Origin of the sequence: Colwellia sp. MB02u-9 (genome assembly GCF_014077085.1) — a bacterium.
Lineage (GTDB): Bacteria > Pseudomonadota > Gammaproteobacteria > Enterobacterales > Alteromonadaceae > Cognaticolwellia.
The window spans coordinates 57,672-102,321 of record NZ_JACGVF010000071.1; the positions used below are offsets into that span (position 1 = coordinate 57,672).

39 protein-coding genes, 2 rRNA genes and 1 pseudogene (1 of these 42 running past the window's edge) are annotated in these 44,650 nt (G+C 40.0%); 23 read left to right on the top strand and 19 right to left on the bottom strand.

Annotated elements, in window-relative coordinates; all coding sequences use genetic code 11:
* The 4 genes from H4J65_RS04855 to H4J65_RS04870 all read right to left on the bottom strand — a co-directional run.
* Positions 1–142, bottom strand: partial view of a hypothetical protein gene (locus H4J65_RS04855; protein WP_182196184.1) — the beginning only. The gene continues 152 nt to the left of window position 1, outside the view; only the first 142 of its 294 coding nucleotides appear in the window; it begins with the start codon at positions 140–142; its stop codon lies beyond the left edge, outside the window.
* Positions 143–515: 373 nt separating this feature from the next.
* Positions 516–1,391, bottom strand: a complete 876-nt coding sequence (locus H4J65_RS04860; RefSeq protein ID WP_182196188.1) for a sulfurtransferase — start codon at positions 1,389–1,391, stop codon at positions 516–518.
* 707 nt (positions 1,392–2,098) lie between these two features.
* A complete protein-coding gene (gene dusA, locus H4J65_RS04865; protein WP_182196192.1) occupies positions 2,099–3,085 on the bottom strand; it encodes a tRNA dihydrouridine(20/20a) synthase DusA in 987 nt (328 codons plus the stop codon).
* Between the two features lie 221 nt (positions 3,086–3,306).
* Complete coding sequence (locus tag H4J65_RS04870) at positions 3,307–3,855, bottom strand: hypothetical protein (protein ID WP_182137449.1); 549 nt, start codon at positions 3,853–3,855, stop codon at positions 3,307–3,309.
* 661 nt (positions 3,856–4,516) lie between these two features.
* Here H4J65_RS04870 and H4J65_RS04875 point away from each other — a divergent pair.
* From H4J65_RS04875 to H4J65_RS04900, 6 genes are all read left to right on the top strand, one after another.
* Positions 4,517–6,874, top strand: coding sequence for a M1 family metallopeptidase (locus H4J65_RS04875; RefSeq protein WP_182196196.1), 2,358 nt, complete (start codon positions 4,517–4,519; stop codon positions 6,872–6,874).
* Entirely contained in the window at positions 6,874–7,374 is a 501-nt protein-coding gene (locus H4J65_RS04880; protein WP_182196200.1) for a DUF6702 family protein, read from the top strand. Before H4J65_RS04875 ends, H4J65_RS04880 begins: the two co-directional genes overlap by 1 nt.
* Positions 7,375–7,453: 79 nt before the next feature.
* On the top strand, positions 7,454–7,918 hold the full coding sequence (locus tag H4J65_RS04885; protein ID WP_182183372.1) for a chemotaxis protein CheX: 465 nt from the start codon (positions 7,454–7,456) through the stop codon (positions 7,916–7,918).
* 432 nt (positions 7,919–8,350) lie between these two features.
* Positions 8,351–8,770 carry a secondary thiamine-phosphate synthase enzyme YjbQ gene (locus tag H4J65_RS04890; RefSeq protein ID WP_182137453.1) on the top strand — a complete coding sequence of 140 codons (420 nt, stop codon included), beginning with the start codon at positions 8,351–8,353 and terminating at the stop codon, positions 8,768–8,770.
* A gap of 344 nt (positions 8,771–9,114) precedes the next feature.
* Complete coding sequence (locus H4J65_RS04895; RefSeq protein ID WP_182196205.1) at positions 9,115–9,753, top strand: TetR/AcrR family transcriptional regulator; 639 nt, start codon at positions 9,115–9,117, stop codon at positions 9,751–9,753.
* A 480-nt stretch (positions 9,754–10,233) separates the two neighbouring features.
* Entirely contained in the window at positions 10,234–10,791 is a 558-nt protein-coding gene (locus H4J65_RS04900) for a carboxymuconolactone decarboxylase family protein (protein WP_182196209.1), read from the top strand.
* A 187-nt stretch (positions 10,792–10,978) separates the two neighbouring features.
* On the opposite strand, the gene alr is transcribed toward H4J65_RS04900, so the two are convergent.
* The 3 genes from alr to rpmE all read right to left on the bottom strand — a co-directional run bounded on the left by alr (position 10,979) and on the right by rpmE (position 14,178).
* Positions 10,979–12,052, bottom strand: coding sequence for an alanine racemase (alr, locus tag H4J65_RS04905; RefSeq protein ID WP_182196291.1), 1,074 nt, complete (start codon positions 12,050–12,052; stop codon positions 10,979–10,981).
* Between the two features lie 12 nt (positions 12,053–12,064).
* Complete coding sequence (gene dnaB, locus H4J65_RS04910; RefSeq protein ID WP_182137457.1) at positions 12,065–13,483, bottom strand: replicative DNA helicase; 1,419 nt, start codon at positions 13,481–13,483, stop codon at positions 12,065–12,067.
* Positions 13,484–13,965: 482 nt separating this feature from the next.
* Positions 13,966–14,178: a 50S ribosomal protein L31 gene (gene rpmE / locus H4J65_RS04915; protein ID WP_182137458.1), complete on the bottom strand. Its 213-nt coding sequence runs from the start codon at positions 14,176–14,178 to the stop codon at positions 13,966–13,968.
* Between the two features lie 247 nt (positions 14,179–14,425).
* Between rpmE and priA the strand changes: the two genes are divergently transcribed.
* The 6 genes from priA (at position 14,426) to rraA (ending at position 21,344) form a co-directional block, all read left to right on the top strand.
* Entirely contained in the window at positions 14,426–16,642 is a 2,217-nt protein-coding gene (gene priA, locus H4J65_RS04920) for a primosomal protein N' (protein WP_259367530.1), read from the top strand.
* A gap of 363 nt (positions 16,643–17,005) precedes the next feature.
* Positions 17,006–17,566 (top strand): SPOR domain-containing protein, encoded by a 561-nt coding sequence (locus tag H4J65_RS04925; protein ID WP_182183326.1) that lies wholly within the window; start codon positions 17,006–17,008, stop codon positions 17,564–17,566.
* Between the two features lie 484 nt (positions 17,567–18,050).
* The gene (gene hslV, locus H4J65_RS04930) at positions 18,051–18,569 is read left to right on the top strand and encodes an ATP-dependent protease subunit HslV (protein WP_182137461.1); all 519 of its coding nucleotides are present in this window, start codon (positions 18,051–18,053) and stop codon (positions 18,567–18,569) included.
* A 23-nt stretch (positions 18,570–18,592) separates the two neighbouring features.
* Complete coding sequence (hslU, locus tag H4J65_RS04935) at positions 18,593–19,921, top strand: ATP-dependent protease ATPase subunit HslU (RefSeq protein ID WP_182137462.1); 1,329 nt, start codon at positions 18,593–18,595, stop codon at positions 19,919–19,921.
* Positions 19,922–19,948: 27 nt separating this feature from the next.
* On the top strand, positions 19,949–20,350 hold the full coding sequence (locus H4J65_RS04940) for a gamma-butyrobetaine hydroxylase-like domain-containing protein (protein WP_182196218.1): 402 nt from the start codon (positions 19,949–19,951) through the stop codon (positions 20,348–20,350).
* Between the two features lie 508 nt (positions 20,351–20,858).
* On the top strand, positions 20,859–21,344 hold the full coding sequence (gene rraA / locus H4J65_RS04945) for a ribonuclease E activity regulator RraA (protein WP_182137464.1): 486 nt from the start codon (positions 20,859–20,861) through the stop codon (positions 21,342–21,344).
* Positions 21,345–21,595: 251 nt separating this feature from the next.
* Here rraA and hutI read toward each other — a convergent pair whose 3' ends face one another.
* Entirely contained in the window at positions 21,596–22,831 is a 1,236-nt protein-coding gene (gene hutI, locus H4J65_RS04950; protein WP_182183328.1) for an imidazolonepropionase, read from the bottom strand.
* A 266-nt stretch (positions 22,832–23,097) separates the two neighbouring features.
* Between hutI and hutC the strand changes: the two genes are divergently transcribed.
* The 6 genes from hutC to H4J65_RS04980 all read left to right on the top strand — a co-directional run bounded on the left by hutC (position 23,098) and on the right by H4J65_RS04980 (position 29,996).
* Entirely contained in the window at positions 23,098–23,808 is a 711-nt protein-coding gene (gene hutC, locus H4J65_RS04955; RefSeq protein ID WP_182183331.1) for a histidine utilization repressor, read from the top strand.
* A gap of 81 nt (positions 23,809–23,889) precedes the next feature.
* A complete protein-coding gene (gene hutU, locus H4J65_RS04960) occupies positions 23,890–25,581 on the top strand; it encodes a urocanate hydratase (protein ID WP_182196221.1) in 1,692 nt (563 codons plus the stop codon).
* A gap of 101 nt (positions 25,582–25,682) precedes the next feature.
* Positions 25,683–27,227, top strand: coding sequence for a histidine ammonia-lyase (gene hutH, locus H4J65_RS04965; protein WP_220465096.1), 1,545 nt, complete (start codon positions 25,683–25,685; stop codon positions 27,225–27,227).
* Positions 27,228–27,621: 394 nt separating this feature from the next.
* Positions 27,622–28,074 (top strand): NfeD family protein, encoded by a 453-nt coding sequence (locus H4J65_RS04970; protein ID WP_182196224.1) that lies wholly within the window; start codon positions 27,622–27,624, stop codon positions 28,072–28,074.
* Between the two features lie 66 nt (positions 28,075–28,140).
* A complete protein-coding gene (locus tag H4J65_RS04975; RefSeq protein ID WP_182196228.1) occupies positions 28,141–29,061 on the top strand; it encodes a slipin family protein in 921 nt (306 codons plus the stop codon).
* Entirely contained in the window at positions 29,058–29,996 is a 939-nt protein-coding gene (locus H4J65_RS04980) for an SPFH domain-containing protein (RefSeq protein WP_182196232.1), read from the top strand. Before H4J65_RS04975 ends, H4J65_RS04980 begins: the two co-directional genes overlap by 4 nt.
* A gap of 52 nt (positions 29,997–30,048) precedes the next feature.
* On the opposite strand, the gene H4J65_RS04985 is transcribed toward H4J65_RS04980, so the two are convergent.
* The 4 genes and pseudogenes from H4J65_RS04985 to H4J65_RS05000 all read right to left on the bottom strand — a co-directional run bounded on the left by H4J65_RS04985 (position 30,049) and on the right by H4J65_RS05000 (position 32,769).
* Positions 30,049–30,318 carry a hypothetical protein gene (locus H4J65_RS04985; RefSeq protein WP_182137470.1) on the bottom strand — a complete coding sequence of 90 codons (270 nt, stop codon included), beginning with the start codon at positions 30,316–30,318 and terminating at the stop codon, positions 30,049–30,051.
* A gap of 34 nt (positions 30,319–30,352) precedes the next feature.
* Entirely contained in the window at positions 30,353–31,234 is an 882-nt protein-coding gene (locus tag H4J65_RS04990; RefSeq protein WP_182196236.1) for an SDR family NAD(P)-dependent oxidoreductase, read from the bottom strand.
* A 50-nt stretch (positions 31,235–31,284) separates the two neighbouring features.
* Positions 31,285–31,766 (bottom strand): annotated as a pseudogene (locus tag H4J65_RS18275) (nuclear transport factor 2 family protein).
* Between the two features lie 106 nt (positions 31,767–31,872).
* A complete protein-coding gene (locus tag H4J65_RS05000; protein WP_182196241.1) occupies positions 31,873–32,769 on the bottom strand; it encodes a bifunctional GNAT family N-acetyltransferase/hotdog fold thioesterase in 897 nt (298 codons plus the stop codon).
* Between the two features lie 58 nt (positions 32,770–32,827).
* Between H4J65_RS05000 and H4J65_RS05005 the strand changes: the two genes are divergently transcribed.
* Complete coding sequence (locus H4J65_RS05005) at positions 32,828–33,598, top strand: spermidine synthase (protein ID WP_182196244.1); 771 nt, start codon at positions 32,828–32,830, stop codon at positions 33,596–33,598.
* A 26-nt stretch (positions 33,599–33,624) separates the two neighbouring features.
* On the opposite strand, the gene dtd is transcribed toward H4J65_RS05005, so the two are convergent.
* From dtd to typA, 4 genes are all read right to left on the bottom strand, one after another.
* Positions 33,625–34,062 carry a D-aminoacyl-tRNA deacylase gene (dtd, locus tag H4J65_RS05010; protein WP_182196249.1) on the bottom strand — a complete coding sequence of 146 codons (438 nt, stop codon included), beginning with the start codon at positions 34,060–34,062 and terminating at the stop codon, positions 33,625–33,627.
* Complete coding sequence (gene pip, locus H4J65_RS05015) at positions 34,063–35,037, bottom strand: prolyl aminopeptidase (RefSeq protein ID WP_182196252.1); 975 nt, start codon at positions 35,035–35,037, stop codon at positions 34,063–34,065.
* A 40-nt stretch (positions 35,038–35,077) separates the two neighbouring features.
* Positions 35,078–35,956 carry a virulence factor BrkB family protein gene (locus H4J65_RS05020; RefSeq protein WP_182196256.1) on the bottom strand — a complete coding sequence of 293 codons (879 nt, stop codon included), beginning with the start codon at positions 35,954–35,956 and terminating at the stop codon, positions 35,078–35,080.
* A 218-nt stretch (positions 35,957–36,174) separates the two neighbouring features.
* A complete protein-coding gene (gene typA, locus H4J65_RS05025; protein WP_182137478.1) occupies positions 36,175–37,992 on the bottom strand; it encodes a translational GTPase TypA in 1,818 nt (605 codons plus the stop codon).
* Positions 37,993–38,337: 345 nt separating this feature from the next.
* On the opposite strand from typA, the gene glnA reads away from it, so the two are divergent.
* The 4 genes from glnA (at position 38,338) to glnG (ending at position 42,952) form a co-directional block, all read left to right on the top strand.
* A complete protein-coding gene (glnA, locus tag H4J65_RS05030; RefSeq protein WP_182137479.1) occupies positions 38,338–39,744 on the top strand; it encodes a glutamate--ammonia ligase in 1,407 nt (468 codons plus the stop codon).
* A gap of 112 nt (positions 39,745–39,856) precedes the next feature.
* On the top strand, positions 39,857–40,384 hold the full coding sequence (locus tag H4J65_RS05035; protein WP_220460958.1) for a DUF4124 domain-containing protein: 528 nt from the start codon (positions 39,857–39,859) through the stop codon (positions 40,382–40,384).
* Between the two features lie 76 nt (positions 40,385–40,460).
* A complete protein-coding gene (glnL, locus tag H4J65_RS05040; protein WP_182196260.1) occupies positions 40,461–41,546 on the top strand; it encodes a nitrogen regulation protein NR(II) in 1,086 nt (361 codons plus the stop codon).
* Positions 41,546–42,952 (top strand): nitrogen regulation protein NR(I), encoded by a 1,407-nt coding sequence (gene glnG / locus H4J65_RS05045; RefSeq protein WP_182196264.1) that lies wholly within the window; start codon positions 41,546–41,548, stop codon positions 42,950–42,952. Before glnL ends, glnG begins: the two co-directional genes overlap by 1 nt.
* A gap of 148 nt (positions 42,953–43,100) precedes the next feature.
* Here the strand turns inward: glnG and epmA are convergent, their stop codons facing one another.
* From epmA to rrf (H4J65_RS05060), 3 genes are all read right to left on the bottom strand, one after another.
* Positions 43,101–44,078 (bottom strand): elongation factor P--(R)-beta-lysine ligase, encoded by a 978-nt coding sequence (gene epmA / locus H4J65_RS05050; RefSeq protein WP_182196269.1) that lies wholly within the window; start codon positions 44,076–44,078, stop codon positions 43,101–43,103.
* 277 nt (positions 44,079–44,355) lie between these two features.
* Positions 44,356–44,470: ribosomal RNA gene (rrf, locus tag H4J65_RS05055) — 5S ribosomal RNA — on the bottom strand.
* Positions 44,471–44,567: 97 nt separating this feature from the next.
* Positions 44,568–44,650 (bottom strand): 5S ribosomal RNA (rrf, locus tag H4J65_RS05060); the annotation flags it as partial.

The window sequence follows — 44,650 nt, forward strand, 5'->3', positions numbered from 1 at the left end:
GAACTTTTTGTTTTTGTGCCTGTACGGTTAAGGTTAAATTTTGCGCTAAGCCAGTATCTTGTGCATAAGCATTGATCGTAAATAGCAACGTACAAGATAATAAAACGGCGCGTAATGTTTGTTTACTTTGTAATAGTTTCATTATTAATATCCTTATGTAAGTAACATAAAGCGTGAATAGTTAACGCTTCATCTTGGTATCTGATATTACTATTACAAGTGCTGTGCCAATTGCTTTAAAATATGTAACCACTTGTTATTATTGTTATTTTAAAGTTATGGAGATAAGTCCCTATCGCAAGACATAATATGTCAAACTATAATTTGGTCAATATCTACACTGAAATTAGTGAAATTGACCAATAATTAATTTAAGATTTTACTTGGCCGCTTTGTAGCTATAATCAAATTTATAGCTAGGCCATTAGCAGGTAGATTTGTGGATATGATGACAGCAAAATAAACGCTGGTGTCATCATAGTTGGGTTGGCGGGACAGTACTGATAACCTTATTTTTACTCAAAGTTATTCGTGGCGGTTTCAACGATGGTGTTAGGTAACGAGCCCCATTCGCTCCAAGATCCGTCATATACTCGCACATTTTTATGACCGATAATGTCTGCAGCCAGCGCCAAAATGCAAGCGGTAACACCTGAGCCGCAGCTCATGATCATCGCTTGTTTATTAGCGTTAATATGCGCAAAAATTTTGGCTAATTCATCAGGTGATTTAAACCGCCCTTGATTGAACAAATGCTTGTAGGCTAAGTTTTTTGCATTTGGTATATGGCCACTACGCACACCCGCACGAGGCTCTGCATCTAGTCCCTTAAAGCGACGTTCAGCACGCGCATCGAGAATAAGTTCAGCTTGCGAATCAGTTTGAGTGGCAACTTCACGCCAGTTACAAAAGTAGCCTACTTGCTCTTTGGCAACAAAATTACCAATAACTTGCTGCTGCTTAGCATGGATATTGGTTTGGGGATCCGCGACCGGTTTCTTTAATTTGAGCCAATAAGGTAAACCACCGTCTAATACAGCAATATTTTTATGGCCCATGGCTCTAAACATATACCAAGCCCGCGCGGCAGAAAATAAACCTAAATCATCATAAACCACAATTTGGCTTTGCTGGTTAATGCCTAACGCTTTTGCAGCTTGCTCAAAATGACTAGCTGATGGCATGGTGTGGGGTAAATCGCTAGCTAAATCTGAGAAGTGTTGATTTAAGTCGAAACGGCGAGCGTTGGGCAGACGATATTCAGGCCAACTATATACTGGTGCAGCCATGTTACCCACAGGTGGAATACTCGCATCTAACACCACAAGGTCTTTACTCCCTAGTATTGCGTGCAAATCGATACAGGAAATTAATTGCTGAAAATACGTCATAATCTAAACTTTTGCTGATAAGCGTAAAGCAAAATTAGCCGAGTTAAACACGAAAGTACAGTATTTAGCGAAAGAGAGCTTTCAAAAGCGTAATCAAGGTATAAAATGCAGTTAGATTGGTGAGTTATATTACTAAATAGCCATAAACAATTTTAGGTCATTTTTCGTTAGCTTTACGCTTTACGCTTTACGTTTTAAGGTAACAGATAACAAGGATTAATTACCTTGTTCTAAATGAGCGACAATCAATGAGGTCGCCAGCACACAAACACTAGGCAACATAAATAGCGTAAATAATAGCGTGAAACTTTGCATGGTATAATTCCTTTTAAGCTGTTTATAACACTGTATTTTTAACGTGTTATTAAATAAGTTATATAAACACTTACAAAGGTTATGCCAAGGTTTAAATCAAACCTAATCCATTGTTTTTAAAGTTAATTTATTTTCACACAAGCTTTAACTAGGCTAAGTAGACGCTAATATCCCTTCGATGTGGTTAAATTTACTAATATATAGTGAGATTTGTGCAAACATCAATTAAACAAAACCCTACTGATAAAATGATAGCGAAGTGCCAAAATCGAGTACAGACTTTCCGGTATTGGGACCTTTAAAGTGCTAAATAGCGCTAAGTATTCAGCATGTAAAGTAGCTAGTTCGTGATAATAAACCGACATTAAGGCTAGATTACCTTTAGATGACCTTTAGATAATTGTCAGCTCAGGGTTAAGTTGTAATACTTTATCAAAAGCTTGTTGCAGTACTTCACCACCGACATTTTCGCCATTGGCATTTTCACTTAAATAACGACGAAATTGTTTAGCGCCTGCTAAGCCATTACATAAACCTAACATATGTCTTGCCACATGCCAGGCACGACCACCACTGGCAACGTGACGGTCAATATAGTCAACCATTTCATTGAGCACGGCTTGTCGTGACTTAACCTCAACACCAGCTTGCCAAATTTCATTGTCAGCTTCGGTTAGCATATAAGGATTTTGGTAAATTTCGCGGCCAATCATCACGCCATCAATATGCTGCATGTGCTCATTCGCTTGTGCAAACGTTGTTATACCGCCATTAATTGAAATATCTAACTGTTGGAAATCTTGTTTAAGTTGATAAACCCGCTGGTAATCAAGTGGTGGAATATCTCGGTTTTGTTTTGGGCTTAAACCACTTAGCCAAGCTTTGCGAGCGTGAATAATAAAGTGCTGACACCCCGCCGCACTAACCGTTGTTAAAAACTGCTGCAAAAACTCATAACTGTCCAGGTCGTCAATACCAATACGAGATTTTACCGTTGTGGGGATCTTAGTCGCGTTTTGCATACTAGCAACACAATCGGCAACTAACGCTGGCTCAGCCATTAAACAAGCACCAAACTTGCCATTTTGCACTCGGTCTGACGGACAACCCACATTGATATTGATTTCATCGTAACCTTGCTGCTCAGCAATTTTTGCACATTCGGTCATCGCCTTTACATCACTACCACCAAGCTGTAACACCAATGGGTGCTCCTGCTCGTTATACGCCAAGTAATTACCTTTTCCGTGCAATATTGCCCCCGTAGTCACCATTTCGGTATACAAGACCGTTTGCTTAGACATTACGCGATAAAAATAACGACAATGGCGATCAGTCCAATCGAGCATAGGGGCAATAGAAAGTTTATGTGAAATCATAAAGTGGTAAAAAACCTTTAAGTGTAAAGCGAAGGTAGCTGTAGATAACAACTCCTGAAATATTGACTAATTATAAAGGCTTTAGTGATGCGAAACAAAAGAAATAATATTGTGCTATGGCACTGACAATGCCAATAGCTTGCAATTTTTTGTTTAAATATGACTAACAAGACAAGCTTAAATACTTAAATTTAGCTCATCATTAATGAACAACTTATCACTTAAGCTGCTAAATACTGCTTAAGTTTAGCCCTTAATTCTTCGTTAGACTTACCCAATATAGCGATATCAGCTAACGCTAGTTCTAACTCAGCTTGCACAGCCAAGATGTTACTTATGGTCTTTTTTTTATCTGCCTGTGCTGAAACCTCACGAGCTTTTACTTTAGCTAATTGCGCTTTGGTTTCGCCCAACAGCGCTAGTAAGCGAACCACATCTTTATTTTCTTTAACTATTTGGTCACTGCCTACTTTAACTATCATCGGTTCATCTGCGTCAATAAACTCATCGGTTTTATTGAGTAAATAAAGCATCGACAAACGCAGAATAAAAAATAATAGGGTCAACAATAACACCAGTACATATTGATGAGAATGTTCAACTAATGCAGCATTTAATCGTTCTGTAAAACCACCATGACTGACAAAAAAAGTAATAAAAATTTGATTGTGCCAAGCCAGTGATATTAAAAGATAGATGAGGATAAAGTTTGGCGCTTTATTTTCTGAACGATTAAAAATTAGCACTGATTTTAGAAATTTTGAAAACATAAAAATCCTTTTTTATAGATAACAGGGGTTAATATCGCTGAATATCGCTGAATAAAGCTGAATAAAGCTGAATAAAGCACTGGTTCTGCATACTTTACGACTACAAAAAATTCGTGAAATTTAACCGGCCTATTCTTGTTATAGATTACAAAACGCTAAGAGCTTTTAAAATAATTCATCTTGTATTCACTATACCAAATAAACAAACTTATACTGCTGAAAAAACAACAGATTTTAATCGGTCAGTGCAATCGTTTCATCTTCATTAGCATGAGTTAATCATAACTTTCGCTGCATTATCTCTTCAACAGTTCGAGGTTAACATAGTTTTTAAGCTCAGTAATATCACTAAAACCTAGGTGTTGAATGGTGTGATATTTTGTCTATGACTTGAATCCAATAAACAATTTTTTGATAGAAATGCTGTAACTATTGGATACCAGAATGTTAACAGCTGCCAGAAAGTATTGAGTAAAGTGCTCGTATTAATCCTTAGTGCCTAATCGGTTCCGTCACGATAAACATTCAACAGCAACAACTTAACCTATTTATTGTGCAATTTGTCGCATATTTCACTTCACCAACCTGACCTATTGGTTAAAAAAGTGTTATAACGCATGATTATTAAGAAATTACTCGGTTTACAACTATCAGGGGAATCATGAAATATTCAATTAAATCAGCCTTACTTTGTGTTTGTATTGCTGCTAGTGGCCAGGCCTTAGCAAAAAACAGCATAAGTGACGATAAATTTCGTCAACTGGAAGAGAGCTTACCAACGCCAAATACTTATCGTACCGCGTCTGGCGCACCGGGTCATCAATATTGGCAACAAGATGTTGATTACAAAATTAATATTCGATTAAATGACGAAAAGCAAACCCTGTCAGGTGATGAAACTATTGATTACACGAATAATTCTCCTGATACCCTGCGTTACTTATGGATGCAGTTAGACCAAAATAAGTTAGCCGAAAATTCCGGTGCAAAAACAACACAAACCGCGCCTAAGAAAAAAGTGACTTACAGTAGTTTCCGCAATGCCATTCAAACAGACGAGTTTCAGGGCGGTTATGATATTACTCAGGTTACTGGTGCAAACGGCAAAGCCTTAAGTTATGTCATTAATGGCACTATGATGCGCATCGATCTGCCAAAAGTACTTAAATCTGGCGATAGTGTCGAGTTAAACATTAATTGGAATTACCAATTACATGAGCAAAAAGTACTAGGTGGCCGCTCAGGTTACGAATACTTTAAAGAAGATGACAATTACCTTTATGAAGTTGCTAGCTGGTTCCCACGCGCGGCAGCCTATTATGACGTAATGGGTTGGCAAAATAAGCAGTTTATTGGTAGCGGTGAATTTGCCTTAGAGTTTGGTGATTATAACGTAAGCATTACTGTTCCTGCTGATCACGTTGTTGCGGCAACTGGTGTCTTGCAAAACCCGAAAGAGGTCTTAACAAAAAATCAGCGTAAGCGTTTAGAAAAAGCTAAAAAATCTGATAAGCCCGTTTTAGTTATTACCCCTGAAGAAGCGTTAGCAAACGAAAAGTCTCGCGCGACTAAAACCAAAACTTGGCAATTTGAAGCGAAAAATGTTCGTGACTTTGCCTTTGCCTCAAGCCGTAAATTTATTTGGGATGCACAAGGCTATCAAGAGGGTAAAACTGACACTATGGCAATGTCTTACTACCCGAATGAAGGTAATCCATTATGGGAAAAGTACTCTACTGAGGCCATTATCCATACGATGGAACAATATAATAAGTATACCTTTGCTTATCCATATCCTGTTTCTATCTCAGTAAACGGTCCTGTTGGTGGCATGGAATATCCCATGATCACTTTTAATGGCCCACGCCCGACGTTAGATAAAGAAACCGGTGAAAAAACGTATTCTCGCAAAACTAAATACGGCTTAATTGGCGTTATTATTCATGAAGTAGGTCATAACTATTTCCCCATGATTGTTAACTCTGACGAACGTCAGTGGACCTGGATGGATGAAGGATTGAACACTTTCCTACAATTTGTCGCTGAGCAAGCATGGGAAGAAGGCTATCCTTCTCGCCGTGGTAATGCCGCTAATATGATCAGTTACATGAAAAGTAATAACCAAGTGCCCATCATGACTAATTCAGAGTCAATTTTGCAATTTGGTAACAACGCTTACGGCAAACCAGCAACCGCATTAAACATTTTACGTGAAACTATTATGGGTCGTGAATTGTTTGATTTTGCTTTTAAAGAATATGCCCAACGTTGGAAGTTTAAACGCCCGACCCCTGCTGACTTTTTCCGTACCATGGAAGATGCCTCAGGTGTTGATTTAGACTGGTTTTGGCGTGGTTGGTTCTACACCACAGATCATGTTGATATTGCTTTAGGTAACATTCACTTGTACCGTCCGAATAGCCAAAACCCAGATACAGAAGAAGCTTGGGAACGAGCACTATACAACGAACAACCTGACTTTATTAGCAAAATTCGCAATAACGGCCAGTGGCTTCGCACGGATGACAAACCTCAATTGTTAGATTTTTACAACGAACATGACAAGTTTACCGCGACAAACAAAGCACGTAATAAATATAACAAAAGCCATGAAAAATTAGAACAATGGCAAAAAGACCTACTACTTGACGAAAGAAACTTTTACATTGTTGATTTTGAAAATAAAGGTGGCTTAGTTATGCCGATTATTTTAGATCTTACTTATGCTGATAACAGCGTTGAACGGGTCACAATACCCGCTGAAATCTGGCGTCGTGACAGCAAAAAAGTGTCTAAATTATTTATTCGTGACCAAGAAATAACCGGCATTGCGATTGACCCTAACTGGGAAACAGCGGATGTAGATGTGAGTAACAACTACTGGCCTGCACGTCCAATTAAGTCTCGCTTTGATTTATACAAACGTAAGAAAAAAGACATGATGCGTGATTACAACGTTGAATTAAAAAGTACTGATGAAAAAAATGCAGAAGCACAAGCGGAGGTTGAACAGCAATAATGTTGCTCAACCTAGCTAAACGCATTTTTGTTTTGCTATTGTGTGGGCTAGCCGTTAACGCGGTTGCCCACCGTTATTTTTTTAGCATGACGGATTTAACCTTAAATGAGCGTACTCAGTCGATTGAAGTTATTCACCAAATAACCGCTCACGACATTGATAACGCGATTGCAGAATCAAAGCAGATCCACTTTTCAATTGCTCATCCAGATTACGAAAATATTATTCGCCAATATATTGAAGAAAATTTTCAGCTTTATTATCAAGGCCAAGCAATACCCTTGAACTGGATCGGATTTGAAGTCAATAAAGGCAAAATTTTTCTTTATCAAGAAGCGGCGTTCGATCATTCCTTGATTGGACTAAAAATAATCAACAGCTTGCTAACCAAGCGTTATCCACAACAGGTCAATACCGTTAATTATTACAGTACAAGGATAAAAGGTAGCTTAACTTTCAACAAATCAGTTACTATGCATCACATTAAAATTAATGATTAATATAGTTACATTTAGGTTTTGCTGATAAATGTGCAAAATCAAGTAACTACATTAAAGAAAAGCTTTTGGAAAAACATTTATGAATGTAGACTTTATCAACCCCTTTCTTTCTTCAATGCTAAACGTTATGTCAACCATGGCGCAAATGGAATTAACGCCTGAAAAACCTCGTTTGAAAAAAAATGAAATAGCAAAAGGCGATGTTTCAGGTTTAATTGGTATGGTAGGCAAACAAACTAAAGGTTCTTTATCTATTACCTTTGAAGCCAAGTTAGCACTGGCCACTATGAAGAAAATGGTTGGTGAAGGCCCAGATGAAATCAATGACGAAATTACTGATTTAGTGGGTGAAATTACCAATATGGTTACTGGCGGCGCAAAACGTATGCTAAGTGAGAAAGGCATTGAGTTTGATATGGCAACCCCTATAGTGGTTTCTGGCATTGATCACACTATTCATCACAAAGCTGACGGACCCGTTATCATCATGCCGCTAACGTCTGAATACGGTACTGCGTATATTGAATTTAGTTTCAATAAATAATCGATTTACATAACAATATTTAGCCTCGTTTACACGGGGCTTTTTTATGTTCAGAAAAACCTAATTACCTAAACTAAGTACCTGCATACAAACACGTGGGGATTCGTTCTAGTCACAACCCAAGTATCAAGATCCATGTCGCTACAGGTTTATGGTTTAAGCAAACATTAAATCAACATTACATATAGCGCCTCTGGCAGGCTATATAGTGTTTGGCCATTTCTTTAGGTCGAACTTCAGTCTGTCAACGTGACGGGCCAAATATAAACAACCCAGTTAATTTCATCTGAGGCGACAACCATTAACCACAACAAAGCGGCATATTAAGACCTGACTCTAACGCGGTATATTCATCTCATAACATACACCTCAATGTAAAAAACCTATACACTATAATAATACGTTTATTAAAATTACCTTTGGAAAAGCCTTATGTGGCAACAAGTAGAGTTAACACTACAACCTTATCAACGTGGTTTTCACTTAATCACAACTGATATTGAGCAAATACTCGCTGAGCTCTCCCCCGTGCGTTTTGGCTTGTTACATCTTTTCATCCAACATTCTTCAGCATCGTTAACGATTAACGAAAATGCTGACTCAACAGTGCGTGATGATATGGAACGACACTTTAATCACTTCGTCCCAGAAAATGCCTCTTATTATCGTCACACTTATGAAGGCCCTGATGATATGCCGGCCCACATTAAGGCAAGTACCTTAGGCAGTAGTGTCAGTATTCCGTTAAAAAATGGCCAAATGAACTTAGGACTTTGGCAAGGAATTTATCTAGGCGAGCACCGTGTTCATAGCAGTGCAAGAACCCTAATACTGACCGTTAGTGGCGAGTAATGTATCGCTATATTATACCAATCTCATTAATTATCTGATCATTTTTACTGGTTAAAACAACCAACTACTGCGTTATTTATTTAATAATTAGCACAACTAGTTATTAAAATAAATGCCTTATATTTGGCCATTTTTCCTGCGTATAAAGTAGACCACCTAATTAATGAAATTGGCATTACTCGGCTACACACTAGATTTTTGTGGTTAAAAGTTTAAAACATAGCTATTTATCTGCTATCGAAGCATAGTTTTATAAGTGTTTTTCCGTGCCTATTTGAGCGATTGAACTTAAAAATACCCTTTGGTACAATATAGATATTCAAACAAAGTGAACGGATATTGTTGTGGTTAGTGGTCGCAAACGCAAATTTAATGAGCAAACTGCATTGCAAGCAGCAATGGAAGTGTTTTGGGCGAAAGGTTTTGTGGGCGCTTCTTTAGCTGATTTAACAACGAGTATGAATATTAACAAACCTAGTATGTATAGCGCGTTTGGTAATAAAGAAAGCTTATTTATTAAAGCGACTCAACACTATATAGAAAATAATATGAAAGCCCACCTTGGCGCTTTATACGCAGCAAACATACCATTAAAAACACGTTTAAAAAACTATATGATGTCAATTGTCGGTATGCAATGCAGCACTGAGCAACCCAAAGGTTGTTATTTGGTACTGTGTCAATCAGAAGTCGCTGGTGGTGATATTCCAACAGAAGCGGCAAAGTTACTTATTGACATAGAAGCAGCGCCCAAAGCTTTATTGACCGAGTTATTCTCCACTGATGAGGAAGCAATATCCTTAGGCTTAAATGAAAATTCAGCCGGTAACGCCTTAAGTTTATACACGGCACTAAAAGGCACAGCATCGATGGCGCGCTCAAAAGTACCACCAACAGAACTTGAATTTGTTATTGATACTATGTTGACTGGCGTATTTAGTACCGGTAAAAACCATGCTGCGCCAACACCAAAATTACCCTAGTCTTCTCTACTACCTGCCTCAACTTTACTGCTGAAATTCGAAGGCCCTATACCTATTGATAGCCATTGATAACCATTGATAACCATTGATATGCATTATCATGAGTTCAGCTTAGCGCTACAACTGCCTACGCTTTATTTCCTTGCTCAACTTTAATTACGCTTAATCAACCTCAGTAACTCTTAATCTACTTTAATTGCTAATCACTAAGGCAATACCAAATACCAGAAATACACATAACTATCTGATTTTATAACTTAATAAATATTTTACTTAACAAAGTCCTAGCAAACTAAATTATTTATATCGCTGGCTGTTGACTTAATCATACCGATCGGTACAATAATAGGCAATTACTTACCGACCGGTATATTAAATATATTCTTAGCTGGTTGGTCAATTTTTTAAGCATTAAATAACAATAAGCTTATTGCAACAGCAATCTGTTGTTACAAGCTGCTTTTATAAAGGAAATTTGATATGACGACATTAACTACACACACGATTGAATCAGCACCAGAAGCAAGTAAAGCACTATTAGAAAAATCAGTTAGTGCATACGGTATGTTACCTAACTTGCACGGCGTGTTAGCTTCGTCACCCGGTTTATTAAGCGCATACCAAACATTACATGAGCTTTTTGTTAACTCTTCATTTGACGCAGAAGAACTCACCGTAGTTTGGCAAGGCATCAATGTTGAGCACGGCTGTACATACTGTGTACCCGCTCATACCGGCATTGCACACTCAATGAAAGTAGATCCTGATTTAACGCAAGCATTGCGTGATCAACAAGCAATGCCTACGGCTAAACTGCAAGCTTTACTTGATATGACCTTAATTATTGTTCGTAATCGAGGCAATGTTACTAATGAAGAATTAGCGGCATTCTATGCTGCTGGTTACGGTGAGCAACAGTTGTTGGAGATCATTTTAGGTTTATCACAAAAAGTGATCAGCAATTATACCAATCATATTGCCGAAACACCTGTTGATGATGCATTCAAGCCATTCGCTTGGGAAAAAACAGCCAAGTAACGGGCGTTTTTATCTAGCGACTAAACCATCTACATGGCTTTAGTCGCTATTTTCTGTGCTAACAGCAAAAGGCAAAGTGTACGATTGATAACCGCGCTATTATAAAATGCAATCTAGAACGGCTTTACTGTCATAGCCTAGCCACTTTTTATCACTTTTTATAACTTTTAAGAGTGAATTTTTATGGTTACTTTGCCAGCTGAATATGCACACGACGGGTAATATTACACAAAAGTTCGTAAGGAATAGTTGTAGCAAATTCAGCCACTTCTTCAACTGCTAAACCTTTGCCCCATAACGTGGCAATATCGCCAACGCTATCTTGGCTTTGAGCGCCTAAATCTACCGTGATCATATCCATAGTTACCCGGCCAATAAGCGGCACACGTCGACCATTAATTAAAACCGGTGTACCGTTAGGGGCATGGCGGGGATAACCATCACCATAGCCAATAGCAACTACACCTATAATAGTCTTACTTTCACTCACCCAAGCACCGCCATAGCCAACCGCAGATCCTGCCGCAATTTCACGTACAGAGATCAAACTTGATTGCAAAGTCATGACTGGGGCAATACCGTCTATGTAGCTATCTGCTGCTAGTGGTGAAACACCATAAAGTAATAAGCCAGGTCTAATCCATTGATAATGGCTTTCTGGCCAAAGTAAAACGCCAGCAGAATTAGCTAAACTTTTTTCGAGGGGTAAATCAGCGCTAAGTTGATCAAATAAGGAGATTTGTTTCGCTGTTGCTAAGTTGTTTTTATCATCCGCACAACCTAAGTGGCTCATCAGCACTATGGGCTGCTGAACATTTTTTGATTGACTTAACGCTTGATAAAAATGTGCTAGTTGCTCGGGATTAATACCCAGTCTATGCATGCCAGTATCGATTTTCAGCCAAACTTTTAGCGGAGCATCCAGTGTAGCATCCAAAATAGCCGCCAGCTGTTGCTCGTTATGCACTATGGTTTGTAAGTTACTCGCCGCCAGTATATCAATATCTTCTTTAGCAAAAAAACCTTCAAGCAATACAATAGGTTTTACAATGCCCGCGGCTCTAAGTGCCAGCGCTTCATCAATACGCGCGACACCAAAAGCATCAGCATTGGGCAGTGCTTTAGCAATCAGCTCTAAACCATGACCATAACTATTCGCTTTAAGTACCGCTAAAATTTTAGCCTTAGGCGATAATGACTGAATAAGCTGGTAATTATCACTTAGTGCATCTAAATCAATAATCGCCGTGGCTGTGTGCAATGTCATGGGCGTTTAATCTTCGCCTAATACGTGCGGGCCAGCATAATTATCGAAACGAGAAAATTGTCCTTGGAAGGTTAAAGGCACTCGACCAATAGGGCCATTACGCTGTTTACCAATAATAATTTCAGCCATACCTTTGTATTCAGAATCATCGTGATAAACCTCATCACGATAAATAAACATGATTAAGTCAGCATCTTGCTCAATTGAACCTGATTCACGTAAATCTGAGTTTATTGGTCGTTTATCAGAACGCTGCTCCAAGCCACGGTTAAGTTGAGATAACGCCACTACTGGCACTTCTAATTCTTTTGCCAACGCTTTTAATGAACGAGATATTTCAGCAATTTCCAAGGTTCTGTTATCAGAAAATTGTGGCGCACGCATCAATTGCAGGTAATCGATCATGATCATACTAATACCGCCATGATCTCGGGCAATACGTCGTGCTCGCGAACGCACATCGGTTGGTGTTAAGCCCGCCGCATCATCAATAAACATTTTACCTTTTTCAATTAACAAGCCCATGGTTGATGATAACCGCGCCCAATCTTCATCTTCTAATTGACCGGTACGAATTTTAGTTTGGTCAATACGACCAAGTGATGCCAGCATACGCATCATGAGTTGCTCTGACGGCATCTCTAAGCTGAAGATTAACGCGGGTTTATCTTCAGTCATGGCAGCATGTTCGGCCAAGTTCATGGCAAAAGTCGTTTTACCCATAGACGGACGGCCAGCAACAATGATGAGATCAGATTTTTGAAAACCTGCAGTCATTTTATCTAAATCAGTAAAGCCACTTGAAACGCCAGTAACACCGTTAGTCGGTGATGCACAAAGTTTCTCAATACGATCAACCGTTTTTTCTAAGACTGAATTAATATTTTCTGGGCCTTCCGACTTATTAGCACGTTGCTCGGCAATCGCAAAAACCTTAGTTTCGGCAAAATCGAGTAAATCGGCACTACTACGCCCTTGTGGATCATAACCCGCTTCTGCAATTTCATTAGCCACACTGATCATTTCGCGCGTTACCGCACGTTCACGCACAATAGTCGCATAGGCGGTGATATTGGCGGCACTTGGTGTGTTTTTCATCATTTCAGCGAGATAAACAAAACCACCAACATCATCAAGCTTTTGATCGTTTTCAAGCGCTTCAGATAAGGTGATCAAATCGACCGGCTCACCTAACTCAATTAACCGACCAATAGTCTCAAAAGTAATACGATGTGATCTACTATAGAAGTCTTGTGCAACAACTCGTTCACTTACGCGGTCCCAAGTTTCGTTATCTAACAATAAACCACCTAGCACTGATTGCTCTGCCTCTAAAGAATGCGGCGGAACTTTTAACTCATCAATTTGTTTGTCTCGAGGAAACTGATTGTTTTTACTAAACTTGGTTGGCTTGCGATCGGCCATATCACACCTTAAATGCTTGGCGATAATCTCTGCTTATTGGCGAGCATATTGGCGCAATAAACTTTATAAAATTATTCGAAAATAAAGAGAGCAAATATAGCAGAAATTCCCCATAAGCAAAATGATATTAACAAGAAATATCTCACTATTTTAGCCGCCAAAAAGGATTGAATTTTCTTGTTATAACGTCAATAAATAAAGCACGACTAAGCGATTTAACGCACTATTTAGCTATTTCAAAGCGTCGAGATCACGCGTATGTATATTTTGTAAGGTATTTAGCAACTCTATATATGGCCAAATCACGTGATTTAGCTATGATGAACAACTTAAAGCGATCTTGGCAGTTAAGAAAAATAACAAAATTTATTTTAAGCGACGTTAAGAGGATAAAAATGTTGAGTTAACATGACACACAAGCTTAATTTTTGACAAAAAAAAAGCACCTAAAGGTGCTTTTTTCTACTGGTATATTAGCAGAATTACTTCTTGCTAAGAGCACCAAAACGCTTGTTGAATTTATCAACACGACCACCGGTCTCAGCAGATTTTTGCTTGCCAGTATAGAATGGGTGACATTCTGAACACACGTCAAGATGTATGTCTTTAGTTACAGTTGAACGAGTTGTAATAATGTTACCACAAGAACAAGTTGCCTTGAACTCTGTATAATTTGGATGGATACCGTCTTTCATGGGAAACCTCTGTTAAGGCCGCATCGCCACTCGGTCAGTCATTATTGCTGCCAAGCACCATACGAGTTAAAAATAATGGAGGCGAATGTTATAGTATCGCTCTTCCTATGGCAATAAAAATTGCTAAAAAATTGAGCAATAAAGCGCTTAATTTCATAAAAATCCCCCTGGTCTAATTTTCGAGCTTGGCATTGCGTCATTAAGCAGTAGAATATGCATAACATTTTATTTCTATATGACAGTATTTTTGGCAATAACTTCAACAGATATATACCTGCAAGTTGCAATACCCGTTCCTATGCGCCAGTTGTTTACTTACAAACTACCGGCGGAACTCAACACTAACGCCGTGCAATTAGGTGAACGAGTTATTGTGCCTTTTGGCTCTCGTCAAGTGGTTGGTATTGTTTTGTCGATAGATGAAAGCACTGAATATGCAGCTAAAAAATTAAAATCAGTGCTCAGTCGCGTTAATGACAACTTCAGTTTTTCACCTCAATTACTGCATTTTATTCAACGCTGTAGCGACTACTACCATCATCCTATTGGTGATGTGTTCCAACAAGCATTACCGGTTTTATTGCGACAAATAAAACAACCTGATGTTGAGCTACCGCAAGTTTGGTTAACAAAAGCAGACTTAAGCGAAGAAGAACAAACAACTACCGCCAAACGCTCACCCAAACAAGCTGAGTTACTCACTATGCTTAACCAGCATCAAGGCATGACATGGTCAGAGTTACTAACCCTTGGCTTTAATAAAGCACAGCTTAATGCCCTTGAGAAAAAAGAATTCATTTATAATAAAAGCCGTGCGGTAACTTTATTTCAATGGCAAGAGCAAGCATTACAGCAAGATAACCGACTAGAATTATCAACAGAACAAGCGTTAATTGTCGCCACGGTGAAAGAGCTGCAAGCGCAGTTTTCTTGTCACTTAGTTGATGGTATAACCGGTAGTGGTAAAACCGAGGTTTATTTACAGGCCATGGAGCAAATACTGGCCAACAACAAACAAGTGTTAGTCTTAGTACCTGAAATTGGCCTAACACCACAAACCTTAAGTCGCTTCGAACAACGCTTTAATGTGCCGATAAGCCTGCATCACTCAGGTTTGAACGACAAAGAACGCTTACAAACTTGGCTAGAAGCACAACGAGGAACCGCGGCGATTGTTATTGGTACCCGCTCGGCTATCTTTACTCCGCTTAATGATTTGGGCATGATCATTGTTGATGAAGAACACGATGCTTCATTTAAACAGCAAGACAGCTTTCGCTATCATGCGCGCGATATTGCCATACTCAGAGCTAGGCAACTTAATATTCCCATTATACTCGGCACTGCCACACCCAGTTTTGAGTCACTGCAAAATGCCTTGAGCGGAAAATATCATTATCATCAATTACGCAAACGTGCCGGTAATGCCTCAACAGCAAAAATCAGCTTAATAGATGTGGCGCAACAACAAATGGAACATGGCCTTTCCGGTAGCTTAAAACAAGCCATAAAAAATACCTTAGCCCGTGGTGAGCAAGCATTAATTTTTCTTAATCGTCGTGGTTATGCCCCCGCTATTAACTGCCAAGAATGCCATTGGATTGCTGATTGCCAACGCTGTAATAAACCTTTTACCTTACATCAGGGCCAAGGGTTGCTGATTTGCCATCATTGCGCCAGTCAAAAACGCATTCCACCACAATGCCCAAGTTGTGGCAGTGTTCGCATTAAACCCTTAGGACAAGGCACAGAGCAATTAGAAGAAAAAATTGGTGAATTGTTTCCTGATTATTCTACCGTGCGCATTGACCGAGACAGCACGCGTAAAAAAGGTGCCTTAGCTAAGTTATTAACCGAGGTCAGTAATAAAGAGCATCAACTCTTGATTGGCACCCAAATGCTAGCAAAAGGCCATCACTTTCCTGATGTCACCTTAGTTGCTGTGCTTGATGTTGATGGGGCTTTATTTAGTTACGACTTTCGCGCGGCTGAACATATGGCACAACTTTTAGTACAAGTGTCAGGCCGAGCCGGTCGCGCAAGTAAGCCTGGTAAAGTCATGGTACAAAGTAAATTCCCTGATCATCCATTACTGCAAGACTTAGTACAAAATGGCTATCAACACTTTGCTAAACAAGCGCTTATTGAGCGCCAACAAGCCTTATTGCCACCCTTTAGCTTTCAAGCATTATTTAGAGCTGAAGCAAACTACCCTTCTTACCCAGAAAAATTTTTACGTGCTATGACCCAAATAGCCTTTGAAGGTTGCCAGTTTGCTGGGCCTGTGCCAGCAGCAATGGGGAAAAAAGCGGGTAAATTTAGATTCCACTTAATTTTGCAAGCCAAATCTAGAAAACAGCTGCATCAAGCCGTATTTAAGCTAATTCACCATAGCGCCACAAATGAATGGCAATCAAAAGTTAAATGGTCAATTGATATCGACCCAGTAGACTTAAGCTGGTAATTGCTGCGTCGAAAAACACAGCCTACAGCCTACTTCACCAGGAGGAAAAACCAAGCTAAAAACTTGTCTTTAAACTTCCCTTAATCCCTACTCAGGCTTGTCTCACTCTTCCCTCCCTGTAAAAAAAACCTAGTTAACAGGGAGAAAAGCAGGAGGACTGCAGGAGCAAAAACACAGTAAAACCAAGCTCAAAGCTTCTTTAACTTACTGACAGCTGACAGCTAAAAACTTGTCTTTAAACTTCCCTTAATCCCTACTCATGTTTAGCCTGGGCTGAGTTTTATGCAATTAATGCACTCAATGGGTGATATTTCTTTAGTAGTTGGTTAGAATTGACGAAAGTTTTCTAGTATAAAGTTTTTCATGGCACATCAAGATTACGTTTCCCGCTCTCGAGTAAAAAATAAAAAACAAAGCCCATATAAAAAAAATGTTGAACCAGCTCAAGGTAGCTCATTGAAAGTAAAATTAATTGCCGCTTTTTTAGTGATCGCGTTGCCCAGTTTTGGCTACCTGCTGTGGAGCATTAAAGACAAGCAACCTGCAGTCGTTGTTGCCCCTAAAGTGATCAAGGTAAAAAAGACTACAGAAGTCGCTGAATTACCTGAACTACCAAAGGAAAAATGGACCTACGTTGATGACCTAAAAAGTAAAGAAATTGAAGTAGGTCAGTACGAAGTTAAGAACAAAGGCCCCTATAAAATGCAATGTGGCTCATTTAGAACTCGTAAACAAGCAGAGTCATTAAAAGCAAAAATAGCCTTCACTGGCCTAGAAGCACAAGTGGGTAAATCTGTCGGTAGCTCGTCAACCTGGTATAAAGTTTATTTAGGCCCTTACGATAAAAAACGTAACGCAGAAAAAGATAAACATAAATTAAAAAACAACGCGATCCACGCTTGTAAAATTTGGGGTTGGGATTAACTCAATATTGATACTTTAGCAATGTATGTATTTATATATGTATGAATTGCTTAAGGCCTTTTCCAGCCGATTTATTAAGGTATCTCAATTAGTATTAAACCGTCAGTTTCAAGGCATAACTTGCCGTGGTCAACTAGCCCCCTTTTAAAGCGACAAATACTAACTCTGTATTCAAAGACTGACTCAATGCTTGCCTCGTTTATCGGTATTAATACCGATAAACGACAACAATAAAATACCGACAGCTGATCATAAAAATAGTCACTTCATCTCATAGCTACAAGCTAAAATTCAACCTACAGCCAACTTAACACTGAACGATATTGTTTTTAACAGACAACGCAAATGTATAGCTTAAAATCGTTTAAAGTTGTCTGTTTACTATTATTCATCACCGCTCCCTTGAAAAAGCTTAAGCCACCCCTTATCTAATCTACATTAGACAAGCCGACTATATCAGTTGGCAATATGGAAGAGGTTAATTGTGACTACTATTGTTTCTGTCCGACGTAATGGCAAAGTTGCCATTGGTGGTGATGGTCAAGTTTCCCTTGGCAACACTGTAATGAAAGGTAATGCACGCAAAGTGCGCCGTTTATATAATGGCAAAGTACTTGCAGGTTTTGCTGGCGGCACAGCTGATGCATTTACCCTATTTGAACGTTTTGAAAGCAAGCTAGAAATGCATCAAGGTCATTTAACTAAAGCGGCCGTTGAACTAGCAAAAGATTGGCGCAGTGATCGTGCGCTGCGCAAACTAGAAGCTTTATTAGCCGTTGCTGATGAAACAGCCTCACTCATCATTACCGGTAATGGTGATGTTATTCAAGCAGAAAACGATCTCATTGCCATTGGTAGTGGTGGGAATTTTGCCCAATCAGCAGCCACAGCATTACTTGAAAATACCGAGCTTTCTGCCAAAGAAATCGTTGAAAAATCATTGAAAATTGCTGGTGACATTTGTGTATTTACCAATCAACAACATGTGATTGATGAACTATAACCGCCAATTTGTAAGGAATTAATATGTCGAATATGACACCACGTGAGATAGTTCACGAACTCGATAACCACATTGTTGGTCAAAGCGATGCCAAACGAGCGGTTGCAATAGCACTGAGAAACCGCTGGCGTAGAATGCAACTGAACGAAGAGTTGCGCGATGAAGTTACCCCTAAGAATATTCTGATGATTGGCCCCACAGGTGTCGGTAAAACAGAAATAGCTCGACGCTTAGCTAAACTAGCCAATGCACCCTTTATTAAAGTGGAAGCAACTAAGTTCACCGAAGTCGGTTATGTCGGTAAAGAAGTCGAAACTATTATTCGTGATCTTGCTGATATGGCCATTAAGATGACCAAAGAGCGGGAAATGGCTCGTGTAAAACACTTAGCCGAAGAAGCTGCTGAAGAACGTATTTTAGATATATTACTGCCGCCAGCTCGCGACAGTTCAGGCAACGACGAGCAACCAGAAAACAGTTCAACTCGTCAAGCCTTTCGTAAAAAATTACGCGAAGGCCAACTCGATGACAAAGAAATTGAACTCGACTTAGCCGCACCACAAGTTGGCGTTGAAATTATGGCACCTCCTGGCATGGAAGACATGACTTCACAATTACAAAACATGTTCCAAAGCATGTCGAGTGATAAAACCAAAAAACGTAAACTGAAAATTAAAGAGGCTTTCAAGGCCTTGCAAGAAGAAGAAGCGGCGAAAATAGTTAATCAAGACGACATCAAAGAAAAAGCAATATACGCGGTTGAACAAAACGGTATTGTCTTTATTGATGAAATAGATAAAATTTGCAAACGTGGTGAAAGTTCAGGCCCTGACGTATCAAGAGAAGGTGTACAACGAGACTTGTTACCATTAATTGAAGGTTCTACCGTTAGCACTAAACACGGTATGGTGAAAACTGACCATATCTTATTTATTGCTTCTGGCGCTTTTCAAATGTCAAAGCCCTCTGATTTAATTCCAGAATTACAAGGTCGACTACCGATCCGTGTTGAATTAAAGCCGCTCACCGCTGAAGACTTTGTGCGCATACTCACTGAGCCTAATGCCTCTTTAACAGAGCAATATATTGCCTTGTTAGCGACTGAAGGCGTGCATATTTCATTTAGTGAAGATGGCATTAAAGCGGTTGCTAATGCTGCGTGGCAAGTTAACGAAAGTACTGAAAATATTGGTGCGCGACGTTTACATACCATGATGGAACGCTTAATCGAAGAGCTTTCGTTTACCGCCAATGATCGCGCTGGAGAAAGCATTCTAATCGATGCTGAATTTGTTGCTAATATTTTATCTGATCTGATTAAAGATGAAGATCTAAGTCGCTTTATTTTATAATAGATAAAATACGGTTAGGAGTAATACATGAGTAAAATTAACCGCTTTGTGATCAATAATGCTACAGCGAGTTTGTCGGTTTCTTTTGGTAGGACTGAGCTTGAAGATATTGAACAACAAAACGGCGAAGCGATTGATTTAAGCTTCGAATATTTACGTGTGTTTGCTCCAACCACAGACAAAGGTCAGGTAGCTGGTTCAGCGCCAAAGGTTTATCATAAAAAGCAGGTACGTCTGCTAAAAATTGAGTCGGTGGGCAAACATGGCTACCGATTTATTTTTGATGATGAACATAGCAGTATTTATAATAGCGATTACTTAAAAACACTCGGCGCAGAATATCAACAGCGTTGGCAAAATTACCTACAAAGTACAGGCTCAACGGTAAATAGCCGAGAAGCATCGATAGAAATTACAGAAGTTAAGTAATACCCCTTAGGCACTGTAATACCGGCCAGCACAGTAAAGCGTCTCTGATTTTAAATGTAAAAATTTTCACTGAAATCTTTTACGCTTTAGTTACTGAGTAAACCCATATTCCATTATCGCCTACTAATGCAATAGCCTTACTGATGCACTAGCCTTACTGATAAAACCCCCTTAAACAGCATCACTAGCGATATAACCTAATAGCTACAATGGTGAGTAAATTTCGCATCCTTTTGCTAAAGCTATTTACCCAGACCGATTTACTTAAATCTGACAATAATCCACCTATTTTCAGCGCTATGATAGTTTCTGGAGAAAAATCAAGCACAAGCTACCCCCAACAAGCATAAATATAACGCTTATTAAAAGCTAATAACCATGATTAAGTCCCACTTTTTATATATGCTTTCGTTAGGTTTATTTAGCAAGTATAGCGGCTTAGCGGTTGTGCCTGTCTATTCAACCGTTATACTAGTTAATAAGAAACGCGACCTAGGAAAAACTTACTATGGAATACAACACCTCAGAGCTGTGTGATATATACACTGATTTAATCGATGTACTTGAACCCTTATTTAGTAATTATGGTGGCAAAAGTTCTTTTGGCGGTAAAGTTGTCACGGTAAAGTGCTTTGAAAATAATGGCTTAATTGCTGAGCTAGTTGACACTGACGGTACCGGCAAGGTCTTGGTTATTGACGGTGGTGGCTCAACACGTCGCGCACTGATTAATATTAGTATTGCTGAACAAGCCGCAAAGAATAATTGGGAAGGCATTATTTGTTTTGGTAGTGTACGAGACGTTGACGCCTTAGAAGATATTGATATTGGCATACAAGGCTTATTGTCGATCCCTGTTGGCGCCAGCACCAGCAACATTGGCGAAAGCGACTTGGCAATAAACTTTGCCGGCGTAACCTTTTTACCTGATGATCATATTTATGCCGATAATACCGGTGTTATTTTATCGCCTGACCCCTTAGATATTGACTAGTTAAGCCTAGTTTTATCTCGTTTGAATATGTAAATACTGTTCATAATGCCACTTGCCATACTTAAACCGTATGGCAATACTTGCTGGCTTATCTTTGCTATAGCACTGGCTTTGAGCAAACGCCTTGTCTGTCGTCATCAAGGTGTTGTCGATTACGACTATATAATATGCCAGTTACATCGACTAAGTAAGGCTGAGCAATCACTAGCTGTTCTAGTGACCCATGCAACTTCAAGTTAACTCACCCTAAGCTAAATCACTATTTCCCCAGCCTTCATTAGACGAGTCAGCGGATTCACACCAAACTGATAACATAATTCAGCCGGCTGATTAATATCCCAACAAGCAATATCCGCATCATAACCCACGGCTAACTGCCCTTTACTGCTCGACAAGCCTAGCGCTTTTGCGCCGTGACAGGTCACTCCCGCAAGAACTTCAACCGGCGTTAACCTAAAAAATGTACAAGCCATATTGAGCATTAGCTGCAGTGAGTTAATCGGTGACGAACCGGGATTTACATCGGTAGCAATAGCCATACTCACACCGTGTTTACGCAATAGCTCAATTGGGGGTAACTGGGTTTCACGTAAGAAGTAAAATGCACCCGGCAATAATACCGCGGTCATATTAGCCACTTTCATGGCCGCAATACCTGCCTCGTCTAAAAATTCAATATGATCAGCAGATAGCGCTTGGTATTTTGCGGCTAACTTAGTGCCACCAAGGTTAGACAGCTGTTCGGCATGCACTTTTATCGGTAAATTATGCGCCTTGGCTGCCGCAAATACTTTTTCGGTTTGCGCTAAATTAAAACCAATACCTTCACAAAACACATCAACTGCATCAGCTAGTTTATTTTTTGCTATGTGCGGTATCATCTCTTTACAGACCAAATCAATGTACTCATCCGCACGACCTTGATACTCAACAGGTAGCGCATGCGCACCTAAAAATGTTCTTTGTACTGTCACCGGTAATGCTTGCCCTAATTTAGTAGCGACATTGAGCATTTTAATTTCAGTATCCGTGTCTAAACCATAACCTGATTTAATTTCGATGCTAGTAACACCTTCTTGATGCAAAACCGTTAAACGTTTTAATGCGCTGATAAATAACTCATCTTCGCTAGCAGCACGGGTTGCTTTAACCGTTGAAATAATACCACCGCCAGCCTTGGCAATTTCTTCATAGCCCTTACCTTCAAGGCGCATTTCAAATTCATTCGCGCGGTTGCCACCATAAACAATATGGCTATGACAATCGATAAAGCCTGGCGTTAACCAAGCGCCCTTGCCGTCAATTACCTTTACACTAGCCGTATCAAAGTCAGGCAGTTCGGCGGTTGTGCCTAGCCAAGCAATTTTTCCATTCGCAATCGCTATAGCGCCATTTTCAATCGTGGCGTAAGTTTTTGCTCCATCGGTCATAGTGGCTAAATTGACATGAGTCCAAAGGGTTTGCCAGTGTTGTGTTTTCGTCGACATAAAAATTCCAAATTGCTTATTTACCGCTAACCTTAATGCTACTTTTAGGTTACTTTTAAAATGCCATGACTTATGGCATTTCAATATGACCCAACATGACCCAACATGACCCAACAAAACTTAGCGTTTATTTATAATTTCACTTTAACTGATAGCAAATTAACAAGCAAGCTTGTATATACAACTCTTGACCTTGCAGAGAAAAAATGAGATTGTATATACAAGTTAGAGTTTACTCTGCACATTATCCCGTATTAGGTATGACAATGACACAAGTAAAAACCGCAAAGTACCGTGTTATCAAACAGCACATCTGTGAAAAAATAGAATCTGGCCAGTGGCTTGAACACAGTAAAGTCCCATCAGAAAATGAGCTTACCGAGCAGTTTTCGGTCAGTAGAATGACCGCTCGCCGTGCTTTACAAGAGCTTACTGAGCAAGGTTTATTGGTGCGTTCTCAAGGCTCTGGTACTTTTGTCGCAAACTTTAAGTCACAGTCTTCATTACTAGAAATTCGCAATATAGCCGATGAAATACACGAGCGTGGTCATCAATATCATGCTCAACAACTTATCTTAAAGGCCGTTAAAGTCAACGAAGAAGTGGCGATTTTATTAGCCCTTAAAGCCGGTGATATCGCCTATTACTCAAGCGTGCTGCATTTTGAAAATAATGCCCCCATACAATTAGAGCAACGCTTTGTTAATCCAAAATTAGTGGCTAATTATCTTGAACAAGACTTTACACAAATTACGCCACATGCATATTTATCATCCGAAGCACCATTGACCGAAGCAACACATGAGGTGGAAGCCGTATTAGCCAGTGAAGATATTGGCCGCTTATTAGCGATTAGCCATATCACCCCTTGTTTACAGGTTAAACGTCGCACCTGGTCAAGCCAAGGTGTGGTGAGTTTAGCCACTTTAACCTCACCAGGAAATAAATACCGCTTAGGCAGTCATTTAATTTTTTAATTTACGCATCTTTAATTTACGCATATCGAAGCGAGAAAAGTTCTCATTTTAGCCAACAATTTACATTTGTAGAGGTCCACCATGACAATAAATAATAGAATCGACACTAGCCGTAAAATTCGTGCCGCACGTGGCAGTAAAATCACTGCAAAAAGCTGGTTAACTGAAGCGGCAAAACGCATGCTAATGAATAATTTAGATGAAGAAGTTGCCGAACACCCACAGTCATTAGTGGTTTATGGTGGTATCGGCCGTGCTACACGTAACTGGGCATGTTACGACAAAATTGTAGAAACATTGGATCGCCTAGAAGATGACGAAACCTTGATGGTGCAATCTGGTAAGCCAGTTGGCGTTTTTAAAACTCACGCCGATGCTCCACGGGTATTAATTGCTAACTCAAACTTAGTGCCGCACTGGGCAAACTGGGAGCATTTTAATGAGTTAGATAAACAAGGTTTAATGATGTACGGCCAAATGACCGCAGGTTCATGGATTTACATTGGCTCGCAAGGCATAGTGCAAGGCACTTATGAGACTTTTGTCGCCATGGCAAAACAGCACTTTGCTGGAAACGCTAAAGGTAAATGGGTACTTACCGGTGGTTTAGGTGGCATGGGTGGCGCTCAACCACTGGCAGCAACTATGGCGGGCTTTTCTGCCTTAGTTGTTGAATGTGATGAGTCTCGTATCGATTTTCGCCTAAAGACTCGCTACGTCGATAAAAAAGCCACCTCGTTAGATGAAGCATTAGCGATGATCAATGATGCGACAGCAAAAGGCGAAGCGATCTCTGTGGGTTTATTAGGTAATACCGCTGATATTTTCCCTGAATTAGTCAAACGTGGTGTTACCCCCGACATAGTAACGGATCAAACCTCAGCACATGATCCGCTCAACGGTTATTTACCACAAGGCTGGAACATGGCGCAAGCGGCAAAAATGCGTCTTGAAGACGAAGCTGGCGTTGTAAAAGCGGCTAAACATTCAATGGCTGTGCAAGTACAGGCCATGCTTGATCTACAAGCGGCTGGTGCTGCTACCACAGATTATGGTAACAACATTCGTCAAATGGCTTTGGAAGAAGGGGTGAAAAATGCCTTTAATTTTCCTGGCTTTGTACCGGCTTATGTTAGGCCACTATTTTGTGAAGGCATTGGACCATTTCGCTGGGTAGCATTATCGGGTGATCCAGAAGATATCTATAAAACTGACGCCAAAGTGAAAGAGCTTATTCCAGACAATCCACACTTACATAACTGGTTAGATATGGCGCGTGAACGTATTGCTTTTCAAGGCTTACCTGCCCGTATTTGTTGGGCAGGTTTAAAAGACCGTGCTCGCTTAGCATTAGCCTTTAACGAAATGGTAAAAACTGGCGAATTATCAGCACCCGTTGTTATTGGCCGCGATCACTTAGACTCTGGCTCAGTTGCTTCACCAAATCGTGAAACTGAAAGCATGCTTGATGGCTCTGACGCCGTATCTGATTGGCCGCTACTTAATGCCTTGTTGTCAACTTCAGGCGGCGCTACTTGGGTTAGCCTACATCACGGTGGTGGCGTAGGCATGGGCTTTAGTCAGCATTCTGGTGTGGTTATTGTCGCTGATGGTACTGATGCCGCGGCAAAACGCATTAGCCGTGTATTATGGAACGACCCTGCTACCGGTGTTATGCGTCATGCCGATGCCGGTTACGACATTGCAATTGATTGTGCAAAAGAACAAGGCCTAGACCTGCCTATGATTGATGGTGCTAACGGCAAGGTTTAGTAACAACCTGTTTAGCTTAACGCATAATTGCACCTTTTTTAACGATGATCTTGGTGCAATTTTCATTGAATTCATAAAAATTTAAAAATAGGACAGATAACATGTCAGTAATGAACACATTAAATATTATTCCAGGCCAGCTTACGCTAAAACAATTACGCGCCGTAACTAAGTATGAAGGTATACAATTTAGCTTAGATGAAAGTGCCTTTGAAGGTATTAACAAAAGCGCTGAAGCGGTGCAAAAAGTTATCGCGGAAGATCGCGTGGTTTACGGTATTAATACCGGCTTTGGTTTACTGGCCAGTACCCGTATCCAAAATGACCAATTAGAATTATTACAGCGCTCAATCGTATTGTCTCACTCAGCCGGCTTTGGCGAGTACATGGATGATGCCACTGTTCGTTTAATGATGGTTTTGAAAATCAATTCATTATCACGCGGTTTTTCTGGTATTCGCTTAGAAGTTATTCAAGCGCTAATTACCCTATTAAACGCAGAAGTCTATCCGTGTGTGCCTAAAAAAGGCTCTGTTGGTGCTTCTGGTGATTTAGCGCCGCTTTCTCATATGGTATTACCCTTATTGGGTGAAGGCGAAATGTCGCATAACGATGAAGTTATTTCAGCGGTTGAAGGCTTAAAAATAGCCGGTCTTGAGATCATGACCTTAGCGGCAAAAGAAGGTTTAGCACTACTCAATGGCACACAAGCGTCAACGGCATTTTCATTAGAAGGCCTATTTCACGCGGAAGATTTATTTGCTGCTGGTGTGGTTATTGGCTCTATGTCAGTTGAAGCGGCCATGGGTTCTCGCGCCCCTTTTGATGATCGCGTACATCAAGCTCGTGGTCAACGCGGACAAATCGATGCCGCTCACGCATACCGTCACATTTTAGACCACAACTCAGCCATAGGTTCTTCGCACCTTGATTGTGAAAAAGTGCAAGACCCTTACTCACTGCGTTGTCAGCCACAAGTGATGGGTGCATGTTTAACACAAATTCGCCAAGCGGCTGAAGTACTTCATGTTGAAGCCAACGGTGTGACCGATAACCCGTTAGTTTTCGCCAACGAAGGTGACTTTATCTCTGCGGGTAACTTCCATGCCGAGCCTGTTGCCATGGCAGCAGATAACTTAGCGTTAGCGATTGCCGAAATTGGTTCAATATCAGAGCGTAGAATGGCGCTATTAATCGATGCAAACCTCAGTAAATTACCCGCGTTTTTAGTCGATAATGGCGGAATAAACTCTGGCTTTATGATTGCACAAGTCACCTCTGCCGCTTTAGCCTCAGAAAATAAATCATTAGCCCATCCAGCCTCTGTTGATAGCTTACCCACTTCAGCAAATCAAGAAGATCACGTCTCTATGGCTTGCTTTGCTGGCCGTCGTCTTGCTGATATGGCTGAAAATACTAACGGTGTGTTAGCTGTTGAATACTTGGCGGCGGCACAAGGTCTAGATTTTAGAGCGCCATTAAAAGGTTCTAAAAATGTTGAATTGGCTAAATCAATTTTACGCCAAGTTGTCAGTTTTTATGATAAAGACAGATACTTTGCGCCAGATATTGCTGACGCATCGTCGATTATTGCTGAAGGTGAGTTCAACAATTTCATGCCTGAAGCCTTATTACCTAGCTTCTAGTTCCAGTTAAATTTAAGTTAAGTTAACTGTATCAAGCCAAATATCCATGTTTGGCTTTTTTATGTTCAGGAGGAAGGGTATGTTACGATCACATGGATGTGAAAGAGTAACGATGTTCAAGATGAACCGTATGTCACCATCACATGGATATGAAGAAGTAACCATGTTCAGGCCTTGCTCAGACATCCTGCCTTGCAAGGCATTAGTACCTTCATTAACTCCAACCATGCTTATACCTAATTGATTACTTACCTGATCAAATAATGCCTAGCGCCAACTTTCTTTCACATAATTGCCTTTAACCTGAATCACTTGACATAATATGTCGTGCTTGCTACTTTGAATGGATCGCTGTTAACGTAAAATTAACCGCACATACATCATAGAGGTGGCAATGGAATACATACTGTTTTTTGAAACTTGGCTCGCCCTAGCTATTTTATTCGCCTGTTTAGAGATTTTTGTTCCAGGCGGTATTTTACTTAATTTAGGCATAGCCTCATTGCTAGTGGCTGTTGGTGTACAACAACAAATACTTGATACTTGGGTATTAACCCTCACCACCTGGTTCATCCTCGCCACCTTTCTACTGGTTTTAGTTTATTTTATTACCGAGCGATTTTTTGCGGGTGAAACGATTATTGAAAATATTTATGAAGAGGTCGATATTTATGGTAAAAAAGTACGTGTACTCGAACAAATAGGCCCAGGTACACAAGCAGGTAGAGTTGAGTATCAAGGCACAACATGGACGGCGTTAAGTGATGGTTCTATTATCCAAGCGGGTAGTGAAGCCGCTATTGTGTGTAAAGAAAACATTTCTTTAGTGGTTGAGCCTATCAAATAAACCGTAGAGGTTAAGCCTCAATTTAACGCCATTTAAAAATTATAAAATAAGAAAAGGAGCATCTTTATGTTAGCTACGGTTACCTTTGTTTTTCTAGCCTTACTGTTTATTGTCGTCAAGCTAGTACTGATAGTGCAAATGAAAGAGGTTTGTGTCATAGAACGTCTAGGAAAATTTCGCGCCATTACGCCACCAGGGCTGTATTTTCTAATCCCTTTTATTGACCGCGTCGCTTATCGTCATGAAACCCGTGAACAAGTGTTGGATATACCAGCGCAAAGTTGTATTTCACGCGACAACATTCAAATTAATGTTGACGGCTTAGTCTATATTCAAGTAATGGACGGTGCTAAAGCCAGTTATGGTATTGAAGATTACCGTCGCGCTAGCGTTAATTTAGCGCAAACAACCATGCGTTCTGAAATTGGTAAATTAAACTTAAGCCAAACATTTTCTGAGCGCGACACCCTAAATGAAACTATTGTGCGTGAAATTGATAAAGCCTCAGACCCTTGGGGCATTAAAGTATTACGCTATGAAGTGCGCAATATTACCCCCTCTGACAATGTTATTCATACCCTAGAAAAACAAATGGAAGCTGAAAGGCAAAAGCGGGCTGAAATTACCTTAGCAGAAGCGGAAAAAGAGTCGACGATTAATCTATCCGAAGGTGTCCGCCAAGAAGCGATCAACTTATCTGAAGGCGATAAACAAAAACAAATTAACGAAGCCCATGGCCGAGCACAAGAGATAGCGATTCTTACGCAAGCGTCGGCAGAAGGTATTAACTTCATTGCCAAAGCGGCAGCCCAGCCGGGTGGCGAAAAAGCGATAAAAATGCGTTTATTAGAACAGTTTATTGCGCAAACCGGCAATATTCTACAACATGCTGACGTGTCAATCGTGCCAAGCGAAGTGGCTAAATTAGAAGGCTTTTTTCAAGGTATGGAAAAAGTAACACAAAATACTCAAGGAGCAAAATCATGATAGCTATTGATGCAAACACTATCGATTTAGCGGTATTGGCTATTTGGGCATTTATCTTCTTGTTTCTAGCCTTTAAGTTTTTCCAAGCTATTTGTTTAGTACCAACAAAATCAGTTTATATTATTGAACGCTTAGGGAGATATCGTTGCACCTTAGAAGCGGGCTTTCATTTACTCTTACCTTTTATTGATCGCGTAGCATTTATTCAAGACCAGAAAGAAGAAACCATAGATGTGCCACCTCAAGAGTGTTTCTCAAAAGACGAAGTTTATGTCGAAGTTGATGGTGTTATTTACATCCAAGTGATTGATGCCTACAAGGCAAGCTACGGTATAACCGACTACCGCTTCGCTGCTATGCAACTTGCTCAAACCACTACCCGTTCAGTCATCGGTACTTTAGAGTTAGATCGCACTTTTGAAGAGCGCGATGTCATTAGCGCGAAAGTGGTAGAGGTGCTTGATAAAGCAGGCGAAAGCTGGGGCATTAAAGTTCACCGCTACGAAATTAAGAACATTACCCCACCCGTGACTGTTCGCAACGCGATGGAAATGCAGGTTAACGCCGAACGTGAACGCCGCGCCATTTTGGCAAAAAGTTTAGGTGATAGAGCGAGTCGCATTAATCGTTCAGAAGGAAAAATGACCGAATTGATTAATTTGTCTGAAGGTGAAAAGCAGCGCAGAATTAACTCAGCTGAAGGTAAGGCGGCGGAAATATTAACCATTGCACAAGCCACTGGCGACTCTATTAGTAAGTTAGCAACGGCTATTGAGCAATCCGGCGGTGAACAAGCTTTAGATATGCAATTAAGTGAGCAATATCTGCAACAAATGAAAGGCTTGAGTCAACCATCAACTAAAGTTATTCTGCCCGCAAATTTGCTTGATTTTAAACAATGGCTAGCCACGGCAGGTATTCACAATAAACCTTAGCAAAGCTTAAGTAGGCAAAAACCCGACCGAGTAAAGTCGGGTTTTTTATTGGCTATTTTCCATTGGTTTTAAAGGTTTTATTGCTGCTTATTTTTCTTAATTTTGTGATAGCGACAAAGAACAGGGTGGTGATTAAGGCAATTAAAAAATGTGTTTGAATAGTCCGTAATTCGCTATTTTCTTGCCAGAGAAAAATAGGCCCACGGTAATTAACATAAAATAAATTCAACAATGAAACATGCGCCCACAAAATAAAAAATAATAAGGTCATTTTATATTGATAGATTGCTTTTAGCATTTTGGTAATGACATTATTCGCCATAGTTTTTACACCTTAATTTTTTCAAAATCACAGATTAAGCGCTACCTAAGTCGATGGGATCAGTCTTTTTTAACCATGATAATAAGTCGTCATGGCGATAGTGATAAGCCAATTCATCACGCAATGCGGTACCGATAATTTTTTTACCTGGGCTTTGCTCTTGCTCGATGGCAAATTGTGGTATCGGTAAATTTAAGGCTTGCGCGGCTAGCTGATAATAACCTTGGCGATCACTATCGGTATTACTGACCACATTATAAATGCTTTGTTTACTATCATTACTGTCAAGATGAATAAGGCGGTCAAGAATATTCACGACATCGGTTTGGTGAACCAGGTTCACTGTCGCACTCGCATTTTCAAAAACACGTTTTGCTTGTAAAAATTTACCCGGATGTCGATCAGGCCCAACCAATCCGGCTAACCTTAAAATATGCACACGTTTAGAGAAGCTTTTAACCGCTTGCTCTGCTGCCAGTAAGCTAGCGACTTTTTCAGCATTCATATTTAACTTGCTGGCTTCATCGACTTTACCCACCAAACCATTATAGATTGCTGTCGAATTCAGTAAAATAATATGTTGAGTGCTGCCAAGCTCAGCCAGGTGCACTAGCTGTTGAATTTTCAACGGATAATCTACCCGACCTTTTTTCAACTGGGGTGGTATGGCAATAATCAGCACATCTTGTTGAAATAATCTGGGGTCAACACCAGTAATCTTATCTAGCTGCTTACAGCTCATCACATCATCAACAAGCGGTAAAATAAGCTGAGTGGCGGGAATATTAAGCGCCTTAAGTTTGTCATGGCTTTGCGCTGATTGGTAGCTGGCAATAAGCTTAGTATGGTTGGCAAGTAAACGTTGCGCTAACGCCTGCCCTAACCAACCACAGCCGATAATACTAACACTGGTCATTAAAATTTCTCCATAAAATTACACCACTGACAGTGATGATTAAGCTGACTTTATTTTTTAATAGTAGTGGCTCGATAACCCTTAATAGACGCGACCACTTGCAGAGCAATAGCATTTGGCACCGGAATAGATAAATTGTATTGTAATATTTTCCATCCATTTTCGGTGTTAATTAACAAACCACTTCCACGACACATGCCATAACTTTTATTTTCCAACAACTCATCAAAAAAGAAAATATTACCCGCTTGAGTTGGCGTTATATGACGTGTACTGGCTGATATAACCAACCTTTGCCTTGACTAAAGTAAGGTTTTACAAAAGCTGAAAATTCGCTTTTATTCCAACGTTCAGCACTGTCTGTACCCAGAAAAATAGCATCTTCTGCCAATAAGCCAAGATATTTTTCCTCGTTAGCTTCGCCTGCCGCTTGATGAAAACTATCTAATACCGCATCAAGCTCGCTGTTTACCGGCACAGTTGCCGTGGCAAGGAAGCTGCAGAATATAAACCCTATAAAAATTTTATACATATTGATCTACTTTTAGTTTGAAATTTTCGCTCAGTAATAACTCAACAATAACTCAGAAATGGTGTTATGCGAGCAAGGTTAATACCTTGGTACCACTGCCAACAGGTTATTGTCGTTTTGCCATAGCAACATAAGCCCCGGTAAAAAGTGCGACAACCTTATCACCACAACACACTTCTACTTCGATATTAAAGCGAGCATTTTTGCCATCGAGTAACGGCTCTAGGCTACCCGTAACTCGGTTTAACGAGGTTTGGGCATAGGCGACACCTAACAGCGGCGCAATATAGCGAATATTTCCTTCCGCTAATACAATGTCAGCTTGCTGTGTTTGCGCTTGCAGCGCCATATACACCCAAGCCCAACCGGTCAGGGTTGCCAACGTATAAATGCTGCCTGCAAACATAGTATTATGAAGGTTTTTATTAAAGTTTGGCTCACAATTAGTGCGCAGTTTTTGTTGATCAAAATAGCAAATATGTATATTCATGGCTTTACTAAGCGGAATAGTTTGATGCCAAAGTTGCTGTAAGTTGTCGGCAAGTTCAGCTAAATGATTATCAGGTTTTGCTATGCTCTTAATCATTTTGTTGTGCTTTACGTCACCAAAAAGCGTATGTGAATATCCTTCATCGCTATAACCAAGTCGCTGATAAAAACTAATCGCATTAACGCGCGCATTTAACGCTATGGTTCTCACCCCAACTTCTGCTGCAATCCGTTCCAACTCACTGATCAGTAATTTACCCAGCCCTTGACCACGGACCGGGTCACTGATCGCCATATAGCGAATTTGTGCTTGCGCTTGACTAGCATTGTGTAATCGCCCAACGCCAACAATGTTATCCATATCGTCAACGATGACCCGATGGTATGATTGCGCCTCAAGCTCATCTTTTTCGCTACCCATGGGTTGTTGCGATGGCTGGCGGAGCGCTTGCCAGCGTAGTTGATAATATTGTGCTAGTTCAGCTTGATTTTTTGGCGCTCTACATTTGTACATCGTCTATTATTCATCTTACGGCAAGTGAAATATATTTATTTCAGGAATTTAACAACACGTGAAACTTAACCAACATGTTAACCAAGGTCAACTAGTGTACCTCAGTAACACCACAGACCAAATAACCATTAGTGAAAATGCACATTATCGCTGGTTAGCATTTGACGACGTTATTCAAAGTGTTATGCATTTACGGTGTCCCGAAAAACTGACCTTACCTCATCACTACGCGGCTTTGATGCCTTTATTGTTTTTTCAACCCAATCAGGTGGTAGAGTTGGGTCTTGGTGGCGGAAATTTGAGTCGATTCTTAAGTGCGCTACAGCCCAATATCCAAGTCACGAGTATCGAACTGTCTCAAGCGGTGATCGAGTGCTTTCAACATTATTTTAACCCGCTACAACAGCAGATAGTGATTGAAAATAGCGAAGCCTTAGCTTGGCTGCAACAAAGTCAATGTCCAGCAAAGTCATCCGCTGATTGGTTAATTTGTGACGTTTATCAACACCATGCTAATAGTTTTCAAAGTCGAGTTGCGCTGTTAACCGCACTGATAGATAACTTACAAGATGATGCTTGTTTAACACTGAATTTACCTGATCTTGACGATCAAGAAATTAACTTATGCTTGACCATTTTAAGGCAACTACAAAGTTCGCATCATATTATCTACTTTCATATTCCACGCTATCTCAATGTGATTATTCATTTGTTGCCAAAGCATTGGATGCTAGATAACCTAAAAAAGCGATCAAAAATATCCTATCTACCCGCAACACAATACCTTAGATGGCGAAAGTTTTTTAATCATCATATGAGCGCTAACTAGTAAATATTATTGCTATTAATTTTGTATTAACCTTGTAGATTGATGGTTACCGGACCGTCATTTAATAAGCGCACCTGCATGTCAGCACCAAAAACCCCGGTCGGAGTTCTAAAGCCAAGCTCGCGCAATTGCTGACAAAAATATTGATAAAGCGCGGCACTCAATCTTGGCGGTGCTGCACGGGTAAAACTCGGTCGCATTCCCTTTGTGGTATTCGCCGCTAAGGTAAACTGTGAAACGACTAATATTTCACCACCGACTTGCTGAACATTTAGATTCATTTTACCCTCATCATCAGCAAAAATTCGGTAACCGGCAACACGTTCAGCTAAGCGCTTAGCCTTTGCTTGGGTATCTGCAGGTTCAATCGCTAAAAACACTAATAAACCCTGCTCGATTTCCCCAACAATATTATGATCCACGCTGACACTTGCTTCAGATACTCTTTGCATCAAGGCTATCATTTAATCACGCTCTCTGCGTTCGGCAATAAAATTAGCCATAGTGTCTGTTGCTTTGCAAAAGCCATCAATCGTTTGAGATTCAAAACCGCTATGCCCTGCTTTGGGTAATATTTGTAATTGTGCATTGGGCCATTTTTGCACCAACTGATCCGCGTTACGTAATTGGCAAACCATATCATAGCGGCCATGTAAGATAATCGCCGGTATCGCTTTAATTTTTTCAATCGACGCTAAAATCAGGCCCTCCTCAATAAAGCATTTATTGACAAAATAATGGCTCGATATGTTCGCCATACATAAGGCTTGATGTGAATCTTCTATGTGATGGATATCAATAGGGTGATGCTCAATGGTTGACAACCTAAGCTCCCATAAGCACCAAGCTTTACTGGCGGCAATAGCGGCAATTTCATTGCTTCCCGTCAGCACATCATAATAGCCTTGAACAATATTATCAGCTTTAACGTCAATAAGTTGCTCAGTAAATTCTCGGTAATATTCAGGAAAAAATCCGGCGGCGCCATCTTGACCATACAACCAGTTGTATTCAGATGTTGTGCCAAGGAAAACGCCTCTTAAAATAAAACCTAACACGGTTTCAGGATATTGAATGCCATAAAGCAATGCCAAGGTGGTGCCCCATGAACCTCCGGCCACTAACCAATGTGAAATACTTAAATGTTGACGGATTAGCTCAAGATCAGCAACTAAATGCGCGGGGGTATTATGGCGAACACTTGGCGATGGTGTAGAACGTCCACAGCCGCGTTGATCGAATAAAATAATACGGTATTTGTCGGGATCAAAGTATCGGCGATGATCTTTACTTGTTCCGCCGCCAGGGCCACCATGTAGATATACCACGGCAATACCATTGGGGTTACCTGACTGCTCAAGGTAGAGTTGATGTCCATCTCCAACGTCAAGCCATTGTTGTTGATAAACCGCAATATTGGGGAAAAGCACTCTAGACATATACCGCTCCTTATAGATAATCTATTCAGTCTACTTATATTTAATCAGCAGCTTGCTGAGATGATTTTGCCTTTTTTTCGCTGTCATAATCTTCTAATGACACGGTAAATAATGCCCCTACAAGCACCACCAACCAGCTCAAGTATACCCATAAAAATAGAATAGGAATACTTGATAACGCACCATATATAGCCTCATAAGAAGGAAGTTGTGTCACATAAATTGCAAAAGATTTTTTTGCTATCTCAAATAAAACCGCGGCTAAGGTCGCACCCGCAAGCGCAAATCTAGCAGGAACAACCTTATTGGGCACCACCATATATAAAATAAAAAAAGCGGCTATTGAAGCGACTAACGGCAGAGCCTGAACAGCAATATTGCTTAGCCCTAATAAATCATAATCCCCTATCGATACCAACGACAGAATATAGGAGGTCATGACCAAACTACTCCCCACCAAAACTGGACCTAAGCTTAATACCATCCAATACATTGAAAATGATGTGATAATTCGACGTTTTTCATTGACTCGCCATAATTTATTTAAACATTGATCAATCGCTGAAATCAGTAACATGGCAAAAATAAATAGCGCAGTAATGGCTATAGCCGACATTTTAGTGGCATTGCTGACAAAGCCAGTAATGTGCTCTTGCACAACATCACCAGAAGCTGGGACAAAGTTCTGATAGATAAAATTTTCTATCAATTCTCTTATTTCAGAAAAAATAGGGAAAGCGGTCATCACAGATAACATCACCACCATCAAAGGCACCAAAGACATCAAGGTAACATAAGATAAATAGCCGGCAGTGACATGAATACGTTCTTTTTGAAAATTGTTAAAAAACAATAACCAAAAGCCAAGTATTGATTTGACGTAACGATGCTGCTTTATTTCTTCTATTCTCGGGTGCATATAAATTACTAGTTAGAGCCATTACATTTATTTTAAGGCAATGACTAAAATAACGGTAGTCATAATCTCAATAATTTTACCTTAGAGCTAAAGTCATCAAGATTATCTATAAAACTATTTAGAGGTATTTAGAGGTATTCGAGGCGGTTTTAAAAAATTGAAAAAAAAGCCACCTAAATTGCTTTAGGTGGCTTTTATATAAAGATTAGCTTACCAGGTTATTTTGGTCCACGACCTTCACGCTTACGATCATTCTCTTTCAAAAATTTCTTACGAATTCGAATGTTTAGTGGTGTTACTTCTACCAACTCATCGTTATCAATAAATTCAAGCGCTTGCTCAAGTGACATAACGATAGGCGGCGTTAACGTTTGTGCTTCATCAGTACCTGATGAACGAACGTTAGTTAACTGCTTACCTTTAAGCGCGTTTACGGTTAAGTCGTTGTCACGGCTATGAATACCAATAACTTGACCTTCATAAATATCAACACCGTGTCCGATCAACATGCGACCACGAGATTGTAAGTTAAAGATAGCGTTAGTTAAGGCTTTACCCGTAGCGTTACCGATCATTACACCATTTTTACGTTGGCCAATATCGCCACCCTTGTGAGGTCCGTATTCAAAAAATGTATGATAAATTAAGCCAGAGCCTGAAGTTAAGGTCATAAATTCAGTTTGGAAACCAATCAAACCACGGCTTGGCATGATGAAGTCCATACGAATACGGCCCGTTCCATCAGGTGCCATATCAGTTAATTCAGCTTTACGAACACCCATTCTTTCCATGATAGGTCCTTGATGTTGCTCTTCAACATCAATAGTTACGTTCTCGTAAGGTTCTTGTATTTCACCATCAATTTCACGAATAATAACTTCAGGACGTGATACTGCTAATTCAAAACCTTCACGACGCATATTTTCAATTAAAATGCCTAGGTGAAGTTCACCACGGCCCGACACTTTAAATTTATCAGCATCAGGTAATTCTTCAACACGTAAAGCAACGTTATGAACAAGCTCTTTTTCTAAGCGATCTTTGATGTTACGTGAAGTAACATATTTACCTTCTTTACCACAAAATGGTGAGGTATTTACTTGGAACGTCATATTGATAGTAGGTTCATCAACAGATAACGCTGGTAAACCTTCAACTGCTGTTGGACAACAAACAGTATCAGATATTTTTAATTCGCCTAAGCCAGTAAGTGCAATAATGTCACCAGCAAAACCTTCTTCGATATCTAGTCTTTCTAAGCCTAAGTAACCAAACACTTTGCCTACTTTAGCGTTATGAACCTTGCCAGTCGCTAATTTAATAGTCACTTGTTGATTCGGCTTAACTGAACCACGTGTAACACGGCCAACGCCAATTACACCTAAGTAAGAGCTGTAATCAAGTTGAGAAATTTGCATTTGGAACGGAGCTTCAGGATCCGCGATTGGTGCTGGCACTTCTTTAAGAATAGTATCAAATAAAGGAGTCATGTCGGTGCCAGTTGCGCCTTCTTCAAGCGTAGCCCAACCATTGATTGCTGAAGCGTAAACAACTTTAAAGTCAAGTTGTTCGTCAGTTGCACCAAGGTTATCAAATAATTCAAAAACTTGATCCATAACCCAATCAGGGCGAGAACCAGGCTTATCAACTTTGTTAATAACAAGAATTGGCTTTAAACCTTGAGCAAACGCTTTTTTCGTAACGAAACGCGTTTGTGGCATAGGGCCTTCTTGTGCATCAACTATCAGTAAAACTGAATCTACCATTGACATTACACGTTCAACTTCACCACCAAAATCAGCATGGCCAGGAGTATCTACGATGTTTACACGGTAGCCATTCCAGTTAATAGCCGTGTTTTTAGCTAAGATTGTGATACCACGTTCTTTTTCGATATCATTTGAGTCCATTGTACGTTCTTCTAGACCGCCTCGGGCGTCTAGCGTACCTGACTGTTCTAATAATTTATCAACTAAAGTGGTTTTTCCGTGGTCAACGTGAGCAATAATTGCTACATTTCTTAATTTATCTAACACAGGCGTTACTCGCTGTTACTTTCGTTTATTGCTACTTTAAGCAAATTAACGAATAGGGCTACAATTGGGCGCATATTATACAGTACAAGTCTCAGCAAATACACCGCAATAGAAAAATATAACCAACAAAATATTATTCAGTTGTTATACTGCCGATGATCAGATCAGAGTATACGCACCAAAATACAGCAAACAACGCACTGCAATGGTGCAGATTAAATTAATAAAAAACATAAAAATCATATATTTCAATGACTTTAGCTTTGGCACAGTATTCGCTTAAGCACAAGTAATAGAGAATTAAGTTTTTGAGCATTTAAGCACTAACTACACTGGAGACATTCAATGTCAAACGCAGTTTTAGATCTAATTAAAGAACATGACGTCAAATTTGTTGATTTACGCTTTACTGATAGCAAGGGTAAAGAGCAACACATTTCAATTCCTCATCATCAAGTAACAGAAGATTTTTTTGAAGACGGCAAAATGTTTGATGGGTCTTCAATTCAAGGTTGGAAAGGTATTAACGAATCAGACATGGTGATGATGCCTATTGCTGAATCTGCAGTACTTGACCCTTTTACTGAAGCAGTTACCTTGAATGTTCGTTGTGACATCCTTGAACCTACAACAATGCAAGGCTATAGCCGTGATCCTCGTTCAGTGGCAAAACGCGCTGAAGATTACATGCGTAGTACCGGCATTGCAGATAACGTTTTAATTGGTCCAGAGCCAGAGTTTTTTGTTTTTGATGATGTTCGTTTCCACACAGACATGAGTGGTTCATTTTATAAAATAGATGATAAAGAAGCGTCTTGGAATTCGGGTACAGAATACGAAGAAGGCAATATGGGACATCGTCCTGGTGTAAAAGGCGGTTATTTTCCTACATCACCAGTAGATTCATCACAAGATCTTCGTTCAGCCATGTGTTTAGTGATGGAAGAAATGGGCTTAGTGGTTGAAGCGCATCACCATGAAGTAGCGACTGCAGGTCAAAACGAAATCGCTTGTCGCTTTAATACTATGGTATTAAAAGCCGATGAAGTGCAAATATATAAATATGTTGTTCACAACGTTGCACACGCTTACGGTAAAACAGCAACTTTCATGCCTAAGCCATTAGTAGGTGATAACGGTTCAGGTATGCATGTTCATCAATCTCTTGCTAAAGACGGTGTTAACTTATTTGCTGGTGATAAATACGGCGGATTATCTGAAATGGCACTTTACTATGTTGGTGGTATCATCAAGCATGCTAAAGCACTAAATGCTTTTACTAACGCCTCTACTAACTCATACAAGCGCCTTGTACCTGGTTTTGAAGCACCTGTAATGCTAGCTTACTCAGCACGTAACCGTTCTGCATCTATTCGCATTCCAATTGTACCATCACCAAAAGCCATGCGAATCGAAGTGCGTTTCCCTGATCCAACAATGAACCCTTACTTAGGCTTCTCAGCTATGTTGATGGCTGGTCTTGATGGTATTAAAAACAAAATTCACCCTGGCGATGCCATGGATAAAGATCTATATGACTTACCTGCAGAAGAAGCAGCAGAAATTCCACAAGTAGCCACTTCGTTAACTGAAGCATTAGATGCCTTAGAAAATGACATGGACTTCTTAACTGAAGGTGGTGTTATGGATAAAGACATGATCGACGCCTACATAGGTATCAAACGTGGCGAAGTAGAATTATTGAACTTAACAACTCACCCAGTTGAATTTGATATGTACTACAGCGTATAACGTTACAAATAGATAGATAAGTAAAAAGCTCACTTCGGTGAGCTTTTTTTGTGGTAAATTTGATATTATTTGGATAGATTAAGCTTGAACATTTTTAAAAAGGATATTATTTTTGATTCATACTGCACGTTTTTTCATTTTTATTCTCTTACTAACGCAGGCTTTTACTGTATTTGCAGGCTCTGCTCAAGTTTATGTCTGGCGCAGCGAGCAAGGGGTACTGGTTTTTTCTGATAGCCCTAAACCCGGTGCAGTGGAATTAGATGTCAAAGAACCTAACACCATAAAATCCTCAATCGACACTTCAATTTTAGATATAAAACCCAAAGCCATAGATAACAATTATCAAGTAGAGATCATCCAACCCGAGGACAAAGCTACCATTAGAGATAATACGGGTTCAGCTTATGTTTCAGGCCGAATCAAGCCCATCTTCAAGCGTGGTCTTACTATACAATTATACTTAGATGACAAGCCCTATAAAAAGCCACAAACACACTCAATGTTTGTCCTTCGAAATATTGATCGTGGTGAACATCAAATAAAAATGGCCTTACTTAATGATAAAGGCAAGGTTATTGCAACGTCTTCTCCAGTAACGTTTTATATGCACAGAATATCGGTTAACAAGGCAAACTAACCGGATTTCAGTGCATATTGCACCAACTTTATTTACACTCGTTACTTAACGCACCATTTTAGTGCAAGGAAAAGTGATGTTTAATAACGTGATCAATTTAAACAAAATAAAAAAGCATTATCAACAAGCATTACCTAATCAAATGGTAACAGCTGTTGCTGTGTTAGACCGTGAACTCGCTATTTGCTATGTCAATCCTGCTGCCGAAGCATTGCTAGTTAAAAGCTTAAGTAAAATATACCGACTTCCCATTGACCAAGTTTTTTATAATACCCCTATTAATAATAATCGTTTACAACAACTACTGACGACAGGACAAGAGTTTAGTGATAGCGATGTAACGATTGAGTTTTTTGATCAGCGACAAATCACCGTTGAAATTACTGCCTCTGCAGTTACCTTTGAACAATGCCCACACATTTTGCTCGAGTTCAAACAAATTGATCAACAAAAACAGATCAGTGGAGAAGCATTTCAACAACAACAATGGGAGTCTGCACGCGATCTTATCCGTGGTCTTGCCCATGAAATTAAAAACCCCCTTGGTGGCCTGCGCGGCGCGGCACAATTATTGGATTTAGAACTTAACCTCGAACAAAAAGAATACACCGCGATGATCATAGAACAAGCCGATAGATTAACCAATTTAGTTGACCGTTTGTTGGGGCCTAACAATCGGCCTCTTATGAAGTTGCAAAATATTCACATCGTGATTGAAAAAGTCTTTCAACTGTCAAAATTTGATAACCCCAAAGATATTACTTTAGCCCGTGACTATGACCCATCCATACCTGAATTAACCTTTGATCAAGACAAGCTCCAACAAACCGTTATCAATATTGTCCATAACGCCATGCAAGCCTTAAATGGTGAAGGTAAAATCACCTTAAAAACTCGTGCAGCAAGCAATAAAACTATTAATGGCAAGCGTATCAAGCTTTGTGTAGAAATAAGCATAATTGATAATGGCCCCGGTATACCTGAGCATATTCGCAGTACATTATTCTATCCTATGGTCTCAGGTAGTGCCTCGAGTACCGGCTTAGGACTTTCCATTTGCCAAACTATTATCCATCAGCATCACGGAAAATTATCCTGTAAAAGTCGACCTGGGCATACAGAGTTTACTATTTTAATACCTTTTGAAAGTGAGAAAAACTAATGATCACCGAACAAGTATGGATCGTCGATGATGATAGCTCAATCAGATGGGTGCTAGAAAAAGCCCTGTCGAACGCTAACATAAGCGTAGGTACGTTTCATAATCCAGAAGATCTGTTAATTGCTTTAGAGCATCACCAACCCGAGGTGATTATTTCTGATATTCGTATGCCTAACATTGATGGCATGACGCTATTAGGTAAAATTAATGACCAGTTTGCCCACATTCCTGTCATCATAATGACCGCTCACTCAGATCTAGACAGTGCAGTAAATGCCTATCAAGGAGGAGCATTCGAATATTTACCGAAGCCTTTTGATATTGCTGACGCCGTCACCCTGGCCAAAAGAGCTTTAACCCATGCTCGAGAATTAAAGTCGACAAAACAACTTAATATCCCCTCTGTTGACGCGGTTGGCATAATAGGCGCGGCACCGTCTATGCAAGAAGTATTTAGGACGATTGGCCGACTATCTCGTTCAAGTATCAGTGTACTGATCAATGGCGAGTCCGGTACGGGTAAAGAGCTAGTGGCACACGCATTACATATGCACAGTCCACGTTCATCAGCACCTTTTATACCACTCAACATGGCTGCAATACCGAAAGACTTAATAGAATCAGAGCTATTCGGTCACGAAAAAGGCGCTTTTACTGGCGCAAGTGCCGTCAGACATGGCCGTTTCGAACAAGCGCACCAAGGTACACTTTTCCTAGATGAGATTGGTGATATGCCACTCGATATTCAAACAAGGCTACTTAGAGTATTATCAGACGGTCAATTTTATCGAGTCGGTGGTCATTCTCCGATAAAAGTTGATGTAAGAATCATTGCCGCGACGCATCAAAACTTAGAAGAACGGGTCAGTAGTAGTGACTTTCGTGAAGATTTATTTCATCGACTCAATGTCATCAGGATCCAAATACCTAGCCTGCGCGAAAGAAAGGAAGATATTAATCAATTAGCACAACACTTTTTAAAACAGGCGGCAAAAGAATTAGCCGTTGAAATTAAAACATTACATAAAAGTACCCTAGATTATTTAGAGCAATGCGAATGGCCAGGCAATGTTCGACAATTAGAAAATATATGTCGGTTTCTCACGGTTATGGCCAGTGGTAAAGAAATTTTAATGTCAGATTTACCTAGTGAACTTAGTGTAAAACCCCTCAGTGTGAAAAATTCACATGATAGCTGGCAAGATAATTTAAAAACTTGGCTCGACAAAGAGCTATCATCAGGTAAGAGTAATATTATCGAACAAGTCCTACCTGAGTTTGAAAAGATATTGCTAGAAAGTGCCTTAAAATACACCCAAGGACATAAACAAGAAGCGGCCAAACGCCTAGGTTGGGGTAGGAACACTCTAACAAGAAAATTAAAAGAATTAAATCTGCCTGATTAGCTAATTAATCGGGTAACACAATAATGTAAGTTGAAAGAATCGACATAAATCATAGCCAGTTTACCAACTGGCTTATATGCTGCTTTCGACAAAATCGCTCGGTAATTAGACCGACACAATCCCTTGGTAATCACACTAATACAGTAAGTTAAGCATTTGCTATCGAAAAGGTAATAACTTGGTCAATTTTGCTCGCTGATAAAGCAAGCATAATCAGTCTATCAATACCAAGAGCAACACCTGCACAAGATGGCAGACCATGCTCAAGTGCTGAAATAAAATTTTCGTCAATCCTATGCTTAGCTTTACCTAATTGTGCACGAATTTCATTATCCTGCCCAAAGCGTAATTTCTGTTGCTCAGCATCGGTTAACTCATGAAAGCCATTCGCAAGCTCAATACCTTTAAAGTAACACTCAAAGCGTTCTGCAACACGCAGATCCTGTGAACTGATCTTAGCTAACGATGCTTGACTTGCCGGGAAATTATAAACAAAGCAAGGCGCATCTTTACCTATATTAGGCTCTATTAACTCAGCCATGACAAATTGCAGTAAAGTATCAAGTGAGTCTTCTTTTTCTAGCCAATCACTCAACTTACCACGACCGGCAATAAGAGCAAGTAATTGCTCTTTGTTGGTCATTAGAGGATCAATATCAACTTCTCGAATAAAAAGTGCTTGATAGCTAATACGTTCAGCTTGGTCACAACCTAAGATTAACTCTATTAACGCGGCAACTTCATCCATCAATTTGAAATGATCAAAATCAATGCGATACCATTCCAACATAGTAAATTCAGGATTATGATAACGACCCTGCTCTTCATGGCGGAACGCTTTGCAAATTTGATAGCAACAACCATAGCCACTAGCTAAAAGGCGCTTCATCGCAAACTCTGGCGAAGTTTGGGCAAATAAATTTATCGACTCATCGCAATGGCTATCTTGTGAGTAATTATAGTGTGTTACGAAGGCATCTAAATGTGCATCGGTCACGGTTGCATGAGCAAGTATCGGGGTTTCAACCTCAATCACATTTCGTGCTAAGAAAAATGCCCGTATTTGACCTAAAACCTGTGCCCGTTGCTTGGCATGCGGCCAATTCATACTCGGTTGCCATGACATTAATACAGTTACCTATAAGCTTAGAATTTAAAAGAGCCATACTTTAAACGAAATAAATACAGACAGCAAAAATACAGCACGTCGACATTGAGCTACTTTAATCGCGATCGAATAAACAGGTAAATAAATTTACGATTAACTTTCAAATATAAATGTAGCCGAATAGTAATCGATTAGCGTTAAGTCGCTATATTCATTTCAGATTGGCTTTATCATAATATTTAAATAGCAGACAGCAAAAAGCCCGACTCTTTCGAATCGGGCTTCTCTAATAGGAGTCTGATAATGTCCTACTCTCACATGGGAACTCCCACACTACCATCGGCGCTAACACGTTTCACTTCTGAGTTCGGAATGGGATCAGGTGGGGCCATGTCGCTATTGTCATCAGACAAAAAACTTTATGAGTTAATTAACTTAAAAATTAGCTAAGTCATAAGGTTTAGACAAAAAACCCGTAGCGTCAGCTACGGGTTTCTCTAAATAGAAGCCTAGCAATGTCCTACTCTCACATGGGAACTCCCACACTACCATCGGCGCTAACACGTTTCACTTCTGAGTTCGGAATGGGA

Bases quoted from the DNA above. Each gene is read 5' to 3' on its own strand.
- epmA (WP_182196269.1), bottom strand. From the start codon at position 44,078: ATGTCATGGCAACCGAGTATGAATTGGCCGCATGCCAAGCAACGGGCA.
- H4J65_RS04900 (WP_182196209.1), top strand. From the start codon at position 10,234: ATGACGACATTAACTACACACACGATTGAATCAGCACCAGAAGCAAGT.
- hutU (WP_182196221.1), top strand. From the start codon at position 23,890: ATGACAATAAATAATAGAATCGACACTAGCCGTAAAATTCGTGCCGCA.
- H4J65_RS04880 (WP_182196200.1), top strand. From the start codon at position 6,874: ATGTTGCTCAACCTAGCTAAACGCATTTTTGTTTTGCTATTGTGTGGG.
- dnaB (WP_182137457.1), bottom strand. From the start codon at position 13,483: ATGGCCGATCGCAAGCCAACCAAGTTTAGTAAAAACAATCAGTTTCCT.
- H4J65_RS04975 (WP_182196228.1), top strand. From the start codon at position 28,141: ATGTTAGCTACGGTTACCTTTGTTTTTCTAGCCTTACTGTTTATTGTC.
- glnL (WP_182196260.1), top strand. From the start codon at position 40,461: ATGTTTAATAACGTGATCAATTTAAACAAAATAAAAAAGCATTATCAA.
- H4J65_RS04925 (WP_182183326.1), top strand. From the start codon at position 17,006: ATGGCACATCAAGATTACGTTTCCCGCTCTCGAGTAAAAAATAAAAAA.
- hutC (WP_182183331.1), top strand. From the start codon at position 23,098: ATGACACAAGTAAAAACCGCAAAGTACCGTGTTATCAAACAGCACATC.
- rpmE (WP_182137458.1), bottom strand. From the start codon at position 14,178: ATGAAAGACGGTATCCATCCAAATTATACAGAGTTCAAGGCAACTTGT.
- H4J65_RS04870 (WP_182137449.1), bottom strand. From the start codon at position 3,855: ATGTTTTCAAAATTTCTAAAATCAGTGCTAATTTTTAATCGTTCAGAA.
- H4J65_RS04970 (WP_182196224.1), top strand. From the start codon at position 27,622: ATGGAATACATACTGTTTTTTGAAACTTGGCTCGCCCTAGCTATTTTA.
- H4J65_RS04875 (WP_182196196.1), top strand. From the start codon at position 4,517: ATGAAATATTCAATTAAATCAGCCTTACTTTGTGTTTGTATTGCTGCT.
- H4J65_RS04885 (WP_182183372.1), top strand. From the start codon at position 7,454: ATGAATGTAGACTTTATCAACCCCTTTCTTTCTTCAATGCTAAACGTT.
- glnA (WP_182137479.1), top strand. From the start codon at position 38,338: ATGTCAAACGCAGTTTTAGATCTAATTAAAGAACATGACGTCAAATTT.
- H4J65_RS05020 (WP_182196256.1), bottom strand. From the start codon at position 35,956: ATGCACCCGAGAATAGAAGAAATAAAGCAGCATCGTTACGTCAAATCA.
- pip (WP_182196252.1), bottom strand. From the start codon at position 35,037: ATGTCTAGAGTGCTTTTCCCCAATATTGCGGTTTATCAACAACAATGG.
- hslU (WP_182137462.1), top strand. From the start codon at position 18,593: ATGTCGAATATGACACCACGTGAGATAGTTCACGAACTCGATAACCAC.
- dusA (WP_182196192.1), bottom strand. From the start codon at position 3,085: ATGATTTCACATAAACTTTCTATTGCCCCTATGCTCGATTGGACTGAT.
- H4J65_RS04985 (WP_182137470.1), bottom strand. From the start codon at position 30,318: ATGGCGAATAATGTCATTACCAAAATGCTAAAAGCAATCTATCAATAT.
- rraA (WP_182137464.1), top strand. From the start codon at position 20,859: ATGGAATACAACACCTCAGAGCTGTGTGATATATACACTGATTTAATC.
- H4J65_RS04990 (WP_182196236.1), bottom strand. From the start codon at position 31,234: ATGACCAGTGTTAGTATTATCGGCTGTGGTTGGTTAGGGCAGGCGTTA.
- H4J65_RS04860 (WP_182196188.1), bottom strand. From the start codon at position 1,391: ATGACGTATTTTCAGCAATTAATTTCCTGTATCGATTTGCACGCAATA.
- H4J65_RS04890 (WP_182137453.1), top strand. From the start codon at position 8,351: ATGTGGCAACAAGTAGAGTTAACACTACAACCTTATCAACGTGGTTTT.
- glnG (WP_182196264.1), top strand. From the start codon at position 41,546: ATGATCACCGAACAAGTATGGATCGTCGATGATGATAGCTCAATCAGA.
- hutH (WP_220465096.1), top strand. From the start codon at position 25,683: ATGTCAGTAATGAACACATTAAATATTATTCCAGGCCAGCTTACGCTA.
- H4J65_RS05000 (WP_182196241.1), bottom strand. From the start codon at position 32,769: ATGTACAAATGTAGAGCGCCAAAAAATCAAGCTGAACTAGCACAATAT.
- dtd (WP_182196249.1), bottom strand. From the start codon at position 34,062: ATGATAGCCTTGATGCAAAGAGTATCTGAAGCAAGTGTCAGCGTGGAT.
- H4J65_RS04980 (WP_182196232.1), top strand. From the start codon at position 29,058: ATGATAGCTATTGATGCAAACACTATCGATTTAGCGGTATTGGCTATT.
- hutI (WP_182183328.1), bottom strand. From the start codon at position 22,831: ATGTCGACGAAAACACAACACTGGCAAACCCTTTGGACTCATGTCAAT.
- H4J65_RS04940 (WP_182196218.1), top strand. From the start codon at position 19,949: ATGAGTAAAATTAACCGCTTTGTGATCAATAATGCTACAGCGAGTTTG.